Origin of the sequence: Promicromonospora iranensis, assembly GCF_028994805.1 — a bacterium.
In the GTDB taxonomy this organism is placed as follows: domain Bacteria; phylum Actinomycetota; class Actinomycetes; order Actinomycetales; family Cellulomonadaceae; genus Promicromonospora; species Promicromonospora iranensis.
In genome coordinates, this window is the sequence record NZ_JAJQQP010000002.1 from 451,292 (window position 1) to 508,962 (window position 57,671).

Consider the following 57,671-nt stretch of genomic DNA (forward strand, 5'->3'; position numbering starts at 1 on the left):
CGAGCAGCACCGGGTGGTTGTGCCCGTAGTTGAGCGCACCCGCCCCTGCGAAGAAGTCGAGGTAACTTCGGCCGTCCTCAGCGTGCAGCGTGCTGCCCGCGGCGGTCGTGAACGTCGCGGGCCAGTTCCGGCAGTAGCTGCGGACCTGGGACTCGAGCTCGTCGAAGATGCTGGTCGAGGACATGCCTGTAGGCATAGCGGTATTCGGGCGCATGGCTCCTTCCACGGTCCGGTCCTGTGGACCGGACTCGGCTGTGGTAGATCGGTTCTTCTGCAGTTATCTGGGGTTTGACTTCTGGATCGACCTGGACGCGGTCAGGAGAGCGGGCCGATGCGGAACACCAGCTCCGCGTCGTGGCCGTCCGGGAACGCTTCCGTGGGGAAGACGGTCCGCACGTCGACGGGCGCGCCCTGGGCCGACGCGAAGGACATGAACAAGGCGATCGACGCCGTGTTGTCCGAGGTGATGGTCGTCTCCACGTGGGTGCACTCGGGGTGCCGCTCAGCGAGGTGCGCGAGCATCCGGGAGGCCAGCCGCTGTCCACGGTAGGCGTGGTCCACGGCCACCTGCCAGACCATCAGCGTGGTCGGCTCGTCGGGCCGGATGTAGCCCGTGACGAACCCACCGGGTTCGTCGTCGACGCTCACGATCACCGAGGTCCGGGCGAAGTCTCGTGCCCAGAGGAGATACGCGTAGGACGAGTTCAGGTCCAGCGTCTTGGAGTCGCGCGCGAGGCGCCACATCGCTGCTCCGTCTGCGACGGTGGGCTCCCTCAACACCACCGTGGTTTCGGTCGGATGGATGTGCTTGAGTTCCTCTTCGAGGTTCTGCATGACAAAACGACCGTAACGAACTTGCGCGAAGATTGCACATTGCGATCCTGTGACGATCCCGTTACTGGGGTGTTCGGGGGGCAAATGCGCAGTAACGCCAGAGGCGCCGGATCTGCCGCTGACCAGCACCAGCACGCGGCTGAGGCGGGGTCCGAGGGGGAGCTGCCGGCCGCCATGTCACAGCACGGTCACATTCTGGGACGGCAGGCTAGTGTGCCGGTGTGACCGAGCCATTCATCCGTCCCTACCGCGCCGCCGACCGGGCCGACGTCGCCGACATCTGCGTCCGCACCGCCGCGGCGGGCGGCGACGCACGCGGCGTCTACTCGTCCGACCTGCTCATGCCCGACGTCTACGCGCTGCCCTACGTGGAGCACTCCCCCGACCTCGCGTGGGTGGTCGAGCACGAGGGCCGTGCGGCCGGGTACATCATCGGAGTCGCCGACACCCGGTCCTTCGTCGACTGGTGGGCACGGGAGTGGACGCCGGGCTTCGTCGCCCGCCACCCCGCACCCGGGCCCGCGACCGGCCGCAACCCCGCCTACAGCGAGGCTCAGCTGCTGCACGACGGCGCCGACCCGGAGCGCATGGTCCGAGGGCTTCGCCACGGCGAGCTCACCACCCACCCGGCCCACCTGCACATCGACCTGCTGCCGGTGCTCCAGCGGCGCGGCCTCGGCTCACGCCTCATCGACACGCTCCGCGCCGCCCTCGCCGAGCGCGGCGTGCCGGGCGTGCACCTGGGCTACGCGGCCGAGAACACCGCCGCCCGACTGTTCTACGACCGGTACGGGTTCACCGAGCTGCCGTCGTCCACCCCGCAGGCGCCGCTGGTCGGCATCGCGACCGCCACCTGACACACCGTCAGTCCTCCGTCGACGCCTCGACCCACGCCCGCCGCACCTGCTCGAACCGGGTGGGCAACGGCGGACGCAGCGCGCCGTAGCGCGCATTGGTCCGGTGCACGAACCGACGCCACGACAGCACCAGCCCCTGCCGCGTGATCGGCAGACCGGACGCGACCGTGGTGCCGTTGTCGTGCGTGTGGTGCACCGTGAGCAGCAGCGCCCTCGGCACCGAACCCTCGAGCTCGGCCGCCAGCTCCTCGCGCACCACCATCCAGTGCTTCAGGAGCACCACCAGGTCGGCCGGCAGCAGATGGCGGCGCGGCGTGCGGTGCTTGCCGTGCCGCACCAGCACGCTGCCCTCCGTCGCGCGAGCTCGCGCGGGCCCGAGGTCGATGTCCTCGACACGCACCCGCAGCAGGTCTCCGTACCGTGCGCCCGTCGCGCGCACCAGCCCGGTGATCACCGCCAGGCGCACCGCCTCAGGCTTGGCGCCCGGACGCATCGCCTCGGTGGAGAGCTCGCGCCAGACCCACTCGGCCTCCTCGAGGCTCACGGGTGGCCGCGGGTAGCGGGCGAGCTCCCTGCTCCGTGCTGGTGGTGACGTGGCATCGGCACTGGTCATCGTGCCAGTGTACGCTTGGCACACTATTAATTAAGAGAAGAACATGGTGTGTCGTGGAGCAGGGTCGAGCCCGATCGACCCGGCGCACCCCCGGTCCACCCGGTCCATCGCCACGTACCCTCGTCCGGTGGACCTCCCCAGCACCATCGCCAGGTCGATCGACCACGAGCTGGTCATCAAGAAGTCCCGGTTCCTGGCGCACCTCTCCCCCGCCGGCAGCGTCGCGGAGGCCGACGCCGTCGTCGCGCGCCTGCGCAAGGAGCTGTGGGACGCCCGCCACCACTGCGTGGCCATGGTGCTCGGCACCCACGCCGGCGGTGCGAGCCCCACAGCCCGCTCCTCCGACGACGGCGAGCCGAGCGGCACGGCCGGCGTCCCCATGCTGGAGGTGCTGCGGCACCGCGGTGTCACGGACCTGGTCGCCGTCGTCACGCGGTACTTCGGCGGCGTGAAGCTCGGGGCCGGCGGACTCGTCCGCGCGTACTCGGGCGCGGTGGCCACCGCCCTCGACGTCGCGTCCGCCTCCGGCGCGATGCTCCGCCGGGAGCTGCTGTACGAGGTCGAGGTGCCCGTACCCCACGGCGACGCCGGGCGGATCGACAACGTGCTGCGCGACTGGGCGTCGTCCCACGGCTCCGTGATGGAGCCGCCCGCCTACGACGCCGTCGCGCACCTGCGGCTGCTCGTGCCGAAGCAACAGCTGGACGCCCTGACCGCCGACGTCGCCGCCGCATCGGCGGGTGCCCTCTCCCCCGCCGTCGGCGAAGCCCGGGTGGTCGACGTGCCGGTGCCGCCCACCCGTCGCTAGCGAGCCCGGGGTCGCCCCGCGCGTCGGCCTTGACTGACTCGGCACGCGGGTGAAGTCTCGGGGCACCCGCACCCGCACCGGCACCAGCACCGAGGAGGGACCATGCACCGTCGCATCCGCTCGTCCGCCGTCGTCGTCGCACTGACCACCGCCGCCGCCACCCTCCTCGCGGCCTGCGGCCCGAGCGCCGAGCAGGAGGGGCAGGCCGAGGCCATCACCTTCTGGACGCCACAGTCCACACCGGAGCGCGTGGCCGCGCAGGAAGCCGTCGCCGAGCGGTTCACCGAGGAGACCGGCATCGAGGTCGACGTCGTCCCGCTGGCAGCGGCCGACCAGGACCAGGCGCTGGTCACGGGTGCCGCGTCGGGCGAGGTGCCCGACGTCATCCTCGCCGGCGCCTCGCAGGTCACGTCCTGGCAGTCCCAGGGACTGCTCGACACCGACGTCGTGCAGGAAGCGATGGACACGCTGGACCCCGCCACCTTCAACGAGAACGCGCTCAGCGCGGTCACCGTCCTGGAGGACGGCACCGAGACGGTGGCCGCGGTCCCGAGCGACGGCTGGGTGCATCTCATCGCCTACCGCACCGACCTGCTCGAGGAGGCCGGTGCCGAGGTGCCGACCACCGTCGCCGAGCTCGCCGAGACCGCGACCACCGTCAAGGACGAGCTCGGCATCACGGGCATCGCGCTCGGCACCCAGTCGGGCACCGCCTCGGGCACGGAGGGCATCGAGTCGATCTTCCAGTCGGCGGGCTGCGAGCTCGTCAACAACGGCGAGGTCACCATCGACTCGCCCGAGTGCACGGAGGCGGCCGGGTACTTCAAGGAGCTGCGCGACTCCTCCGTCGCCGGCGACTACGACGTCGAGTCCGCGCGGGCCGCGTACATGGCGGGAGACGCCGCGATGCTGCTCTTCTCCACGCACATCCTCGACGAGCTGGCGAACCTCGACGAGGCGGTGCCGCCGTCGTGCCAGGAGTGTGCCGACGACCCGGCGTTCCTCGCGGAGAGCTCGGGCTTCATCACCGTGCTGGAGCCGCCCGCCGGCTCGGCGCAGGAGCCCGCGCAGTTCGGCGCCACCCTCGCCTACGCGGTCCCGGCACGCGCGGACACCGACGAGGCGCGCCAGTACATCGAGTACGTCATGGGCGAGGGCTACGCCGACACGCTCGCCGTCGCCACCGAGGGCCGTCTCCCCCTGCGCACCGGGACCGCTGGGAGCCCGACGGAGTACCTCGACGCGTGGGGCGGCCTGGGCTTCGGCCCGAAGGTCGAGTCCTCCGTCGCCGAGGTGTACGGCGACGACCTGGTCACCGCGATGGGCGAGGGCATGGCGGCCGTCTCCCGCTGGGGCCAGGGGACGCCCGATGCCACCCTCGCGGGCCTCGTCTCCACCCAGGGCACTCTCGCCCAGCAGCTCGAACCCCTGTACCGGGGCACCGATCCGGCGGAGGTGACCCAGCAGATGGCCGCCGACGTGACGGCGCTGCAGCAGGACCAGTGACAGCCGGCCCGGTGCAGGCCCCTCCCGGAAGGGCCCGCCCTGCGGCGACCACCCGTCCGACGACGGCGGCCCAGCGCGCGAACCGCTCGGGGTGGCTGCTCGTCTCGCCGTCGCTGGCCGTGGTCGCGCTGGTCGTGCTGCTGCCGTTCGTCCTGGTCGTGGTGTTCGGGTTCTCGGAGATCCGGCTCGTCGACATCCCGTTCCTCGGGACGGAGCCGGTGGAGTGGACGCTGGACAACTTCCGCCAGGCCGCGGCGTCGCAGGCGTTCTGGGGTGCTCTCTGGACCACTGTCCTGTACGCGGGCCTGACGGCGGTGGGGTCGCTGGCCGTGGGCCTCGTGCTCGCGCTGGCGCTGCGGCGGCGCTTCGCGGGGCGCGGCCTGGTGCGCGCCCTGCTGCTCGTGCCGTACGTGCTGCCGGTGGTCGCTGCCGCCACGATCTGGAAGACGGCGCTCAACCCGCAGTACGGCGTGGTCAACGCGTTCGGCCGCGCGTACCTCGGCTGGGACACCCCGGTGGGCTTCCTCAGCACCACCTCGGCGGAGGTCTGGGGCGTCCCCGTGCCGGTCGCGCTGCTCGTGGTCGTGCTGTTCGACATCTGGAAGTCGGCGCCGCTCGCGTTCCTGTTCCTCACCGCGCGGCTCCAGTCGGTACCCGGTGAGATCGAGGAGGCCGCGGCGCTCGACGGCGCGAACCGCCGGCAGGTCCTGCGGTTCATGCTGCTCCCGCAGCTGCGCGCGGTGGCCCTGCTGCTCCTGCTCCTGCGCTTCATCTGGTCGTTCCAGACCTTCGACGACGTCTACCTGCTCACCGAGGGCGCAGGGAGCACGCAGGTCATGGCCATCCAGGTGTACACGGAGCTCGTCACCAAGGCCGACATCGGCAGCGCCGCCGCGTTCGGGCTGCTCATGAGCCTCATCCTGTGCGTGCTCCTGGCGGGCTACGTGCTGCTGTCCCGGCGGACCGACGAGTCATGAGGGAACAACGAGGGAATCATGAGGGAAGAGTCATGACGCGGCGGAGGAGCGGCCACGAGCGGGGAGCCATGGGCGGCGTCCGGGCCACACGAGCGTCGCGCGTCGGTCGCGCCGTGGTGGTCGCCGTCGCGCTCCTGTGGTCGCTGGGGCCGGTGGCGTACGGCGTGGTGCTGTCCGTACGGCCCTACGCGGAGGTGACACGCGACCCGCTCGGGCTGCCCACCGAGCTGGACCTGTCGGCCTTCTCCACGGCCATGCGGGACGAGTCCGACGGCGGCTTCGGCCTCGGCCGGTTCGTGCTCAACTCGCTGGGCGTCGCCGCGGGGACCGTGGTGCTGAGCATCCTGGTCTGCGTGCTCGGCGCGTACGCCGCCGCCCGCGTACGGTACCGCGGCCGCGCCGTCACGAACGGGATCATCCTGGCGGTCTACCTGTTCCCCGGGATCGTCCTCGCGGTCCCGAAGTTCGTCATCCTGTCCCGGCTCGGCCTGACGAGCACCCTGGTGGGACTGCTGATCGTCTACGTGGCGGCCACGGTCCCCGTGGCCCTGTACATGATGCGGAACTTCTTCCTGGCGCTGCCGCAGAGCGTCGAGGAGGCGGCGATCATGGACGGCTGCTCGCTCGGCCAGCTCCTGGTCCGCGTGGTGCTGCCGATAGCGATCCCCGGGGTGGTGGCCACCGCCATCTACGTGTTCATGATCGCCTGGAACGAGTACTTCTACGCGCTGCTGTTCCTGGTGCAGCACCGCGACCTCTGGACGGCGCCGCTCGGCATCGCGCAGCTCGGCGACTTCCAGGTGCCGGTCACGGTGCTCCTGGCCGGCTCGATAGCGGTGACGGTGCCCGTGGTGATCGTCTTCTTCCTCGCGCAGCGGTACATCGTGTCGGGCCTGGTACAGGGGGCGGAACGATGACCGGCGCGACGACGACACCTCCCGTCCGCCTGGCCGTCCTCGGCGCCGGCGGTCGCGGCGCCGACGCCTACGGCCGCTGGGTCCGGGCGCATCCCGACCGTGCCCGGATCGTGGCCGTCGCCGACCCCGACCGTGCCCGGCTGGAGGCCCTGGCGGGCACGACCGCAGCCCGCTACCCCGGCTGGAGCGACCTGGTCGCGGACCTCGGCAGGCTGCGGCCCGACGCCGTGATCGTCGCGCTCCCCGACGCCCTCCACGTCGCCGCGGCCACCGCCGTGGCCGACGCCGGGCTGCCGATGCTGCTGGAGAAGCCCGCCGCGCCGTCGCTGACCGCCCTCGCCGAGCTGGCCCGCGTGGTGCGCCGGACGGACGCCCGCATCGCCGTCGGGCACGTGCTGCGGTTCGCGCCGTTCTGGCGGGCCGTGCGAGCCGTCGTCGAGGCCGGCGCCCTCGGCGACCTCGCGACGATCGAGGTGCGCGAGAACATCGGCTTCTGGCACTTCGCGCACTCGTTCGTGCGGGGCAACTGGCGCAACGCCGCCGAGTCGAGCCCGATGGTGCTCGCCAAGACCTGCCACGACCTCGACCTGATCCGCTGGCTCGCCGGGGCGGCTCCCGAGACGGTGGCGAGCGAGGGCTCGCTGTTGCACTTCCGCCCGGAGAACGCCCCCGACGGCGCTCCGGCCCGCTGCACCGACGGCTGTCCCGCCGCCGCGGACTGCCCGTTCTACGCGCCGCGCTACTACCTGGACGCCCTGCGCGACCGCACGGGCCATCCGGTCACGATGCTCGGGGAAGACCTGTCCCCCGCCGGCCGCCTCGCCGCCCTGCGGCGGGGCCCGTACGGGCGCTGCGTCTATCACTGCGACAACGACGTGGCCGACCACCAGCAGACGCTCCTGCGGTTCCCCTCCGGCCTCACCGCCACGCTGACGGCCAGCGCGTTCACCGCCGAGAACACGCGGCACCTGGCGATCACCGGGACCCGCGGGCAGCTGCACGGGCACATGGAGTCGGGCGAGATCCGCGTCGACCTGTACTCGCCGTCCGGACGGCTGCCGGAGGCGCTGCCCGGTGCGGAGCTGGTCGCGTCCGGCACGGACGGGCCGCTCGGCCATGCCACCCACACGCTCGTGGCCCAGCCTGCCGACGGCGGTCCGAGCGGTCGTGGGGGCCATGCCGGCGGCGACGACGGCCTCATGGACGCGTTCTGCCGGGCAGTGGTCGACGGCGCCGTCGGCTCGGGCGAGCTGTCGTTCGTCACGGCGCTGGACAGCCACCTCATGGCGTTCGCCGCGGAGGAGTCGCGGGCGGGTGCGGGTGTGGTGGACCTCGGGCCGTGGTCCGGCGCGGCGCTGAGCTTCCTGGGCCGGACCACCGGCCGGGTCGGCCTCCGCCGGGACTCGCTGTGAGCGCGTGGGCCGACGCCGTCCGCGGCGTCGCCGAGCGGGTCGGCCTGGACCCGCGGCAGATCACCGTCGAGCCCTTACCGCTCGTCGCACCGCACGCCGCACAGCCCGTCGCGCCCCATGACACAGCGGACTACCGGGCCGAGGCCGGCCGGCTGACGATCCGGGCCACCGGCCCGGTCGCCGCGTCGGTCGCGCTGGCCCGGTACGTCCGCGAGGCGTTCGGGACGCGGCTGTCCTGGCAGCGGCCGCGCGTGACCGGGAGCCCGAGCCCGCTGCCCGACGCGCCGCGCGCCACCGTCTCGTCGCCGCACGAGGTGCGGTACTACCTGAACGTCGTGACCTTCGGCTACTCGACGCCGTTCTGGGGCTGGGACCGCTGGGAGCGCGAGATCGACTGGATGGCGCTGCACGGCATCACGCACCCGCTCATGCTGGTGGCGCACGAGGCGGTGCTGGCCGAGACGTTCCGCCGGGCCGGGCTGCCCGCCGCCGAGGCCGCCGAGTGGCTCGGTGGCGCCGCGCACTTCCCGTGGACGTTCATGGGCGGCATGCACTCGTTCGGCGGTCCGCTCCCTGCCCGGTGGGCCGAGCGGCGTGTCGACCTGGCCCGCCGGGTCCTGGCGCGCATGCGCGAGCTCGGCATGACCCCGGTGCTCCCTGCGTTCGGCGGGCACGTCCCACCGGCCCTCGCGGGGCCCGGCCCGGACGACGCGCACCCCGCCCCCGAGCACGCCGCCGGCGAGATCGAGTGGCAGGGCTGGCACGTCCCCCTCCTGCACCCGGAGTCGCCGCGACACCAGGAGCTGTTCGCGACGTTCGCGCAGGTCCAGCGGGAGCTGATCGGCCCGGGGTCCGGGTACTACGCCGTCGACCCGTACATCGAGTCGGTGCCGCCCTCGGGCGACGTCGGCTACCTGCGCGCCGCCGGCCGCGGCACCTACCGAGCGCTGGCCGGCGCGGACCCCGACGCCGTCTGGGTGCTCCAAGGCTGGCCCTTCCACTACAAGGGCACGTTCTGGACTCCCGACCGCGTGGCCGCCTACCTGCACGACGTCCCCGCCGACCGCACGCTCGTCCTCGACCTCTGGGGCGAGCACGCGCCCCTGCACACCGCGCTCCTGGCGGACCGCGCGCCGCTCGCCGGACGCCCCTGGGTCTGGTGCGCGCTGCACGACTTCGGCGGCCGGCCGGCGCTGTTCGGCGACCTGCGCGGCCTGGTCCGGGACGTGCGGGCCCTGCCCGACGGCGTACCGCACCTGCGTGGGACCGGCCTCGCCCCCGAGGCCATCGAGAACAACGAGGTCTTCTACGAGCTCGCGACCGACCTCGCCTGGGACGACGCGCCGCGCTCCCCCGCCGAGCTCGACGGCTGGCTCGAACGGTTCGTCCTGGACCGGTATGACCTGTCGGACCGTGGCTCCGCTCCTGGCGGTGTTTCTGGGCCGGACGGCGAGCGACGCGCGGACCTGGCTCGGTTGGCGCTGCACGCTTGGCACACTATTTATTCGACGCTCTACGCGGACGGACGCACCCGCTCCGTCCCGACACCCGTCATCGCCCGCCCCTGGACCGCGGGGCTCCCGTTCCCCGCCCAGCGCAGCGCGGGCGAGGCGATCACCGGCGGGACGACGGCGGGCAGCGGCGCGGCCGAGGACTCCGGGCCGCCCACACCGTCGTCCGACGTGGACGCCGAGAACGATCCGGCGGCCGCGGCCGCGCTCCCCCGGCTGGCCGAGGCGGTGCGGGAGCTCACCGAGGTCCACGACAACCTGCCGGGTGCGACGCCGGGTCCCGTACCCGATCCGGCCCGGGAGGTGCTGGGCGCCGACATCGCCGAGCTCACCGGTCATGTCCTCGCGCAGGGCACGCGGGTGCACGTGCGCGGCATCCTCGCGGCGGCGCGCGCGGGCGACCCGGACGGCGTCCGCGCCCACAGGGACCGACTGCGCGCGGACCTGCTGGAGCTCGACGACCTGGCCGGCGCCCGCCCCGAGACCCGGGTCACCACCTGGATCGACGCCGCCCGCGCCTGGGGCGACACCGCCGCGGAGCGGGACGCCATGGAACGCGAGGCGCGGAGCCTCGTCAGCGTCTGGGGCGGGCAGCACAACGGCCTGCACGACTACTCGGGCAGGCACTGGCAGGGCCTGGTCCGGGACCTCTACCTGCCGCGCTGGCAGGCCTGGGCGGACTGGCTGGCCGACGCCGCGGCGCGGGGACCGGTCCCGCCGGACGCCGACCCGACGGCCCTGCGCGCGCACATCGTCGCGCTGGAGGAGCGCTGGCGCGGGGCGAGGCGACCCGACCCCGGATGATCAGACGCGGCTGGGCGTGGTCGGCAGAAGGTGAGATGGTCGGCAGAAGGTCAGGTCGTCGGCACCTCGGAATGCCGACCACCTGACCTTCTACCGACCACACGGACGCCGGCCCAGCGCGGCCCAGCTCTCGGTCAGATGCCGTCCGGGCCGATCGTCGCGCCGTCGGGCACCGTGCCGCCGTCGCCGGCGAGCTGTGCCTTGCCCTCGGCCCGCACACCGGACCCGAAGGTCCAGTCACCGCGGACGGTCAGGGAGTCGGCGTCGCGCAGCGACGGCGCGCCCGCGGCGAACCGCTGGGTGAAGCCGTCGATGAGCTTGTAGTAGTCCTTGTCGAGGTCCACGAGCGGCGCGAGAGCCTGCGCCTCGAGCCGGTAGTCCGGCGTCAGGTCGTAGACGTCCGAGCGCAGCACGAGCAGGTCGTTGGTCGTCTTCACCGGCAGGAACCGCGACCGTTCCACCTCGATCGCCGTCGCGCCCTCGAAGACGGCGACCGCCGCGCCCATCGCGGACTCGATCTGCACCACCTTGGGCGACGACGGGTCGGCGGGGTCGACGGTCTTGTCGTTGCGGATCAGCGGCAGCTCCAGCACGCCCGACGTCCGCTCCAGCTCCGCGGCCAGCGCTTCGAGGTCGAACCAGAGGTTGTTCGTGTGGAAGAACGGGTGGCGCGTCGCGTCGAGGGAGACGGCCACGTCGTCGGGGTGGGTCTGCGCCGTCTCACGCTGGACGATGCGGCCGTCGCTCTTGCGGACCACGAGCTGGCCGCCCTTGACGTCGGCCGGCGTCTTGCGGCAGAGCTCGGCGGCGTACGGGGCGCCCGACGCGGCGAACCAGCCGGCGATCGTGGCGTCCGGCGTCGCGCCGAGGTTGTCGGAGTTGGACACGCACATGTACCGGAAGCCGGCCTTCAGCAGCGCGACCACGACGCCCGACGCGTGCAGCGCCGGGTAGAGGTCGCCGTGCCCGGGCGGGCACCACTCGAGGTCGGGGTCCTTCTCCCAGGTGACGGGCGTCAGGTCGTCGGCAAGGAGCTTGGGCTCGCGGTTCTGCAGGAAGTCGACGGGCAGCCCGTCGACCGCGATGTCCGGGTAGCGCTCCAGCGCCGCGAGGGAGTCGTCGCGGGTGCGGAAGGAGTTCATGAACAGCAGCGGGAGGCGGGCTCCCGTGGCCTCCCGGGCCGCCCGGACCTGGCCGACGATGATGTCGAGGAACGTGAGCATCTCGGGCTCGGCGCCGGCCGAGCCGCCGGCGCCGTCGGACGAGCCCGGCGCCACCCGGACCGGCAGCAGCGACTTCGCCTGGTCCATGCCCATGGACGTGCCGAGGCCGCCGTTGAGCTTGAGCATCGCGGTCCTGGCGAGGGCGTCCGCCGCGTCGTCGTCGCTGATCGCCAGCTCCGCGCGGTTCGGGATGTCGACGAGCGGGTCGACGTCGTCCTCCCGGACCAGGCCGCTCTCACCCGACTGCAGCAGGTGGTAGAACCGCGTGAACGTCTCGATGGCGGCGGGTGCCACGCCGGCTTCGGTCATCTTGGTACGGGCCTGCTCGAGCCCGGTGGGGTCCGTCATGGGCCACAGGCTATTCGAAGCGCGACGGGTCGCCGGCACCGACGCGGACGACGTCGGGGAACCCGTCGGACCAGTCGACGACGGTGGTCGGCTCGGTCCCGGCGTCCCCGCCGTCGACGACGGCGTCGAGCACGTGGTCGAGCTCTTCCTTGATGGTCCAGCCGTCGGTCAGCGGTTCGGCCTGGTCCGGCAGGATCAGCGTGGAGGACAGCAGCGGCTCCCCCAGCTCGCGCAGCAGCGCCTGCGTGACGGCGGAGTCCGGGATGCGCACGCCCACCGTCTTCTTCTTCGGGTGGGCGAGCCTGCGGGGCACCTCGGCGGTGGCCGGGAGGATGAACGTGTACGCCCCCGGTGTGGCGGACTTGATGGCCCGGAACGCCGAGTTGTCGAGCTTCACGAGCTGCCCCAGCTGCGCGAAGTCCGAGCACACCAGCGTGAAGTGGTGCTTGTCGTCGAGCCTGCGGATGCTGCGGATGCGGTCCGCGCCGGCGTGGTAGTCCATGCGGCAGCCCAGCGCGTAGGAGGAGTCGGTCGGGTAGGCGACCAGGGCGTCGTCGCGCAGCATGGCGACGACCTGCGCGATGCTGCGCGGCTGGGGGTCGACGGGGTGGACGTCGAAGTAGCGGGCCATGCCACCGAGCCTAGTCGCGCGCAGGGCGCTGCGCAGCGCTCCGGCGACCTGTTCCGGCGACCTGCTCAGGCCGCCGACAGGGCGCGCCGCAGCTCGTCCCCGCTGGCGTTCCCGCCGGTGCACACCACGCCGACCCGGCGGCCCGCGAAGCGGTCCGGATCGGCCAGGACGGCCGCGAGCGCCGCCGCTCCGGCGCCCTCGGCGACGGTGTGCGCGCCGGTGAGGTAGAGGTGCTGGGCGGCGGCGATCTGGTCGTCGGTGACGAGGACGAAGTCGGTGAGGTGGTCGCGCATGAGCGCCTGGGTGACCTCGAACCCGCAGCCGACGGCGAGGCCTTCGGCGCGGGTCGTGTTGGCGCGCTGGACGAGTGCTCCGGTGTGCCAGGAGTCGTGGGCCGCGGGTGAGGCGGCGGACTGGACGCCGATCACGGCGGTGCCGGGGGCGACGGCGGCTGCCACGAGGCCGGCCGCGGCGGCGCCGGACCCGCCACCGACGGGTACGACGAGGATGTCGAGGCCGGGTGCCTGCTGGAAGAGCTCGAGGTAGAGGGTGCCGACGCCGGCGATGATGTCGGGTTCGTTGGCGGCGCCGACGAGGCGGGCGCCGGAGTCCTGGGCGAGCGCGGTGGCCCTGGTCCGGGCGTCGTCGAAGGTGGCGCCGTGCAGGAGCACGTCGGCGCCCTGGTCGCGGACGGCGCGCAGCTTGACGGGGTTGGGGTCGTCGGGCATGACGATGGTGCAGGTGGTGCCGGTCAGGCGGGCGGCGTAGGCGACCCCTTGGGCGTGGTTGCCGGTGGAGTAGGCGACGACGCCGCGGGCGCGCTCGGCCTGAGCCATGGCGAGGAGGAGGTTGCTGGCGCCGCGGGCCTTGAAGGCTCCGGTGCGCTGCTGGTTCTCGTGCTTGACGACGATCGCGGCGTCGGTGGCCCGGTCGAGCTCCGCGTACCGGCCGACGGGGGTACGGACCACGGGGCCCTCCAGGCGGGCCTGGGCCGCGAGCACGTCGGCGATGGTGGGCAGGGCCGCTGGCGAGAGGAGGGGCGGGAGGGTCGCGAGCGTCATGGATCCAGCGTGACCCGCACATGACCCATAGGTCTAATACCTGTTACGAAGACTTTCGATCGATAACACCTATCTTTCTGCGCTAGCCTGGAGGCATGACCGCAGAGCTCGACCTCACCCGGCTGCGCGTCCTCGCGGCGGTGGCCCGTACCGGTTCCGTCACGGCGGCAGCGAAGGAGCTGCACTACGCGCAGCCCTCGGTGAGCCACCACCTGTCCCGCCTGGAGGCCGACGCCGGGATCCCGCTGCTGCAGCGGCACGGCCGCGGTGTCCGCCTCACGGAGGCCGGCCGCCTGCTCGCGACCCGGGCCGAGGAGATCCTCGGCCGAGTCGAGGGCGCCCGCCGTGAGCTCGACGCCCTGGCCGGCCTGCGGGCGGGCCGCGCCCGCCTCGCCGCGTTCCCCTCCGCCCTGGCCACGGTCGTGCCCGACGCCGTCGCGCGGCTCCAGCAGGAGCACCCCGGCCTCTCGGTCGGCCTGGTGGAGCACGAGCCGCCGGACGCCGTCGACGCCCTGCAGTCGGGCGCCGTCGATGTCGCACTGGTGTTCGAGCACACCGACGTGCGGCACGCCCGCTCCATGGAGGACCTGTCGCGCTACGAGGCCACGACGATCCTCGACGACCCGGTCAACCTCGTGACGGCGATCGATCTCGACGCGGCTCCCGTACCCGGCTTCGTGCCTGACCTGAAGCTGCTCGACGACGCGGAGTGGATCGCCGGCTGCGAGCGGTGCCGGGCGGACATGGTCGCCCGCTGCGCCGCCGTGGGCTTCGCCCCGCGGATCGCGTTCGAGACCGACGACTACGTGGCGGTCCAGGCCCTGGTGGCGGCCGGTGCGGGCGTGAGCCTGCTGCCCGGGCTCACGCTCCGCGCCCATCGGAACCCCGGGATCGCCTTCGCCCCGCTGCCGGGCGCCGTCCGCAGGGTCATGGCCCTCACCGTGGGGCCGCCCGCTCCCCCGGCGGCGGCCCTGATTCGGCAGCTCGTCGCCGCAGGCGCTAACGTCCCCCTGTGATCCAGGCCACCTACCCGCGCCCGGCCGGCTGAGGGCGGCCGGAGGCCCGATGCTCCTGCTGTCCACCTTCTTCTACTCCGCGGGCGCCGCCGTGGCGGCGTTCCTCGCGCTCGAGGCGTACCTGGCGGTCGCCGCCGTCGACAACACCTACCCGACCGTGGTGCTGGCCGCCGTGGCTGCTGCCGGCCAGGTCACCGGCAAGCTGCTCTGGTACTGGGCCGGTGCCGGGACCACCCGCCTGCCGTGGCTGCGTCGCAAGCTGGAGTCGCCCAAGGCCGCCGCCGCGCTGACCCGCTGGCGGGACCGTACCGACGGCCGCCCGGTCTACATGGGTGTCGTGCTGCTCGCCTCGGCGTTCGCCGGGCTGCCGCCGTTCATGGTGATGTCGGTCGTCGCGGGCGTGCTGCGGGTGCGGCTGTGGCTGTTCATCGGCACCGGCCTCGTCGGCCGGTTCTTCCGGTTCTGGATCGTGCTCGAGGCCGCCGACTACGCGTGGCTCCTGCTCTGAGGGTCGTCTCCTCAGATTCCTCAGACTCCTCGGGCTTCGGTGGCGCTCAGAGGTCGGTGGCACCGTCCAGCGCCTCGCGCAGCAGGTCGGCGTGCCCCGCGTGCCGGGCATACTCCTCCACCATGTGCACGAGGATCCAGCGCAGGGAGATGTAGCCGCTGCGACCCGGCCGCACGGTGGTCCGGTCCAGAGCGTCCGCGCCGTCCGGGGGCGTCTCGGCGAGCACCTCGTCGAGGATCCGCTCGGAGGCCGCGACGGCGCCGTCGAACAGGGCGGTGAGCTGCTCGGGAGTCTCCTCGAGGGCGCTGTGCCAGTCCCAGTCGGCGTCGGCCGCCCAGTCCACGGTGTCCCACGGGCGGGCCGGCTCGTTGCCGGCCAGCCGGATGTTGAACCACACGTCCTCGACGTAGGCCAGGTGCTTGAGCATCCCGGCCAGCGTCATCGTCGACGGCGGGAGCGGCGTGCGCAGCTGCTCCACCGTCAGGCCCTCGCACTGGCGCCGGATCGTGGCACGGTAGAAGTCGATGAACGACCGCAGCATCGTCACCTCGTCGGCGGCGAGGGGCGGGTCGGTCCGGGGGACGGCGCTGCCGTCGGCGTCGGGCACGCCGGGCTGCGGGCTGGGCGGCGGGCTGGGCTGGTTGCTGGGCTGAGAGCTCATGCGCTGACCGTACCGATCGCCAGGACGTGCTGGCTCATGTCGGTGACCCCGGGCGTCGTCGACAGCGCGCGGGCGAGCGTGAGCGCGGCGTCGATCAGCTCCGGCGCCTCGGGCGCGTCGAGCGGCACCCGTTCGAGCGCGCCGCCGGCAGGCCCCTCGATACCGTGCACGACGACGCCGGACAGGCCGGACTCGGTCGCCTCCGCGGCGAGCTCCGCGGCGTCGTGGAAGTGCGCGGCGGGAAACCGGATGCCCGCCGGAGCCAGGCCGTGCTCCAGGACCGCCTGCCAGGCGGCCGGATCGAACATCTCGTACCCGTCGGTGGCGCCACCGACGTCGAGCACCCGTGCGCCGGGGGCGAGCCGCTGCCGGACCAGCTCCTGGGTCCGGACGTGCTCCACCCGACCCTGCGCCGAGCCGACCGTCAGTCGCGCGTGCTCGTCCCAGCCCGTCCGCCCGGCGTAGTACTCCTGGACCCGCGCGTCGACGGTGCTCTGCTCGGTGGCGTACCGCCCGGCCCCGCCGCTGACCTGCCCGTCGCTCTCCATGGCCGGACCGTAGCGACGCCCAGGAAACCCCGCCACATGTTTCCGGGAGGAAAACACTTCAGCAATTCACCCGCGCCGAATCGTTACGTGTCCGGTAAGCCTCTTTTGCTCGGAGTGTGAGCATGGCAACATGCGCAAGGTGCACCTGATCCGAGAGTTCGCACCTGACGCCTACGAGTTCGCGCTGTCGTCCTGGTCGTGGATCGGGACCGGTGACAAGACCCCACGCTTCGCATCCTGCTTCGGCGACATGTTCCTCGAGTCCCCCGACGGCTGGTGGTTCCTCGACAGCGTGGAGGGCACGCTCGATCGCTGCTGGGACTCCATGGAGGAGATGTTCGCCGACCTCGAGGGCGCCGACGGGCGCGCCGAGTACCTCCTCGAGGAGACCCTGAACGCCGCGCTCGGACAGGGCCTGCACCTGGACGAGGACGAGGTCTTCGCCTTCCTTCCGCCCCCGGCGGTCACGGGCACCATGTCCGTCAGCTCCCTCGCGCCGCTGCGCTTCGCCATCGCGGCGAACCTCGCCGGCCGTATCCACGGCGAGCTGAACGGCGTACAGCCCGACGCCGGCGCGTCCGCCCTCTTCGCCGCCCAGCGGTACGCGGCCCAGCAGGCCGCCGCACAGGAAGCGACGGCACGACAGGCAGCAGCCCAGCAGACCGCGGCGCAGCAGGCCGTGGCCAGGCAGGCGGCGGCCCGACGGGCGGCAGCGCAGGAAGCGGCCGCACGGGTGCCGGCCCCACCCGTCGCGACGCCGCAGCGGGTCGCCGCGGCGCCCACGTTCGACGCGCCGAACCCCCGGACCGACCGGTGGCAGCCTGCCGCGCAGCAGGCGGGCTACGAGCCCCAGTACGCGGCGGGCTCGGAGCTGGACTACGCGCCCGGTCAGACCTCGGCCTACGACACGGGCGGCTACGCCCCGGCGCCGGCGGTGTACGCCGCGCCCGCCGCCGCGGGAGCCCATGCGACAGGAGCCCACGCGGCACCGGTCGCGGCCGGCGGCTACGACTACGTCGACACCGCGCACACCGCTGACTCCGGCCAGTTCAGCCAGTACATCGCCGACCAGTACAACACCGGTCAGATCGCCGCCGTCGACCACGGCGCGTCCGCCCCGGCGCAGCCGCGGCTGCAGCAGGGCGGACGCTGGTCGTACGCCTGACGCCGCACAGCCCGGGCTATTCCTCCAGGCCCACCACGGCGGCCAGGATCAGCACGGACCCGACGATCCCGGCCGGGCCGAGCCGCTCCCCCAGCACGACAGCGGCCGCGACCGCCGCCGTCACCGGCTCCAGCAGGGTCGCGACGACCGCGGCGCCGCTGCGCGTGGTGCGCAGGCCCGCGTAGAACAGCCCGTACGCCAGCGCCATCGTGAAGACCCCGAGATAGGCGAGGGTGCCGAGCGTCGTCGGGTCGCTCGTGACGAACGGTCCGCCGCCCGCCAGCGCCACGGGGACCAGGCCGACGGCGCCCGCCGTCGTCGCCACCGTCGTCAGGGCGAGCGGGTCCACGCCGTCCGACGCGAGCAGCGTGCCGCCGAGCGCCGTCGTCGCCGCGTAGACCGACCCCGAGGCGATCGCGAGCAGCAGACCCAGCACGGGTCGCGGGCCGACGGCGCTCGCGCCCGACGCCGCGCTCACCAGCACGAGGCCGGACAGCGCGGCGCCGACGACCAGCGTCAGGCGGACGGTGCTCCGGGCCGCCGTCCGGCGTCGCGCGCGGACGAGGTCGACGACGGCGAGCAGGACCGGCGCCAGACCCAGGCTGACCACCGTGGCGACCGTGACGCCGGCGGTGGCCACGGAGCCGAAGTACAGCGCCTGGTAGGCGCCGGTCCCCAGGCCGACGACCGCGGCGCGGACCGGATGGGCCTGCACGAGCGCCACGAGCCGAGGGCCCCTGCGCAGGACGAACGAGGCTGCGACCAGCACGACCGCCGCGACGAGCATGCGGTAGGCGCTGACCGTGAGGACGGACATCGACGAGTGGTCGCGGAGGATCTCGAGGGCGAGGCCGCCGGTGCCCCAGAGGATTCCGGCGAGGCTGACGAAGAGCAGCCCGAGACGAGTGGATGACATGTGTGCTCCCGGCCGGTCCCGAAGGCTCCGGCCCGTTCCGAGGGACGGGGAATCGTCGTGGAGCACGCCCCGGCGCCGGCCCGCGGAGGCCGGTCGTGGTGCCGCTCCGGTCAGACGACCGGGGGCGGCAGGACGGAACGAAGGGGAGTCACGCTCGGGATGCTAGCAGCGCCCCTCGGGGCGGCGAGCGGTACTCGCTCGGCAGCCCTCTTCGAGGTCTACGTTTCTCCGCTCTGAATCGGTTCAGAGCGGAGAAACTTAGACCTCGAAGAGGCGGCGGCCGACAGGGCGGGGACGGCGGGCGCCGCGTCAGCCCTCGCCGAGCGTCGTCACGCGGCGGAGCACGTGCTCCGGCACCGGGTCGGACACGTAGTCCTCCGTCACGGGTGCCGACGCGACCCGACGTACGGGCACGTGCCCGGCCCAGCCGGTGAGCTCCAGGTCGCCCGGCTCCAGCGAGGCGCCGCCCGCGCGCTGCTTCATCGAGGCCTCGGCCAGCGGCAGCGCGATCACGGCGGTCGCCGCGAGCTCCTTGCGCGTCGCGGGAGGCAGGGTCGCGGCCCGCCCGGGCGTCATGTGGTCGACGACGAGGTCGAGCGCCCGCCGCCGCTCGTCCAGGTCCGTGACCCGGCGCGGCCGCCCGATCACCACCGCCGACCGGTAGTTCATCGAGTGGTGGAAGCCGGTCCGCGCCAGGACCAGGCCGTCCAGCTCCGTCACGGTGACACAGACGTCCTGCTCCAGCGCCGGCGCGAGCCAGCCCGCGGCGACCGAACCGTGCAGGTACAGCGTGCCGCCGGCGTCGGGCCCGGACTCGTCCACGGCGAAGGCGGTGGGCAGCACCACCGGGTGCGCTCCCGCGACCACACCCAGGTGCGCCACGAGCGCGTCGGAGAGCAGCGCCATGAGCCGACGCCGGTCCTCGACCTGCCGGTTCCGGCCGCGGGTCGGGGTGGTGCGGGGGGTCGGTGAGAGATCCTGCGTCGTCATGCCGCTAGCCTGGCGCGGAAGTGGCCGGTGGACACGGGCCAGTTCACCCCGATTCAAACAGGCCACTTGCTCGCCTCGGCGATCACCCCACCCGAGAGAGGCTCATGCTCCCCGTACGTCTCGACCGTGCCCGCCCCACACCGCTTCCCGCACAGCTCGCGGCCGCCGTCCGCGGGCTCGTGACCGACGGCACGCTCACGACGGGCGACCGCCTGCCCTCGAGCCGCGCCCTGGCGGCCGACCTGGGTGTGGCGCGCGCCGTCGTCGAGCAGGCGTACGACCAGCTCCTGGCCGAGGCCTGGGTCGAGACGCGCCGGGGTGCGGGCACCTTCGTGGCGTCCGGCGAGACCCTTCCCACGACCGCTCCCCCACCCCGGCCCGCGACGCGCGAGCCGGGGTACGTCCGCCTCGACGCGGGCACCCCGTGGATCGACCCGCGCCACCTCGCCGGGTGGCGGCGGGCCTGGCGCGAGGTCTCGATCGCGGTCCCGCCGCGCGGCTACCCCGACCCACGCGGGCTCCCCGACCTGCGCGAGGCCCTCGCCGAACGGCTCGCCCGCACCCGCGGCCTGACCGTGGGGCCCGACGAGATCCTGGTCACCGCCGGCACGACGGACGGCCTGCGACAGCTCCTGGGTGCGCTGGGCCCCGGGGACGTCCTCGTCGAGGACCCCGGCTACCGCGCGGCCGTCGAGACTGTCCGGGCGGCGGGACGCACCGTCGTCGACCATCCCGCGCTCCTGCCCGTCACGGACCTGGCAGGCTGCGCCGCCGCGTACGTCACGCCCGCCCACCAGCACCCGCTGGGCCGGGTCATGCCCGCGGCCGACCGGCTCTCGCTGCTGGCGGCGGCCCGGGACGCGGACGCCGTCGTGGTCGAGGACGACTACGACTCCGAGTTCCGGTACGACGTCGCTCCCGTGCCCGCCCTCGCGGCGCTCGACCGGTCGCGGGTCGCCTACCTGGGCACCGCCTCGAAGTCGGTGTGCCCGAGCCTGCGGCTGGGCTGGCTGGTCGCGCCTCCGGCGCTCCACGAGCACATCGTCCGACGCCGCACGGTCATGCACGACACGCCGTCGTGGCCCGGCCAGCACGCCCTGCTGACCCTGCTGCGTGACGGCTGGGTCGACAAGGTGGTGCGCACCGCCCGGCGCGTCTACGCGGACCGCGCACCACGGGTGGCGGCAGCCCTGGCGCCGCACGCCCAGCCGGCAGGGCCGCTCGCCGGGATGTACTCGACGTGGCTCACCGACCCCGCGCCGGCCGAACGGGCACGCGCCGCCGGGCACGCCGCCGGCTTCGACGTGCCGCTCCTTGCCGACTACTGCCGCAGAGCGGACCGGACCGGCCTCGTCGTGGGCTTCGGCGGGGTAACCGACGCCGAGCTCGCCCGCGCGCTCGATGCGATCGTCGGCGGCCTGGCCGAGGGCTGATCCGACGAGCCCGGCGGCGGTTCCCCCGGCCCGCACACCGGGCGCCGCGTGTACGGCAACGTGTCCGGCGTGTCGGAAACCGGTTGCTCTGACCTCTTTTCACCCGGCCATGTGAGCGCTAACATCACGGTGCCGGGCAGAGCCGCCCGCCCCTGCCGCAACGACGCCAAGGAGCCCGCCATGCGCACGCCACGCCGTCACGAGCACACCCCACCCGCTGGGCCAGGAGCCACCGAGCCCCGAGCACCCCACCGACCACGCGCAGCGCGGCGGGCGCGGGGCGGCGCGCTCTTCGCGAGTGCGCTCGTCCTGGTCACCGCAGCGACCGGTCTGTCCGCACAGGCCGTGCCGGCCCTGCCGGTCACGGCTCTGCCCGAGAGCGCGCGGCACGAGGCCGCACCGCCCGAGACGGCACAGCAGGTGGCCGACCAGTCCGAGATCGGGCGGGCCACCACCACGGCGGTCCAGGACCAGGCTCAGGCAGCGGACCTCACGAACCCGATCCGGTCCAACGGCGCCGACCCGTGGCTCGAGTACTGGGACGGGTACTACTACCTGTCCACCACCACGTGGGACTCCACGGTGATCATGCGTCGTGCCACCACGCTCGCCGGCCTGAAGACCGCCCCGGACACGGTGGTCTGGAACGACGCCGGGGTCGCCAACCGGTGCTGCTCCCACTGGGCGCCCGAGTTCCACCGCATCGGCGGCACCTGGTACCTCATGTACACGTCGGGCAACAGCCAGACCAACCTGGACGGACAGAAGCTGCGCGTCCTGCGCTCCACCGGCCCCACCCCGATGGGCCCGTACGAGTTCATGGGCACGCCGCTGCCGAACCAGTGGAACATCGACGGCACCTACCTCGAGCACGACGGGCGCCTGTACCTCGTCTGGTCGGAGTGGAACGGGCCGAACCAGACGGTCCGGATCGCGCGCATGTCGAACCCCTGGACGGTCGCCACGAACGGCTACACGATCGCCCAGCCGAGCCACGCCTGGGAGACCATCGGCAGCCGGGTCAACGAGGCGCCGGCCGTGCTGCAGCGAAATGGCCGCACGTTCATGACCTACTCGGCCTCCAGCTGCAACACGCCCGACTACAAGCTGGGGCTCCTCACGCTGACCGGCAGCGACCCGCTGCGGGCCGCCTCGTGGACCAAGAGCTCCCAGCCCGTGCTCCAGCGGGGCAACGGTGTGTACGGGCCGGGCCACAACGGGTTCTTCACGTCACCGGACGGTACCGAGGACTGGCTCGTCTACCACGGCAACACGACCGCGAGCCAGGGCTGCGGCAACACGCGCCAGACCCGCGTGCAGCGCATCACCTGGAACAGCGACGGCACACCGCGCTTCGGCACCCCGGTGCCGAGCGGCCAGGTGATGACACCGCCGTCGGGCGAGTAGCCCGCCCCGCGGCCTCCCCTTCGAGGTCTAAGTTTCTCCGCGCTGAAACGTCTCAGAACGGAGAAACTTAGGCCTCGAAGGAGAGGGCCGACGCCGAGAGCGAGCTCAGCCGCACCGGCCGGAGCGGTCAGACCAGCGAGTCCTGCCAGGCCTCGTGCAGGCGCGCGTACTGCCCGTCCCCGGCGATGAGCTCGGCAGGCGTGCCGTCCTCGACGATCCGCCCGTGCTCCATCACCAGCACCCGGTCGGCGATCGCCACCGTGGACAGGCGGTGGGCGATGATGATCGCCGTCCGGTCCGCGAGCAGCGTCTGCAGCCCGCGCTGCACGAGCCGCTCACCGGGCATGTCGAGGGAGGACGTCGCCTCGTCGAGGACGAGCACCGCCGGGTCGGCCAGGAACGCCCGCGCGAACGAGAGCAGCTGTCGCTGCCCGGCCGACACGCGTCCGCCGCGCTTGTTGACGTCGGTGTCGTACCCGTCGGGCATGTCGAGCACGAACTCGTGCGCCCCGACCGCGCGGGCCGCCGCCTCGATCTCCTCCTGGGTGGCGTCCGGCCGGCCGAGCGCGATGTTCTCGCGCACGGACCCGCTGAACAGGTACGCCTCCTGGGTCACCATGACGACGGCACGGCGCAGGTCGGTCGACGCCAGGTCGCGCACGTCGACGCCGTCCAGGCGTACCGCGCCCTCCGACGCGTCGTAGAACCGGGTCACCAGCTTGGCCACCGTCGACTTGCCGGCGCCCGTGGTGCCGACGACGGCCACGGTCTGCCCGGCGGGGATGGTGAGGTCCAGGTCGGGGAGCACCACGGGTCCGTCCCCGTACCGGAACCGCACGTGGTCGAGCCGCAGCTCGCCCCGGGCCCGGCCGCCGTCGCCCAGGGGCAGGGACGTCGGGCGGGCGGGCTCCGTGACCGTCGGCTCCTCGGAGAGCAGGCCCGACACCTTCTCCAGGGCCGCGGTGGCCGACTGGAAGGAGTTGTAGAACATGCCGAGCTGCTGCACCGGCTGGAAGAACCGCTTGCAGTAGAGCAGCACGGCGGCGAGGACACCCACGGCCATCGTGCCGTCCAGGACGCGCCAGCCGCCGACCGCCAGCGCGGCGACCACGGTCATGTTGCCGATGAGGATGAGTCCCGGCTGGAACCGGCCGTTGACGCCGAAGATCTGCAGGTTGGCGTCGCGGTAGTCCTCGCCGAGCTTGCGGTAGTCGGCCTCGGTGGTCGGCTCACGGCGGAACGCCTGCACGGCGCGCATGCCGGTCATGGTCTCGACGAACTTCACGATGAGCCGGGCCGACGCCGTCCGCTGCTCCCGGTAGAACACCTGCGACATGCGCTGGAACCAGCGCGTGAGCAGCCACGCCGGGATGAACGCGACGGCGAGCACCAGGCCGGACCGCCAGTCGATGAGCAGCAGGCTCACGAACGTGAACACCATGAGCAGCAGGGACGAGACGACGCCGGTCAGGCCGCCGTCGAGCAGCTCGCGCAGCGCCTCCAGGTCGGAGGTCTGCCGGGAGATGATCCGGCCCGAGGTGTAGGACTCGTGGAACTCCAGCGACAGCCGCTGGGTCTGGCGGAACACGCGGCGGCGCAGGTCCAGCAGCACCGCCTGGGCGATGCGGGCGGCGGCCCGCACGTAGGCACCGGCGGCGACCCCGCCGAGCACGGCGGCCGCGAGGTACCCGGCGCCGCTCAGGACCAGGGGCGTGACCGACCCGTCCTGCAGGGCCGGCACCGCCCGGTCGATGGCGACGGACACGAGCCACGGCCCGGCGACCTGTCCGAGGGTGGACGCGACCACCAGCACGGCGGCCCACGCCAGGGCCTTCTTGTGCGGGCGCAGCAGGTCGCCCAGCAGGCGCATCGACCGGCGGCGGACGCTGCGCGAGGCCTCCTTGCCGAGGCTCGTCTCGTCGTCCGCCGCGGCGTCGGTGGGCCGACGGCGGCCGGCGGGCCCGGTGGTGGGCCGGGTGGTTGCCGTCATGAGAGCGCCCCCTCGTTCTGGTCGTCGCGCTGGTCCGGACCGTGGTCGTGCTCGTGCGCCTCGTAGTCGTCCTCGAGGCTCGAGATGATGTATCGGTAGTGCGGGTCGCTCGCGAGCAGGTCGTGGTGGGTCCCGACGGCGGTGATCCGGCCGCCCTGGAGCACGGCCACCCGGTCGGCGAGGGCGACCGTGGACGGCCGGTGCGCGATGACGAGGGTCGTCGTGGCCACGAGCACGTCCCGCAGGCGGGCCGTGACCGCCTCCTCCGTGGTGACGTCGAGCGCGGAGAGCGGGTCGTCGAGCACGAGGACCCGGGGCCGGGCGGCGATGGCACGGGCCAGCGCGAGGCGCTGCCGCTGCCCGCCGGACAGCGACATCCCCTCCTCGCCGATGCGGGTGTCGGCGCCGTCGGGCAGGTCGGCGACGAACTGCGCCTGCGCGACCTCCAGGGCCTGGGTCAGGAGCGCCTCGCGCTCGGCCGCCGGGAGGGTGTCCGAGACACCGAGCAGCACGTTGTCGCGCACGGAGGCGGAGAACAGCGTCGGGTCCTCGAAGGCGACGGCGACACGCTCGCGCACCTGGGCGCGTGTCATGTCACGGACGTCGACGCCGTCGACCTCGACCACGCCGTCGGTCACGTCGAAGAGCCGGGGCGGGAGCATGGCGAGCGTCGACTTGCCGGAGCCGGTCAGGCCCACCAGCGCGGTGGTGGTGCCGGGCGGCAGCTCCAGGTCGACGTGGTCGAGCACGGGGCGGGCGGCGTCGTCGTACCGGAAGGTGACGTCGCGGAAGGCGACGTGCCCTCCGGCATGCGCGGCCTGCCCCAGGGTGACCGCCGGGACGTCGGCGGGTGCCGCCGGGTCGGTCAACGGGTTGACGGTGTCCATGACCTCGAAGAACCGGTCGACGGCGGTGCGCGCGTTCAGGGTCATCGAGAGCGTCATGCCCAGGTCGACGACCGGGCCGTTGATGACCTGGGCGGTGGCGAAGAACGCGACGAGGGTGCCGAGCGTCATGTCGCCGGACGCGACCAGGTAGGTCCCCACGACCAGCGCGATCCCCTGGGTCACCTCGGGGATGACACGCAGGGCGGTGGTCAGGCCGGCGTCGGTGGTGGCCTTGCGGATCTCGGTCTCGCGCAGCCCTTCGGCCTGGTCGGTGAACTGGTCCAGCGCGGCCGGGCCGCGGCCGAACGCCTTGAGCACGCGGATACCGTGCACCGACTCCTCGACCGTGGTGGCGAGGTCGCCCGACTGGTCCTGGGACAGCCGCGAGATCCTGCGGTACTTGCTGGAGAACCGGAACGCCAGGATCGTCACCGGGATCGACCCGCACAGGAAGATGATGCCGAGCCAGCCGCCCGTGGCGACGAGCAGGCCGACGCCCACGACGATGGTCACGAAGCTGACCACGAGCTGCAGGACACCGAACACGAGCCAGCGGCGCAGCAGGCCGAGGTCGCCCATGATGCGGCTCAGCAGCTGCCCGCCGGGCCAGCGGTCGTGGAAGGCCACGGGCAGGTCCTGGAGGTGCCGGAACAGGGCCATGCGCATGCCGGCCTCGACCCGCGTACCGGGGAACATCACGAGGGTGCGGCGCAGCAGGATGAGCCCTGCCTCCCCGGCACCGAGCACGGCGACGAGCACGACGGACCAGATCAGGCCCGACCAGTCGTGCTCGCGGACGCCCTCGGTGAGCGGGCCGTCGGTGACCCACCGCAGCACGGCAGGGATGGAGAGCGCCATGAGGCTGGCGCCGAGCGACGCGACCAGCCCGCCGACCAGGCGGGGCAGGGCGGTGCGGACGTAGGGGTGGAGGCGACGGATCGAGGCGAGAGTGCTGCGCTCGGACGAAGGATCAGATCGATTCGAACTGTCGGCTGTTGGAGGCATCGAGGCCATTATCCCGCTGGCCGCAAGTTGTTAGTTTGGGTAAGCACCTTCTTCTCGTGTGACGTGCGCCATACCGCGCCACCCGTCCTGGGCCACGTCCTGGGCCACCTCCCGGCTCCCTCAGCGCACCCGTACCGACAGGCACGTCACGCAGCCCTCGAGCTTCTCGAACTCGGTGACGGGCGTGGTCAGCACCGTCAGGCCGCGGTCCCGCAGCAGGTCAGCGGTGCCGGGTGCGGCCGCCGACAGCAGCACTGTCGTCGGGTCGAGCACGACGACGGCGCTGCCCTCCGCCTCGGGGACGGGCAGGAACGCGTCGAACAGGCCGGCGTCGTCCACGAGGGGTTCGTACCCGATGACCGTGCCGTCCGGCAGGGCGGTCACCGCCGACTTCAGGTGCAGCGCACGGGTCGTGGGCACCTCGACCACACGCCACCCGCGCGGCTCGAGCAGCGCCCGGAGCTGGGCGACGCCGTCGGCGTTGGTACGCGTCGTGCGCCCGACGTAGACGGTGCGGCCCACCTTGAGGACGTCGCCGCCCTCCAGCGTGCCCGGTTCCATGATCTCCGCGAGCTCGCGCACCGCGCCCTCGACGACCGGCCGTACCGACTCGACCTCGCCGCGCCGGGACAGCGCGCCCGGCCGGGTCAGGACGGCCAGCCCGTCGAAGACGACCACCGCGTCCTCGACGAACACCCCGTCGGGGTACGCCTCGGCAGCCGGCACCGTGCGCACGTCCCAGCCGTACCCGCGGAACACCTCCACGTACCGCTGCCACTGCTCAGCGGCCAGGTCGGCGTCGACCGGCACGCGCTCCAGGTGGGTGAGCTCGCCGTCGGCCAGGCGCACCGACGGCGGGCGGACGAGCAGGGTGGGGCGCGGGCGCCCGGCAGCGGTCTGTTCAGTGGCCATCCCGCGACGTTACTGCGTGTTTCGGAAGTCGTGAAACTTGCGGAACACCGCCCTTCTCGGGCGTCCAAGGTTCAGACCGCGGGTGCGGCCTGAGGTTGGTTCCCACGTCATCCAGTCCCTTGCCGCCACGACCGCTAGGGCCGGGATGGGTGGGGGTGTCCTGTCGGTGGGCTTTCTTGACGGGGCCGACTGCTTGACGGTCCCCGACCCGGGCAACACCACGCCCCACACCATCGGTGACGGTGGGGGTGTGGTTCTCGGCCCAGGCGGCGAGATTCACTGCGGCATTCAGATCACGATCCATGACAAGCCCGCACTCGCGGCACTCGAAGATGCGGTCCTTGAGCGTCAGGTCCTTACGCACTGCGCCGCAGGATGAGCAGGTCTTGGACGACGGGAACCACCTATCGGCCAGCACGACTTGTCCGTCGCGCCAGGCCTGCTTGTACGTGATCTGCCGGGCGAGCTCACCCCACGCCGCGTCACTGATGGCGCGGGAGAGCTTGCGGTTGGTGGTCATGCCAGTGATGTTCAGGTCTTCCAGGACCAGCCGGGCGTGGTTCTTGACCAGCTGGTTGGACACCTGATGCAGCACATGACGACGACGATCGCGGATCCGGGCATGCTGCCGCGACAGATGCACAACAGCCTTCTTTCGGTTCTTCGATCCCTTCTTCTTGCGCGACACGGCTTTGGACAGGCGGCGCAGCCGCGGCAGGCCACTCCGGAAGGCGCGAAGGCTGTCGACCCGTAGCACCTCGGTGCCGTCGGAGGAGCCGGCGACAACCAGAGCATGCAGGCCACGATCCACACCCACCCAACCTTTCCCGGCGGGCCGAGGACTACCCGTACCGGCCTCTACCGGCTGGGAGGCGTGGCGTGCTGCGGGGTGCAGGTCGGCGGCCTCGACGGTGATGGAGATCCACCACCTGCTAGCCCTGCGGGACACGGTCACGTGCAGGATCCGGGCACGGCCCGTGGCGATCATTCTGCGCAGGCGCCGGGTGCATTCCCGCACCCGCAGGACGCCGATCTTCGGCAGGCTCACCGACCGGAGGCGATCCCCGTCACCGATGCGGATATCCGGCCGGTACCCGGTGGTCTTGTTCCGGATCCGGAACGACCCTCCCGTTGTACTCTTCTTCTTGAACTGCGGGAAGCCGACCTTCGGTCCCTTCCGGGCACCGGTGCGCGAGTCTGCCCACGCCTTCAGGGCACGGCCCAGGTCGACACAGGCTTCCTCGAACACCTGCGCCGAGACCTGGTCGCGCCAAGCCAGACCCGTCACCTCCGCCCGCGTCGTCCAGTCAGGGTCAACGACGAACCGGCAGCCAGCTGCTCCCGACCGCTTCCACGCATTGAACGCCTTGATCAGGTCGAACCCCGTCCACGGCACCCGAACAGCACCCGGCGCGTTACCACCAGGCACGTCGCCGTCAGACACGAGCCCGGCCGCGACCTCAGGCGTGGAGTCCCGGCCCCGCCCACACTCGGCGGCAGCTCGGGCGTCCTTGTGTAGTCGCAGGGCCTGGTTGAAGGCGAACCTCGCCGCTCCGACATGCTGGGACAGCACGCGTACCTGCTCGACCGACGGGTCGAGACAGAGACGGAATGACGTGTGCCTGGGCATGTCGACCATGCTGCCACCAGCCACTGACAAAGACCCTTGAACAGCGCTTCAACCACCGATTGACCCGGACGTCAGTTCGATCCGTCTAAAACTCTCCAACCCACCGACTTACTCCCAAATCTCACGCGGTCCGAAACACGGCTTAGCGGACCACCCCGCCGACGGCTGCCCGCTCGCGCGTCAGGTACGCCATCCGGGCCACCTTCGGACCCTGCGGCGACTCGTACGACACCCGCTCGCCGGCGGTGAACCCCATCACGGCCATCCGGTGCAGGGCCTTCTCGTTGTTCGCGTCGGGCTCGCCGACCAGGCGCCGGGTACCCGGCCCGGCGAAGAGGAACTCGCGCGTCGCAGGCCCCAGCACGGTCCACGGGTTGTCGGGCGAGCCGTGCCGGGCGACAGGGCCCCGGCTGCCGAGGAAGAAGTGCATGCCGAGGTCACCCGGCCGCACCTCGTAGGCGGTGGCGACCGGGTCGTGCTCGGGGTGGTACGCCTGGAGCAGCACCACGGGCTCGCCGTCCCACCGCACCAGATACGCGTGGTGGGTGGGCAAGGACTCGACGAACGCGTAGGTGTCGCGCACCTCGTCACGCGTGTGGCCGCCCATCCCCCAGAACGCTGCGCGGGGCTGGGCGAACCAGCCGTGCAGGACGTCGGCGTCGGCCTCTGGGTCGAGCATGTGCACGGTGACGAGGCCGTCCGCACCGAAGTCACGGCGCCACACCTCCTCGCCGCGAGCGCCGTTCAGCAGTCGGAGGGTGGTGTCCGCGGGGTGCAGGCGGTCCCAGTCGGTGACGACGGGGGTGGTGGCGGCGTCGGCCCAGGTGGCGTGCTGGTCGTCGAAGTGGACGCTGCCGGGCCGGCCTGCGGCGCCGAAGGGGACGCCCCAGCGGCTGTTGGCGCGGTCGGCGAGGTCCCAGACGTAGCGGGCGACGGAGCCGCGGTAGGCGGTGGGCGCGACGCCGGGTGAACCGCCGGTGCAGCGCACGGACTCGTTGTTGCCGGAGACGGGGGCGAGGGCCACGTCGGCCGTCGGGTCGCCAGGGCTCGGTACCGGCGGAAGCGGGTCGGGGAGGTGCAGCTCGCCCCAGGTGGGCTCGCTCTGCCGGTCGGCGCCTCCGGCGCTGGGCCGGTCGGCGCCTCCGGCGCTCTGCCGGTCGGCGGTGCCCGCCACCTCGGCCAGCGCCGCGCTCGCCTCGGCGGCCGGGTCGATGCCCAGCCAGTCGGCGGCGAGGATCCGGGCGAGACCGGCCCCGACCGCCGTCGGCACGTCGAGCACGCCGCCGAGCACCGCGGCGAAGGCCGGGTCCTGCCCGTGCGGCTCGTGCAGGGCGGCGAGCACGGGGTGCCCGGCGAGGCGGTGCGTCAGGGCGTCCCGCCACCGCATGTACAGGGCGGCGTCGGTCGAGGTGGCGTCGACGTGGGCGCCGTCCGCCACCCAGGCGCGCAGGCGCGCGGCGGCGGCCGAGGTGTCGGCCGCGAGGTGCTCGACCAGGCCGGGCGCGCCCAGGTCGCGGGTGTCGCCGTGGATGCGCCCCTGCGTCTCCGGCGACTCGGGCACGGTCCCCGCGGCGAGCAGCTGTCGGATCCGCTCCGCACGGTGCGGCGCGTAGGACCAGCCCAGGTCGTGGGCCTCGCGGCCGGGCCGGGTGTCGCGCGGGCCGAGGCCGGGGCGGCCGTCCAGCTCGGCGCGCGCCTGGGTCCTCGGCCGCTCGTTCGCGTCGACGGCGACCTGGGTCACCGGGACGGGCACGGGGAGGTCCACGTAGCCGTCCGCGGGCTTGGCGGCGGGCAGGGCACGGTCGGCCGCCGCGGGGACCTTGCCCGCGGTCAGGCTGAGCACCTCGCCGGTGCTGTCGGCGGTCAGGACCCGGTTGACCGGGTCCACCCACCGGCTGAACGCGTCGGCGACGTCGCCCGCGGTGCGGGCGTGCAGCAGGGCCCGCCAGGACGCGACGCCGACGTCGGACAGCTCCCGGGCCGGCCAGTGCAGGTGCCAGCCGCCGGGGCCGGCGCCGTCCGCGCCGTCGGCGACGACCTCGACGTGGTGCGCGGCCGCGTTGGTGATGCCCCAGGCGACGGAGCCCGCGTGCCCGAAGTGCGGGATGCCGGGCACCCCGGGGAAGGCGAGGCCGAGCACGTCGTAGGAGGCGTCCGGGTCGGTGCACACGAGCCGGACCTGCTGGTAGGGGCCGGGCAGCTCGAGCGTGCGGTGCGGGTCCCCCGCGACCAGCGGGCTGCCCGACTCCGTGAACGATCCGTGCACCGCCCATGCGTTCGAGCCGGAGCTCGGTCCGGCGTCGGCGGCGAACAGGCCCAGGACCTGCTCGAGCGGCACCCCGGGCACGTGCAGGTGCCTGGCCACGTGCGCGCGCCACAGGATGCTCGGGAACCCGTTGAACAGCACGTGGGCCGCGAGGAACACACCGATGGGCGTCCACGGCCGCCACGGCCGGTGCGGTACCCCGGCCAGCTCGGGCACGTCCCGCCCGCCCGCGAGCAGGCCGTCGCTGACGCCGTCGGCGTACGCGGCGAGCCATTCCTGCTCCGGCCGGTCCAGCGCGTCATGGATGCGCCGGGCCGTGGCGGCGAGCCGCTCGCGGGCGGCGAACCGGTCCCAGGCCGCGCCCGCCGGGCCGGCGACCTCCGCGTAGCGCTCCTCGGCCCGCATCCGGTCGGCCTCGATCTGCAGGCCACGGTCCTGTGCGGTCACCCAGCCCTGGCCGTAGGCCAGCGCGGTCTCGGAGGCGGCCCGCACGTGCGGGATACCGAGGTCGTCACGGAACAGGTCAAAGTCCACGTTCTCCATCATCCCTTGCTCATCCGTGAGTTCTCCGGCCGGCCGGGTTGGCGAGCGTGCCCGCGTAGATCAGCGACTCCGACTGGTTGGTCAGGTCGACCATCTGCAGGGTGTTGCGCAGCTGCAGGCGGTTGAGGCACGAGTGCGCGAAGCGCGCCGCCCGCAGGTCGATGCCGGGCCGGCCACCGCGGGCGGCCGTGTCCGGGTGCTCCGCGGCGTGCCGGTCGATGGTCTCCGCGACGAGCGCCCAGAAGCGCTCCTCCCCCAGCACACCGTCCTCGGCGAGGATGCCGGACAGGTGCCGCAGCACGCCGTCGAACACGTCGGTGAAGATCGCGAGCGCCTTCTCGTCGTCGTCGACGACGGAACGGATGCGCTCGATCCGGTCGGGCAGGGGCTGCTCGCCGAGCACCGCGACCTCCTCGCCGATGTCCTTCATGACGGCGCGGCGGACGACGCCGTCGCGCAGGATGAGGATGAGGTTCTCGCCGTGCGGCATGAACGCGAGCTCGTACGTGAGCAGGCAGTGGACCAGCGGGTACAGGTAGGCGTCGAGGTAGGCGCGGAGCCACTGCTCGGGCGCGATGCCGGACTCGCGCACGAGGGCGGTCGCGAACGACGTGCCGCCGGCGTCGCGGTGCAGCAGGCTCGCCATGGTCACGAGGCGCTCGCCGGCGGCGAGGCCAGGAACCGGCGACTCGCGCCACAGCGCGGCGAGCATCTTGCGGTGCGCGTTGGGCTGGGGCGTGCGGTGATAGACGTCGCCCGTGTAGCCGACCGCGGCGACCTCGCGCAGCACGCTGAACCCGGTGGCCTGCAGGGTCGTGTCGTTCGCGACCAGGTCCGCCACCCAGTCGTTGATCTGCGGGGTGGCACGCATGTACGCGGGTGACAGGCCGCGCAGGAAGCCCATGTTCTGGATGGCGAGCGCCACCTTGACGTAGTGCCGTTCGGGGCGGGTGCGGTTGAACATGGTGCGGATCGACTGCTGGGGCTGGTACTCGTCCGACCCGGGGCCGAGCGGCACGAGGTCGCCGCGGGCGACGTCGGCGGCGAAGGTGATCGCGACGCGGTGCTCCCACTGCCAGGGGTGCACGGGCAGGTACAGGTAGTCGGCGCTGTCGTGGCCGCGGGCGGCGAGCCGGTCCGCGAACGCCGCCCGTTCGGCGTCGGACAGCTCGCCGGGCAGGCCGGGCGCGCCGTAGTGGCCGGCCTCGGTCTGGTCCGCGGCGAGCGCGAGGTGCGTGTGCTCCCGGCGGGTCGCGAGCCAGAGCATACGCAGGCGCGCGCCGCGCTCGGGTGCGTAGGCGCGGTAGTCGCTCAGGGAGAAGCCGATGCGGCCGTTGTTCGCGAGGAAGCCGGGGTGGCCCTCGGACATGGCCGCCTCGACCTGCTGGAAGGTCTCGGCGGCGGCGTGAGGGCCGGACGCGGTCCGCATCGCCTCGAGCAGCCCGCTCACCGACGGCGTGTACCCGTCGAGCTCGCGCTCGCGCTTCGCGGCGGCGCTGGCCAGGGTGGAGGACAGCTCTTCGAGGTAGGTGGCGAGCAGGGCGTCGGGCACCTGGAGCAGGGGCTGCAGCTCGGCGACCAGCTCGAGCGCGTCCACGGGGAGCACGACCTCGCCGCGCATCCCCGCGGTGGCCGTGCGGCGCACGGACGCCGGGTCGACCACCCAGTGCTCCAGGGCGTACCGGCGGGCGGTGAACCGGTAGGTGACGCCGTCCAGGGCGAGGCGGTAGCCGTCCGTCGGGGCGCCGGGCGTGTCGTCGGGCTCCGGCTGGAACAGGCGCTCGTGGGCGAGCTCCGCGAGCGCCTTGGCCACGAGGTGCCGGTGGGCGTGCTCCATGTGGTCGGCGGTCAGGTGGGTGGCGACCATGTCGAGGCCGGACAGGTCGGGACAGGGCAGAGCGCCGTCACCGAGGGCGGAGGCCGCGAAGTCGGCACGGGTGGCGACGCTCAGGGCGGCCCGCTTGGCGTGCGCGCCGCGGCCGAGGTCCACCTCGCGCAGCACGCGGAACCCCGCGGCGGCGTTCTTGGCGGCGATCTTCCGGTTGCCGACGTCGGGCTCGACGACGACGCGGGTCGCGCCCCGGCCCGCGCCGGAGCTGCCCGGCGAGTCGCCGTCGGCCTGGTCGCCGGAGAGGCAGAACCGCATGACCGCCGTCATGACGGCGTCCGTCAGGCCGTGCCGCGGTGTCACCGGCGGGGCGACGAGCAGGTGCATGCCGAGGTCGCCGGGCAGGGCGTCGTGGACGTCGGTCAGCACCACGTGGGCGGGGTCATAGGTCTCGGTCAGGAAGACGGGCTCGCCGTCGAGGCGGCCGAGCCAGGCGGCCTCGTGCAGGCCGGCCTGGACGGCGGCGAGGTACTCGCGCACCTCGTCGACGCGCAGGTGACCCATCTGCCAGTACGAGGCAGCGGGGTGGGAGAGCCAGCCCTGGACCAGCTCGGCGTCCCGCGCCGGGACCACCGGCTCGATGGTGATCTCACCGAGGCGAGTGGTGGTCGTGAACGTGTGCACGGTTGTCGGGGCGCTCACCGGGCGGCCTCCATCTCGTCGTCGGGCTGGCTGTCCGTCGTCTCGACGGGCTCGACCCTCGAGGCCGGCAGGCCGAACTGCTGGAACGCGATCCGCCGCTCCGTCGGGTACGGCTCGCGGCCCGTGACGTCGGCGAGGATCACGGAGTTGCGCCAGGCCCCGAAGCCGAGGTCCGGCGCGGTGACGCCGTGGGTGTGCTCCTCGCCGCCCACCACGTGGATGCGCCGGTCGTCGTCGACCGTGTAGTCACGGGTGACGGCGTACCGGCCGCGGTGGTCGAGGTTGACCAGCCCGGGCGCCAGGAAGCCGGGCACCGTGGCGGCGTAGCCCGTGGCGGCGACCAGCGCGCGGGTGCGGTGCTCCGCCGTCGTGCCGAGCTGGGCGTGGCGCAGGGTCAGGACGTACTCGCCCGCCCCGTCCGCGCCGTCGGCGTCGAACCGGGCGGCGGTCACCTCGGTGTCGGACAGCAGCGTGGTCGGCACCTCGGCACCCAGCGCGGACTTGCGGTAGAGGGTGTCGTAGATGTCGTCGACGAGGTCGCCGCTGATGCCCTTGTAGAGGTTGCGCTGCTCGCGCCCGAGCACGTCGCGCAGCTCGGCGGGCAGGGACACGTAGTGGTCGGTGTACTCGGGCGACGTCATCTCGAGCGTCAGCTTCGTGTACTCCATCGGGAAGAACCGCGGCGAGCGGGTCACCCAGTCCAGCCGGTGCTCCCCCGGGGCCGTGCCGCAGCCGTCCAGCAGGTCGCGGTAGACCTCGGCGGCAGACTGCCCGCTGCCGACGACGGTCACCGAGCCGGACGCCACGAGCGCCGCCCGGCGCGGCAGGTAGTCGCTGGTGTGCACGACGGGGCCCGCGCCCTCCAGGCCTTGGAGCTGCGCGGGCAGGCGCGGCTGGGTCCCCGTGCCGAGCACGAGGTGCTTGGCACAGTATTTCTCGACGCCGTGGGCGGTCTCCGCGGTCACCTCGAACACGTAGTCGCCGGGGGCGCCGTCCGCCGTGGGGTCGGCGACCCGCACGACGCTCGTCACGCGCCGCCCCCAGCGCAGCGTCGGCAGCTGGTCGGCCACCCACCGGCAGTACTGGTCGTACTCGGCGCGCAGCGGGTAGAACGACTCACGGATGTAGAACTGGTACAGCCGTCCCGTCGCCTTGAGCCACGCCAGGAACGAGTAGCGCGACGTCGGGTCGGCCATCGTCACCAGGTCGGCCAGGAACGGGACCTGCAGCGTGGTGCCCTCGATGAGCATCCCGGCGTGCCAGGAGAAGCCCTCGCGCTGGTCGAGGAACACCGCGGTGACGTCGTCCAGGGGCTCCGCGAGCGCCGCGAGGCCGAGGTCGAACGGGCCGATCCCGATACCGAGCAGGTCGTGGACGGGGGGCGGGGCGGCGGTCATCGGGTCTCTCCGTCGGCGTCCGGGTCGGCAGTCTGATCGGCAGTCTGATCGGCAGTCTGATCGGCAGTCTGATCGGCAGTCTGATCGGCGCGGGCCAGCCGCGGGTGCACGTCACGGCACGGCGGCTCGTCGATGTCCAGCAGCGCCTCCCCCGCGAGCAGGCCGTGCGCGGCGGAGCGGACGAGCTCCAGCACGCCCCGGATGTCGGCGAGCGTGGCATCGGGGTTGAGCAGGGTGAGCTTGAGGCAGGGGCGGCCGTCGATCACGGTCTTGGCGACCAGGGCGCGGCCCGAGTCGAACAGCACCCGGCGTACCTGCGGGACCAGGGCGTCCGCGCGGGCGGCGTCGAGCCCCTCGGGCTGGTAGCGGAACAGGACCGTGGACAGGTCCGTGGTCCCCACCAGCCGGAAGTCACGGTCCGTGGCGAGGTCCTGGTGCACCGCGGCGGCCAGGTCACAGACGGCGTCCACCATCGCGCCGACGCCGTCCGCGCCGAGCGCACGCAGCGTGACCCAGAGCTTGAGCGCGTCGAACCGCCGCGTGGTCTGCAGGGACTTGTCGACCTGGTTGGGCTCGGCGTTCTCCTCGGGGTTGAGGTAGTCGGCGTGCCAGGCGACGGGCGCGAGGTCCGACCGCTCCCGGACGACCAGCGCGCTGGACGACACGGGCTGGAAGAACGACTTGTGGAAGTCCACGGTGACGCTCCGGGCCCGCTCGATACCGTCCAGCAGGTGCCGCCGCCGGGGGCTGACCAGCAGCCCGCAGCCGTACGCGGCGTCGACGTGCAGCCACGTGCCGACGGCGTCGCACAGGTCGGCGATCGGGCCGAGCGGGTCGATGCAGCCGCGGTCGGTGGTCCCGGCGGTCGCGACGACGGCGATCACCGTGTCACCGGTGCGCTCGATGTCGACGAGGGCCTGGGCCAGGGCGTCCGGGCTCATGCGGCCGTCCGCGTCGGTGCCCACGGTGACCACGGCGCCGTCCGGCAGGCCCAGCAGCAGCGCGGACTTGGCGATGCTGAAGTGGCTCACCGCCGTGGCCAGGATCCGCATGGACTCCAGACCGGTGCCGGCCCGGCGCGCCTTCTCGCGCGCCAGGAACAGCGCCTGGAAGTTGGACTGGGTGCCACCGGAGGTGAAGATGCCGTCGGCGCCGGCGACGTCACCCTCTGCGACCGCGAAGCCGATGCGGCCCGCCGTCCACTCGACCAGGCGACGCTCCATGAAGGTCGCGACGGTGGACTGGTCGTACGTGTCGACGGAGGTGTTGATCGCGGCGAGCATCGTCTCGGCACCCACGGCAGGCAGGGCGACCGGGCAGTTCAGGTGCGCCGTGTAGGTGGGCTCGTGGAACCAGATGGCGTGCTTCGCGTACAGGTCGCCCGCCTCGCGCAGCGCCTCCCGGGTGCCCGACGGCGGGCCGTCGAGGTCCACGGCGTCCACCAGCGAGCGCAGCTCGGACCGGCTGGCGCCGGAGAACGGCTGGGTGACGGCCACGAGGCGGGCGGCGACGTCGTCGGCGACCTCGCGGACCGTGTCCGCATAGACGCGCGCGGTGGCTCCGCGCAACAGCGCTGTCGTGTCGTGGCCGGCACCCGGGGAGGGTGCCGTGGTCACTGGCTGCGTCACTGCGGGCAGGCGTGAGGGCATGCGAAAGGCTCCTCTGAGGAGGGGTGCGGGAAGGGCGAGGAACGCCGTCCGCACGCGACGGCGGAGAGCGTTACTTAGGTTTGCCTGACCTAACTTAATCGCTCGGGAAGCCGCGTCAAGCCATGACTGTGACCCGAAACGTGGCAAGGGTCACTCCGGGCCCGCCCGACCGCCTCAGTCCGCTCTCTCAGTCCGCTCTCTCAACCCGCTACGGCCAGCCCGTCGCTCAGCCCGTCACCGTGGTGACGACGGAGTAGATCCCGAGACCCATGATCGCGACGGCGCTGACGATCAGGGCGACGCGGATGAAGCCCCCTCCGCGCAGATCCGGTTCGACGAGGCTGCGCAGGTAGAGCGCGGCGACCGCCACGGCGGCCAGGAAGATGCCTCCCGCGATGCCGCCGACCATGATCATCACCAGCGGCGAGCTGATCCAGAGGAAGGTCAGCAGCCACACGATCGGCAGGACGACGATGAAGACCCGCATCCACCGGTTGCGTGCCCGGCTGTCGGCCCAGTCGAAGACGCCGACGATGGATAAAGCGTTGGCCCAGGAGCGCGACCACGACGGGATCGCCGCCCAGATCGTCGACCCGAGGGCCGCCAGCGCGCCGATCAGGAAGACGACGCGGCCGGTCTCGCCGAAGACGCCGGCGAAGGTCTCGGACAGCGTGCGGATTATCTCGTTGCCCTCGGGCACCAGGCCCTGCGGGTGCAGGACCGCGGCCCCGAGGACGTAGAACGCCGCGGTCGAGATCGTGTAGACCACCCAGGAGACGATCGCGTCCTTCTGCATGACCGCAATCCAGCCGCGTGCACGCCGCCGGTACGCCTCGGAGCCGTCGTTCGGCCCGGACCACCGGGCGTAGCCCTTCTCGAGGCACCAGTAGGTGTAGGCGGTGATCTCCTCGGACGCGACGCCGGTCAGGCCGAACATCGTCAGGGCGATCCCGAGCGCCCCGACGGGCAGCTGGAAGCTGAGCCCGGAGCCCAGGTCGGCAACCGAGTACGAGAAGTCGCTGAACGGCAGCGCGACCACCACGAGGACCGTGACGGCGACGAACGCCATGGTCAGGAAGGTGGCGACGTTCTCGATCAGCCCGTAACGGTTCGCGATCAGGGTGGCGATCGCGACGGCCGTCACGACGACCGCCCAGATCGCCATGGCGCCCGCCGAGAGCGGCCCGAGACCGAGGGGCATCAGGATCGACAGGGCCGCGGCCATGCCGCCGATCAGGCCCCCGGTCTGGATCAGCTTGCTGACCGCCATCAGCGCCCACATCAGCAGGACCCAGCTGACCCGCCCCATCCGGGGTGGGACGCGGTTGTAGCCCTCCATGCCGCCCTCGCCGGTGACGATGGCATAGCGCGCCATCTCCACCTGGACGGCCACCTTGACGACGGTCGAGACGAACACCAGCCAGAGCAGCACGAAGCCCGCCTGGGCGCCGAGCGAGGTCGCGGTGATGAGCTCGCCCGCACCGACGACGGACGCGGAGACGATCAGCCCGGGCCCGAAGAACTTCGAGGAGGCCCGCCAGCCGACGGGCGGTTCCTTCACCGCCGCGGCATCCAGGGTGTACGGGTCGCCCTGGACGAAGCGCTGCGGGGGTGTGTTCTGGACGTCGGAGGGAGGTGTGGGTGCTGTCAACGGTGGCTCCTGGTCGTGACGTGGCCCCGGGTGAGCCGAGGGCGCCCAGCACCTTACCCCTGTGTTTTCACCCGCGACGGTGCGGGGCCACGGAGCGGTCCGAAGGCCCCGTATGCCGCCATCGGACGGTGCGCACCGCGATGAGCACGACGCCGATCACCCCGGCGACGAGCACGAGCGTCGTCGCGGCCGGCCACAACCCGAACGCGTCCACGGGCGTGGCCGGGTTGTCGCGGCCCGCCGTCAGACCGAGAAAGAGGATCCCCGCCAGGACCGGCATGACGGCCTGCGGGAGCTGACGCAGCACGAACCGCCACCCCGGGAAGCCCACCCGCGCGTCGGCCCACCGCCGGCTGCGCAGGACGCCACGGACCCCGAGCACGATCACGAGCACGGTGAGCCCGGCGAGCGTCAGGTCGATAATCGTCGCGGTCGGCACCCCCGGATCGGCCGACCGCCCCTCGGTGAGCTCGATGAGACCCGTGCTGATCTCGAACGGGTGCTGGAAGGTCGGCGTGTAGCTGTCGAGCAGGACCACCACCCCGTACCCGCTCGACGGTACGAGGTCGACGCGTGCGCTCCACCGGGTCAGGGAACCGTCGTGCCCCACCCGCGCCGGATCGGCGGTGGACGTGTGCTGCCACCCGAGCCCGTACGTCCCGGCGTTCGTCTGCACGGTGTGGGACTCCTCCACGAGATCCGCCGAGAGCAGCCGTTCGCCGTCCGCCGTGGTCCCGCCCCGTTGCTGCATCGCCAGCCAGCTGGTCATGTCGCGCGCGGTGCTGACCACTCCCCCGGAGCCGACGACATTGCCCGCCATCTCGGGGATCCGCAGGCTCGTCCCGTAGGCCGTCACATGACCCTCGTCGAACACCTCCGAGCCGCCGGCGGTGAAGAACGAGCGGGTGTCGTGCATGCCGAGCGGGGCGAAGACCTCGTCGCGCAGATAGACGTCGAACGCCTCCCCCGACACGACCTCGACCAGGTACGCCAGGGTCCAGTAGTTCAGGTTGCTGTACCGGTACGCGTCCCCCGGGTCCGATGCAACGGTCAGCTGCGCGATGTGCCCGACGTCGGCGGCGAGGTCACCGGTGGCGGGCACGATCATCGGGTTCGGCAGGCCGGACGTGTGGTCGAGCAGCATCCGCACGGTGATGTCAGCAGGGTCGGTCCCGCCCACGGAGAACGACGGCAGGTAGTCCGTGACGGGCCCGTCCAGGTCCACCAGCCCGCGGTCCACGAGCTGGAGGACGGCGAACGCGGTGATGGACTTGGACACCGAGGCCACGGGCATCGGGGTGTCGGCCGAGACACCGCCCGCGCCGCCGACCGTCACCACCTCGCTGTCCTGGACCACCGCGTAGGCGGCCCCGGGCAGTCCGTGACGCTGGACGTAGTCGCTGACGTAGGCGGCCGCCTCCTCGTCGAGCGCGGAGACCTCGTCAGCGCTCGCCCGAGCCGGCACGGACCAGGCCGCGACCAGCAGTGAGACAGCGAGCACAGCGAGCAGACGACGGACCCAGGGCGGAGGGACGAGAGGCACGCGGCCAACCTACTGTGTCCGGCTCAGGAGACCGCGGCCGGCTGCGCCGAGCGGCCGAGCCCACGTCGCACGCCGGCACCTGAACGACCGAGGCCATCCGCGAGGCATGGGCGGCCCCGTGAGGGCCTCGATGTCACCGACGCGGTCAGACCCGCAGGGCGTGATGCACCGCCATAGTCGCCGCTCGCCGCCCGAGTTGTACGGTTTCGGCCCCTGGACATGAGCGACCGACCCCGACCGAGGACCATCGTGGTCATGTGTTCGGTCCTTATCGGCGAGAGCCGACACTGGGTGTCTGTCACCGTCGCCTCAGATGATGAGCGCGCGAACCGCCATCTATCCAGCAGACCGCGGGCGATTCCCTACGGCCCGCGCGATGCGGTCCAGATCAGCTCCAAGGCGGGCCCAATCGAGGTCGCCTACCGTGGCCTCCAGGTCCGCGACCCAATCGCGGTGGGCGCGCTGGATCGCCGCTAGCGCACTCTTTCCGGCTGCTGTCGTGACGAGGAACCGGGACCGCCGATGACGCGGGTTGTCCTCGTAGCGCGCCAGGCCAGCCTCGACCAGATCGTCGGCGACACGCTGGACGCTCTGTCGCTGGAGCCCGAGCCGGCGGGCGATGTCCGGAACGGTGGCGCGATCACCGGCGACCTGGAGGATCATGCGCCGGGAATGCGTCTGACCCGCCGCTGCGGACACTCGCTCCCCGGCGTCACGCAGGAGACGGTTCACCTCGAAGATGGCATGCAGAGTTCCGTCGGCATCGGCGTTCACGAAAACCTCCTTTGACAGCAAACTGTCATGCTTCTACAGTGGCGATGTGACAGCATGCTACCAACTCCTCGTGGGTCCGCTCGGGTCTGCCGAGGCGGGGTTCGAGTCGCCCCGAAGCCGTCTCAGGAAGACGTGATGGCCGACCTGACCGACTTCATCAACCGCGTAGGAGCAGACACATGACCGCGAACAGACCCATCGTCCTCATCGGAGGTGCCGGACTGGGCCCTTGGGCCTGGGAACGCGTCGCACCGATCCTGAACGACCACGGACTCCGCACGATGACGCCACAGCTGCGCACCACGGGAGACGACGCGACGCCTGCGGCCGCCGTCGGGCTGGACGACTGGGTAGAAGACGTCAGCGGAGCCCTCACCGGCCATCCGGATGCCACGCTCGTCGCCCACTCGTTCGCCGGCTACGTCGCGGCAGCGGTGCTCGAGAGGCGACCGCACAGCATCCGCCAGCTCGTTCTCATCGATGCCGTCCTGCCGCAGCCAGGCAAGTCGTGGTTCGACGTCATGGGTTCCGGCGTCACCGCGTTCATGACGAGCCTGGCCCACGAAGGGTCGGTCCCGTGGTTCTCCCGAGAGCAGCTCGACCAGCTCTACCCGGACAACAGCATCAGCGACGCCGACTTCGCGTGGATGCAGCAGCACCTGACCGCGCAGCCGATCGGCACCTACACACAACCTGCGATCAACAAGCCCCTGAACGCGACAGACGCGTCCGTGGCCTACGTGCGCTGCCTCCGGACCAGCCCTCCGGCCGCTGACGTGTCGGCGGAACAGCTCGGCTGGCGCTACCGCACGCTCGACGCCGGCCACTGGCCGATGATCACCAACCCGGCCGAGACGGCGCACGTCATCATGGATCTGGCCGCGTGATGACAGGCGAACACCTGCCATGCGCGGGGCACAGCCGGTATACCCGAGCGGGAAACCCGCCGGCCAGCCCGGCTCAGCCCCGCAACCGCGCCGCCAGCCCCGTCGCCCGCCGCGCCCGCCGGTCGACGGCCGCACGCACCGCGTCCGGTGTGCCGACGACCCGCACCCGGCGCCGCGCCCGCGTGACCGCCGTGTAGAACAGCTCGCGCGTCAGCAGCGGTGACGTGACGTCCGGCAGCAGCACCGTCACGGCCTCGGCCTGGCTGCCCTGGCTCTTGTGCACCGTCATGGCGTGCAGCGTCTCGACGTCGCCGAGCCGGGAGACCGCGAACGACGCGCCGCCGTCGAGGTGGGCGCGCAGGTTCTCGCCCTCGGCGACCACCACGCCGGTGTCACCGTTGAACAGCCCCAGACCGTAGTCGTTGGCGGTGATCAGCACGGGCCGCCCCGGGTACCACCGGGCACCGACCGCGGCGCCGAGGTAGGCACCCGAGGCTTCGCCCAGCCAGCGTTCGACCTGCTGGTTCCAGTGCTCGACCCCCCACGGGCCCTCGCGGTGGGCGCACAGCAGCCGGTGCCGCTCGGCAGCGGCCAGCGCCCCGGCCGCGTCCCCGGCCAGCGCCAGGCCGCGCACGTCGAGGGCGTGCCGCGTGAGCTCGTCCTGGAGGTGGGCGAGCCCGGCCGCGTCGTCGGGGTGCACGAGCTCCACGGCACCCTCGCCCTCCGTCAGGACCGCGAGCACCGCTTCCGGGTCCCCACCCTGGATCGCCGCGGCGAGCCGCGTGATCGCGGTGCTCTCCGAACGGTGGTCCGTGACCAGGGCGGCCACCGCGTCGGCGTCGCGCTCCCCGAGCCCGGTGACGAGGTCCGCGAGGACGGCACCGGCCTCGACGGACGCGAGCTGGTCGGGGTCGCCCACGAGCACGAGCCGCGCGTCCGGGCGCACGGCCTCCAGGAGCCGGGCCATGAGCGTGAGCGAGACCATCGACGTCTCGTCGACGACGACGACGTCGTACGGCAGACGGTTGGAGCGGTCGTGCCGGAACCGGGTGCTCGACCCGGGACGCCGGCCGAGCAGCCGGTGCAGGGTGCCCGCCCGCAGCCCGGCGAGCCGGCGCCGGTCGTCCGCGGTCAGCTCGGGGCCGCCGACCTCCGGCGGGGCGCCGAGCGCGTCGGCCACCGCCTGCTGCAGGCGCGCGGCCGCCTTCCCGGTGGGCGCCGCGAGCGCGATGCGCACGCGCCGTCCGGCGGTGCGCTCGGCCTGTTCCGCCAGCAGCGCGAGCACACCGGTCACGGTCGTCGTCTTGCCGCGTCCGGGCCCACCGGTGAGCACCGTGGTGCGGCGGCGGGAGATGGACAACGCCGCGGCGCGCTGCTCGGCGTACGCGTCGCCGGGGAACAGCCGAGCGGCGCTCTGCTCCAGCAGCGGCTCGTCGACGTCGGGCGCCGGGACCGCGAGGCGCGCGACCACGTCGTCCCGTACCTGCTGCTCCTCGCGCCAGTACCGGTCGAGGTAGAGCAGGCCGAGGTCGGCCCGCACCACCGAACGGACCGCGAGCGGGCTGGCCGCGACACGGTCCAGCCAGCCCTCGGCCGCCGGCCAGGGCAGTAGGTCAGGCTCGGTGCCGGTCCCGCCCTGGACGGCGGGGACGACGGCGGGGGCAGCGGCAGCGCCGGACGAGCCGGTGCCGAACGCGTCCAGGTCCACGCAGACCGACCCCTGCCGCACGGCGCGTACCGCGAGCGCGACCGCGAGGCGCACGGTCTCGTCGTCCTCGCCGACGATGTCGGCGGTGCGGCATGCGACATGGACGTCGGCGGCCGTGAGCACGCCGGCCTCGTTGAAGGTGCGCAGCAGCCCGGTCGCGCCGAGGGCGAGGCGGGCGTCGTACGGGTCGTCACCGGTCCAGCGCTCGATCGCGGTCGTCATGCGACCTCCCGGCCCGGCGCGGTGTCTGCCCCGGCGGCGCCCGCGGCGCCGTCGAGCAGGTCCGACAGCGCGAGCACGAGCGACGTCGGCGTCCGCCACGAGAACACGCCCGCGGGGCTGCCGTCCGCGTCGGGGGTGTCCGGCCCCGCCATGCCGCGCACGAACAGGTAGAGCGCCCCGCCCAGGTGGGTGTCGGGGTCGTAGCCGGGGAGCCGCCAGCGCAGGTAGCGGTGCAGCACGGCGCCGTACAGCAGCGCCTGGAGCGGGTAGTGCGAGTGCAGCATGGCCTCGGCCATGCGGGTCCGCGAGTAGTCGGCCACGGCGGGGCCGAGGAAGTTCGTCTTGTAGTCGACGACGAGGAAGCGCCCGGTCGGCAGCCGCAGGACCGCGTCGATCGAGCCGGTGAGATACCCCCGCAGCGGCTGGTCCCCGAGGGCCGGCTGCTCGAGGAGTTCCGCGTAGGCGGCGAGCGGATCGTCGGCGGGCAGGTGCGCACGCACCAGCGGGGCCAGGTCACCCAACCGCGCCTCGCGCGGGCCGGGGCCTCGCAGGTCTCCCCCGCTCAGCGGCAGCTCGAAGGTCAGCTCGCGCAGCCGGTCCGGCAGGCCGATCTCGCCGAGCGTGCGGCCGTCGGCCAGCGGTCCGAGCGGTGTGTGGTGCAGCGGGACGAGCGCGTCCGCGAGCGCCACGGGGTCCGCCGGCACGGGCCACCAGCGCAGCTGGTCCATGACGTGCTCGAGCAGCTCGGCGCGGAGGTCGGGCGCGTGCGGGTCGGCGTGCTCCAGCACCGCGTGCACGAGCGACCCGAAGGCGGCGCCCCGGGGCAGGTCGGCCAGGGGTGACGCCGCGACGGACGCGACGGGTTCCTCGACGTCGGGCCCGGGCGTCGCGGGCTCGTCGTCGGTGCCGCCGGTCTCGGGCTCGCTGCCCACGGAGGGGACGTCGGCGGCGGTCTGGACGAGGCCGCTGTAGGACGTGCGCCGCCACGTGGTGTCGACCGCGCGGTGGAGCTCGCGGACCCCGAACGGCGGGTGCGGGTCCGCCGGCGCCGGTGCGGACGCCGCTGCCGGGACCGCGAGCTCGGCCGTGGGTCCGCCGAGCGCCTGGAGCGCGCGCAGCACGCCGGTGACGTAGTCGTCGTCCTTGACCGGCTGCGTGCCCGGCACCTCCCGCGTACCGGGCACGCGGCCGAACACCAGGCGGTGCAGGCCACTGGTCGGGGTGCTCGACGTCGGCACCCACCAGGCCACGACCTGCGACTGCGCGCGGGTCAGCGCGACGTAGAGCTTGCGCAGCTCCTCGCCGTCCGCCTCCGCGCGGTGCGCGGCGCAGTGGGCGTCCCAGTGCGCGCCGGAGCCGGACACGTCGATGGTCCGTGCGCCGTGCTCGTCGTGGTACAGCGCCGTGTCGACCGGGCGCGCGTAGTTGTCGTAGGCGAACGGCAGGTACACCACGGGGTACTGCAGACCCTTGCTGCCGTGCACGGTGACGATCTGCACGGCCGCGGCGTCGGAGTCGAGGCGGCGGGGCCGCTCGGTGGCGCCGCTGCGCCGCCGCTCGTCGCGGAACCAGGCGACCAGGGCGGTCAGCCCGAGCGACTCGGTGACGCTCAGCTCGTGCAGCAGCTGGCCCAGGTGGCGCACGTCGGTCAGCAGGCGTTCGCCCTCCGCCCGGGCGAGCAGGCGGCCGCTGAGGCCCTGCTCCTCCGCGACCTCCAGGAGCGCGGCGATGCCCCGGTGGCGCGCCAGGAGCGCCCAGCCGTGCAGGATGTCGGCGTCGCGCGCGGTCACGTCCTCGCCACCGGCGTCGAGGTCGGCGGGGGTGCGTCCGAGGAAGCACGTCAGCGCCGCGGCGCGCACCAGGCCGGACCGGTGGGGTGACTCCAGCGCCTCCAGCAGGGTCAGCCACTCGTCGGCGGCCGGCGTGGCGAACACGTCCCCGCCCGCCATGACCGCCGCGACGCCGCGCTCGGCGAGCGCGTCCTGCACCAGGCGGCCGTGGGCCCGGATCGACACGAGGACGGCGACGTCGCCGGCCGCCAGGGGGCGTCCGTCCCACGTCGCGCCGGAGGCGAGCAGGCCGGCGACGTCGGCCGCGAGGTCGGCCGCCACGTGCTCGCGCGCCGGGGCGGCCTTGACGAGGCCCTTGTACTGGGGCAGCCCGTCGCGGAGCACCTGCCGCAGGCGCACCGGCGCGGGGTGCGGCGCACCGGACAGCCGGCTGCCCGCCCGCTCGGCGGTCACCGGGTGCACCACGATCTCCTCGTGACCGAGCGCCGCGTTCCGCAGGACCACGCCGAGCGTGTCGACCAGCGGGGCGTCCGAACGCCAGTTGGTGCCGAGCGTCGCACGCGTGGTGGCGCCCCGGGCGGCGTCGAGGTAGGCCACGACGTCGCCGCCACGGAACGCGTAGATCGCCTGCTTGGGGTCACCGACCAGCACCAGGGCCTGCGCCCGGTCCGCGCCGAAGGCCCGCTCCAGCACCTGCCACTGCACGGGGTCGGTGTCCTGGAACTCGTCGACCAGCACGACCTTCCAGCGGTCCCGCATCCGCGCACCGACGGCGGTGCCGCCGTCGGCCGACGCCGGGTCGAGCGTGTCGGCGAGGCGGCCGAGCAGGTCGTCGTAGGACAGGATCCCGAGTCGCCGCTTGCGGCGCTCCATCTCGGCCCGCACCTCCCGCGCGAAGGCGACGCGCGCCGAGCCGACGGCGTCGTCCGGGTCGGCGTCGGCGAGCGCGGCACGCGGGTCCTCGACGGCGTCCCGGGCGACCTCGAGGGCGCGGGCCCGGTCGAACGGGGGCGGCTGCTCGGCGTTCCCGTACCAGCGCAGGTACAGGTCGTCGACGACCTCGACGGTGAGCTCCGCCAGGGAGTCGACCAGCTCGGCTCCGGGCTCGGTGTCCCCCGCGACACCCAGCGAGCGCAGCACCAGCTGGCAGAACTGGTGGATCGTCGCGATGGTGGCGTGGTCGAACGTGGCCAGGGCGTCGGCCAGCCGGCGGTGCCGGGCGACCCGCTCGGCGTCGTCGACGTCGAGCAGCGCCGCGAGGACGGCGTCCACCGGGCCGGTCTCGCGGCCCGCGAGTGCGGCGGCGAACGTGCGCTCGGCCCGCAGCAGGGCGCCACGCACCCGGTCGCGCAGCTCCTGGGTCGCGGCCCGGCCGAAGGTCACGACGAGCATCTCGTCGAGCGGTACGACGCCCTCGGCGACGTACCTGGTCACGAGCGCGCCGATCGCGAAGGTCTTGCCGGTGCCCGCGCTCGCCTCCAGCAGGGCGGTCCCCCGCGGCAGCGGTCCGGTCAGGTCGAAGACGTCCATCAGTCGCTGAACCTCTCGTTCTGCAGGAGCGGGCTCCACACGCGCATCGCCAGGGCGCCGAGGCGGGTCGTCTCCCCGGGGTGCTCCTCGCCCGGCCGGGGCTCCTGCCCGGTCGCGGGCAGCGGAGCGCCGGACCCGTGGACGCGCACGTGCTCGGGATCGGCGGACTCGCCCTCCAGGCGCCCGCCGACCCATTTCTGCCACTGCTGCCCCGCCCGGAACCGCGCCTCGCCGGGGTCGCCACCGGTCCGGCGCGCCTCGGCGTAGGCCAGCGACGCCTTCACCGGCAGCGGCAGGGGCTCGGTCAGCCCGCGGTCGCGCAGCGCGACCAGGTCGCGCAGCAGGTCGACCGCCGTATGGTCGAGCGGCCCCAGCCGCGACCCCTGCCACGTCCCCCGCGACCGGGGGTTCGCGGGCCGGCCGAGCGTGTAGGCGACCCAGGGGCGGTCGTCGTCGGACGCCGCGAGCGCCAGCAGCCGGATCCAGGACTGCAGGCGGTGCCTGCCGCCGAGCCTGCTGTACGACACCGCGATCGGGCGGTCGCCGTGCACGCCTGGCACGGTGCCGCGCAGGCTGCGCCCGTCGCCCAGGTCGACGTCGACGTCCACGGCTCGCGCAGGGCTCGCGCGCAGCCCTCCTGCGGCCTCGGCGAGCGGTCCCACCTCGTCGGCGATGCCGCGCAGGAGGCGCCAGCCCAGGCGCCCCGGCGGCAGCTGCCCGCGCCGCCACTCCTTCTGGACGGCGTCGGTGAGCGGGGCGCCGGACAGGACATCGTGCAGGACCCGCTCCCCCACGGCCCAGCGACCCAGCCCGTCGAGCTCGACGGGCAGGCCGTCGTCGAGGGGTTCCTCCGCCCAGGCCCTGCCGACGTCGAGGCGCTGGGTGAGGAACCCGCGTGCCGGAGAGCGGTAGAACGCGAGCAGGTCGTCGAGCGGGACGACGCCGTCGTCCGTGGGCGCGGGCTCCGGGAGCGGCGAGGCCAGGAACGGTGCCGCCGGAGCACGTGTGCCGGCCGCTGCGCGGGCACCGGTCAGGGCCGCGCGGTCGAACGTGAAGGCGGACCCGGGCACGAGGGCTCCCGGCTCGACGTTGCGCCGGTCGAACGGCTGCAGGGGGTGCCGGACGGTCACGGCACCGGACACCGGGCGCCCGTCGGGCGTGCGCGCCGTCTCGTCGAGCGCGTCGACCAGCTCGCCGAGCGGAACGGCGGGGGGCCGCTCCTGGCCCGAGTACTCGTCGGCGCCGCTGTAGGTGACCACGAGGGTCTCGGTGGCGGCGAGGATCGCGTCGAGGAACAGCTGCCGGTCCTCGCTCCGGGGGTCGCGCTCGCCCGTCCGCGGGTCGCGCGCCAGGACGTCGTCGCCGTCGGTGGCGCCGACGCGCGGGAACACGCCGTCGTCGAGACCCAGCAGGGCGACGACGCGGTGCGGCACGGACCGCATCGGCACGAGCGTGGCGACCGTCAGCGTGCCGGTGCGGAAGTTCGCCCGGGTCGGGCGGCCCGCCACCCGGTCGGCGAGCAGCGCCCGCACGTCCGGCAGCCGCAGGACCACCGCCGGGTCGGCCGCGTCGCCGCGCACCCGGGCGAGCTCGCGCCGCACCTGGGCGAGCTGCCACGCGTCGGTGGTCGGTACGGCGGTGAGGGCCGCGACGCCGTCCTCGAGCACGGTGAGCCAGTGACCGAGCGGATGCTCGCCGACGAGCGCGTCGGTGACGTCGCGCAGCCGCTCCACGAGCTCGGTCAGCCGGCCGACGAGCTCGGCCTGCCCGCTGCCGACGTCGTCGAGCGGCAGGGTGCGGTCCAGCCAGGTGCCCGTGTCGTCCGACATCGCGACCCCCGCCAGCAGGCGGTCCACGCCCGCCTGCCAGGTGCCCGACCCGTAGTCGGCCAGGCCGAAGCCGGCGCGGTGCTCGGCGTCGAAGCCCCACCGCACGCCGGTCTCGCGCGCCCACCGGGCGAGCTGGTCCAGGTCGTCGTCGCGGAACCCGAAGCGGCGGCGCACGGGTTCCGCGTGGGCCAGGTCCACGACGTCGCGCACCCCCGCCCGCCCGCCGGCGAGATCCAGGAGGCGCGCGACGACCGCGAGCAGCGGGTTGGTCCGGTCCAGCGCCCGGTCCGCGAGCCGCACGCGCAGGCCGTGCGCAGGGTGCCCGTGCGGCCCGACGACGTCGGCCAGGCCGAAGGCCGCGGCGACCAGGGGCGCGTAGGTCTCGATGTCGGGGCACATGACGAGGACGTCGCGCGGCTCCAGCGACGGGTCGTCGGCCAGCAGACCGACCAGCACGTCGCGCAGCACCTCGACCTGGCGTGCCGGGCCGTGGCAGGCGTGCACCTGGACCGAACGGTCGGCGGGGTCCAGCAGGCGGGCGTGCGCATCGCCGACGGCGTCGGCCCGCAGGTCGTGCTGGAGCATCCCCAGGAGGGTGGAGGGCTGCGTGCCGACGTCGTCGGCGACCGAGGCATCCCGCAGATCGACGGCGGACAGAGTGCGCTGGAGCTCACGGGTGTCGCGGCCGAGCGTGGCCAGGAGCCGGTGCCCGACGCGTTCGTGGGAGCGGTCGGCCGCCCGGTCGACGGGCCCGCCGAGATCCGCGAGCGCCGACCAGAGCCGGGCCGAGGGGTGCGGCAGCCACAGGTGCACGTCGCGGTGCCGGCCGAGCGCGCCGACCAGCTCGACCTCGCTCGCGGCCAGGCGCGTGTGGCCGAACAGGGACAGGCGCCCCGGCAGGTCGAACGCATCCGGCTCGGTGCGCAGCCGCTCGACGACGGCCGCGTGCCGCAGGTGCGGCGGTTCGGCGTCGACCCGCTCGGCCGTCGCCCGCCACAAGGGCGGCTGCCACGCGAGGTCCGCGGGGACCGGGCGCCCGCACCCGTCGGTGTCCCGGCCCGCGACCCAGTCGGCGACGAGAGCCGGCCGCTGGGTGGCGTAGCCGGCGAAGAGCCGGGCCAGGCGGCGCGCGACGGCGAACCGTCGGCCGCGGCGCAGGTCGCCCTCCTCCCCCGGCATGCCGTGGCCCAGGTGCTGGGCGAGCAGCGCCGCCCACGGCGCGTCGAGGCTCTCGTCGATCGCCGTCAGCAGGGGCCAGGTCAGGGCCTCCGGCGCCCACGGGTCGTCGTCCCGGGTGCCCGTGACGTCGGCGAACAACGACGCCGGCGAGCGCAGGTCGACGCCGGCGCACACCCCGTCGTCGCGCCCGGGGGCGGCGCCGAGCCGGTGGCTGAGCCGCTGCGCGAGCCAGCGTTCGACGCCGCGGGCCGGCACGACGACGACCTCGGTGGCGAACGGGTCCTCCAGCGGCGCCGCCAGCAGGTCCCCCAACCCCTGGACGAGCAGGTCCGTGCGCGACGCACGATGGAGGACGACAGCCATGGCGCCAAGGTATCGCCACAATGGTGGCCATGCCGCAGAACAAGCACATGACCGCTCTCGCCACGTTCGTCATCGCCGCCCTGACGACGGCCACCTGGTGGACCCTCGGCCGGGACACGACCCGTGAGGTCGACGCCGCGACCGGGAACGTCTCCGGGCCCTACGAGGCGCCTCAGGTGATCGCGTGCGTCGTCGTGCTCGTCGGACTGGTGGTGGTCGGTTCCGTGGTGCTCCCGGCATGGCTCGCGGTGCTCGCGGTCAGCCTGCCCTTCACGGCGGCCTGGACCCTCCACGCCGCGTCGAACGACGACTCCGGGCTGTGGGCGGTCGGGGCGATCCTCGTGCTGGTCGGCACGCTGGTGGGCGCCACGATCGTCGCCGCGGTCACGCGCGCCCTGGTCCGCAACCGGTGAGGACCCCGCCCAGGGACCAGCCGCGTCAGACCAGGTCCCGGGCGATCCGCCGTTGCCAGTTCTGCGAGTAGACGCGCGGGTCCCCCTGTGCCTCGTCCAGCTCGTACGCATCGAGCTGCGCGTTGATCAGGAAGTCGGTCGCCGTGCACGTCAGGACGGTGCGCGTGACCACCTCCACGCGCCAGTCGTCGCCGTTCTCCAGCCGGCGGACCGTACGGGTCTCGCCGCGTACGGAGGTCACGTCGTTCCACCGGAAGCTGTACCACTCGCGGGTGTCGCGGTGGATCACCGTGCCGGTGTCCTCGATCCGGAAGACGCCCTGGTCGTTGACGATCGCCAGCGTCGAGACATCCGTCGCGAGATCTCGCGTGACCCGCCACGAGTGCTCACCGGTGGCGAGCACCGTCGTCTCGTCCTCCTCGGCCGCCTCCGGCTCCCCGAAGGGGCGCAGGTCCTCGTCCTCGGGGCGGGGGCGGCGGACCGGCAGGTGCAGGGCGCTGCTGCCGGTGGTGATCGTCACGGTCGCCGGCTCGGGGGCTGGCCAGACCAGCGGCCAGTACGACGTCGAGACCGAGACCCGCAGCCGGTGCCCGGCGGGCAGGGACTGGGCGATGCCGTTGAGCTGGACCGTCACCGGGTAGGTGCGGTCGGGCTCGAGCGGCTGCGGGTGCTCGCTGCCGTCGCGGTGCGTCAGGTTCAGCACCCCGTAGGTCACGCGGGTGGCCTCCCCGTCCGGGGCGACGTCGGACAGCCGGACGGCGAGCTGTGCCACCGGACGGTCCGACGAGACCTCGAGCGCGACGCAGGGCAGCCCCAGGAGCTCCAGGGGCTCGGCGAGCGGCTCCGTCTCGAACACGAGGGCGCCGCCGTCCTCCTCCCGCTGGTCGTACGGCAGGTCGGGCACCGCCGAGTAGGAGGCCCACTTGCCGGCGAACATCCCGACGCTGAGGGGCGAGCGCAGGCTCACCTGCTGCTCGCCGGCCTCGTCCTGCTCCAGTGCCACGTGACCGCCGCCCACCGGCGACAGGTGGTGGGGTGTGAACCGGTACTCCCGGTCCTCGACCCCGGGCGCCGGCCAGCTCGGTTCGGCCACCCAGCGGCCGGGCCGGTCCTCGTAGGAGGCGCTGGGCGGGACGCTGTCCTGCATCCACGCGCGCAGCATCGGCTCGTCCTCGAGGCCGGTGTCGACCCCCTTGAGCCAGTGGTCCCACCAGCGCACCACCTCCTGGAGAAAGCCGATGGGCGGTCCCGGCACGCCGAGGTGGGGGTAGCGGTGACCCCACGGGCCGATCAGCCCCTTGCGGGGGACGTCGAGGTTCTCCAGGAGCCGGAAGATGGCGTTGGTGTAGCCGTCCGCCCAGCCGCCGACGGCCATCACCGGGCACCGCACCCGGGAGTAGTCCTCGCAGACCGACGCCGGCTTCCAGTAGTCGTCGCGGCGCTGGTGCTGCAACCAGGTGTCCAACCACAGCCCGCTGCCCTCGAGCCGTTCGTGCCACATCTCGCGCCAGCGGTCGCCGACGACGGCGGGGTCGGGCGGCAGGCTGTTGAACGCGAACATCACCGTCGCCTCCGACAGGTTGTCCGCGAGCAGGCAGCCGCCCATGTAGTGCATGTTGTCGACGTACAGGTCGTCGGTGGCCGACGCGCTGACGACCGCCTTGAGCGCGGGCGGCGCTCCGGCGGCCACCTGGAGGCTGTTGAAGCCGCCCCACGAGATGCCCATCATTCCCACGTTGCCGTCGCACCACGGCTGCTCCGCCAGCCAGGCGATCACGTCCTCGGCGTCGTGGAGCTCCTGCTCGCGGTACTCGTCCACCAGCACGCCGTCGGAGTCGCCGCTGCCGCGCAGGTCGACCCGCACGCAGACGTACCCGTGCCCGGCGATGTACGGGTGGTTGTGCGCGTCCCGGCCGCGCGTGGCGTCCCGTTTGCGGTAAGGGATGTACTCCACGACGGCGGGGACGGGGTGCGTCGCGGCGTCGACCGGTGCCCACATCCGCGCGGCCACGTGCTGGCCGTCGCGCAACGGGATGAACAGGTTCTCGACGGTCTCGACCTCGTGCGGCAGGTCGGTGGCTGTCCTCATCCAGGGGCCTCCTCGGTGACGGGTTCGAGCTCGAAGGGCAGCATGTCCACCGCCTGGCGGAACCGGGCGGCGAGCTGGTCGTGGTCGTCGGCTCCCAGGTAGACGCTGCCCAGCTTGAAGCGGTAGCTGTCCTGGTGCGGCAGGTCGGAGAGCCGGTCGCCGGGTGACACCTGCAGGGTGACCTTCGTGCCCGGCAGCACCCGCTCGAGGGCGGCAAGCTCGTTCTCCCCGGGGACGCCGCGCACGACCGCATCGGCGTCGTGGAAGATGTGCCACTGGCCGGCGACCGCGAACGAGCCCTCCCCGCGCGGCATATGAGGCACCTCGCCCAGCGCGACGTCGATGGCCACCTCGTGGTTGGACGTGCCGTCGACCTTGAGGAAGAGCTCGGTGTGGGACTGCGAGATGCGCGTGTTCACCTCGATGAGCCGCAGGCGGTCCGTCTCCGGGTCCCACATGTACTCGACGTTGAAGGCCCCGTCGTCGTACCCGATGTGCCGCAGGAACCGCTCCGCGGTGTCGACCATCCGCTCCTGCACCTCCGCCGGGACCGTCACCGCGGGATAGTCCAGGTGGTCGATGCTGTGCCCGGACGGGTCCTTGTGCATGTCGACGATGCCGTGCACGCTGAACCTGCCCTGCGCGACCACGCCCTCGGGGGCGGCCTGGGTCCCCGTGATGATCTCCTCGGCGAGGCAGGTGTTCCCGTCCGCCCCGCGGACGCTCTCCGGGAGGTCCACCCGGCTCAGCACCTGGTTGAAGGCGTCGCCGACGTCGGTGATCTCCGCCCGGATCTCCTCCAGGGCCGCCTCGAACTCCTCCTTGTCGTGGATCTCGAAGCCCAGGTTCGACGAGTGCGCCTTGACCGGCTTCACCCAGAACGGGTAGGGCAGCCGTACCTGGTCCAGGGCGTCGTCGGCGAACGGGTCGAACGCGGTGAACCCCGGGACCACCTCGGGGACCGACTGCTGCTGCTCCAGCCGGCTCCAGTACTTGTGCTCGCACTTGAGCATGCTCGTCACGGACGGGGCGGGGATGCCGTGCTCGTGGGACAGGATGGGCGCCAGCAGCGAGCTCGGGAAGTCCCAGTGGCACACGATGGCGTCGATGGGACCTGAGAAGCCGGCGAGCTCGGCGCGCGCCTTGTCCAGCAGTGCGTCGAAGTCGTAGTTCGTGTCACGGACGAGCGTCTCGTAGTCGAGCAGCGAGTGGAACTGGTAGCGCGCGGCGTGCCGCATGCTCTCCAGCTCCTCCCGCTGCAGGCCGGTCATGCCGAGCACGAAGACGTTGCGAGTCGTACTGTCGGATTTGCTCATATTGTTGAGGCAACCACGAGCTTCACCCCCTCGCAACGAGGCATGCCACCGGCGACCGTCCGGTGGGAACCCAGGTGGGTCGGTCCGGTCGGCTCAGGCGGTGCCCTCGGCGGCGAGCGCGTCGGTGAGCAGCGCGACGAGAGCCTCGAGCTGGACGTCCGTGGACGACGCGGTGTCATCGTCGCCTGCCCCGTCCAGCGCCCTCGCGGCCAGACCGGACTTGCTGTCGATCAGCTCGGCGATCTTCGAGTCGATGGTCTGCGCCGCGATGACACGCCAGGCGGTGACGGGCTCGGCCTGGCCGATCCGGTGGATCCGGTCGATGGCCTGGGTCTGCTCGGCGTGGGTCCAGGACAGCTCGGCCAGGACCAGGTTGGAGGCCACCTGGAGGTTCAGTCCGACTCCGGCGGCCGTCAGCGAGCACACCACGATCGACACGTCGGGGTCGTCCGTGAACGCGGCGATGCTCTTCTCGCGCGCCTTGGGCGTCTGGTCGCCGCGGATCGAGGTGTAGCCGATGCCGCGGTCGGCGAAGGTCTGCTCGGCCTGGTCCATCACGTCGACGTGCTTGGCGAAGAACACGACCTTGCCGACGTTCCGGGCCAGCTGTGCGGCGTAGTCGGCGGCCAGCCCCGCCTTGGCCTGGCCGATCCGGCGGACCATGGTGAACACGTTCTCGCCCTTGGCCTTCGAGCTCGAGTCCTTCAGCTCGGCCGCCGCCACCCGGCGCGCGAGGTCGAGGTCCACACCGTCCGTGACGACGTCGTCCACGACGGAGCTCTCGGCACGCGCCTGCACGGCGGACCGATAGCGGTCCACCAGACGGCGCGCGAGCGCTGCCTCGGCAGCGCGGATCGAGCGGCCCGCGGCACCGTCGAGCTCGACCGGCAGGTCCGCCACCCGGCGGGCCGGGATGTCGGCGACCACGTCGGCCTTGCGACGGCGGACGATGCCCATGTCGATCACGCTCGTCCTCGCGGCAGGGTAGAACCCGGGGTCGGCCGGGGTGAGCCCGGTGTCCTCGAGGGCGGCCAGCAGCGGGCCGAGCGGCTTCTCGTCGTCGATCCAGCCGAGGAACTGCCAGATCGCCCGGAAGTCCTCGATGTCGTTGATCAACGGGGTTCCGGTGAGCGCCATCAGGAGCGGCCGGGCGGTCCTGGCCCGGATCCGCTCGGAGACGGCGAGCACGTGCTGGGAGCGCTGGGAGCCCTTGTTCTTGATGAAGTGCGCCTCGTCGACGATCATGCCGCGGAAGCCGAGATCGCCGAGCCAGCCGACGTGCCGGTCCAGGACCTCGTAGTTGACGATCACGACGTCCGCGAACCCGTCGACCCGCTCGCCGTCACCGTGGACCACCGTCGGCCGCCGGTTCGGCGTCCACATCCCGACCTCCTGCGCCCAGTTCGTCTTGACCACGTTGGGCGCGACGACCAGCAGAGGGTAGGCGTCCGCCGCCTGCGCGGCGAGCAGGGCCTGGGCGGTCTTGCCGAGCCCTGGCTCGTCGGCGAGCAGGAACGTGCGATGCCCGCGGGCCGTGGCCTCGACGACCTCGGCCTGGTGGGGCATCAGCTTCCGGCCGCGGGGAGCCGACACCGACCGGGCAGCAGGCAGCGGCATGCACGCGGGCGCGCCGGGACCGGCATGCTCGAAGGACCGGAAGAGCGGCTCGAGCAGCTCCCAGCCGGCCAGTCGGCGGACGCGCGGAGCCTGCCGCTCGGCGGCGGCCTGGAAGTCCGGGGCGAGGAACGGGTTCGCCAGCTGGCGCGAGATCACCGAGCGGGGCACCACCCGCTTCTCGGCGCCGGGGGCCGGGGCGGCCGGCGGGGCCGGCGGAGGCTCTTCGGGCGGCTCCATCCCGGCGGTGCGCAGCAGGGTCGCCTTGAAGGCGCGCGCCGCGTCGGAGACCCGGGCGTCCTCGGCGAGCAGCTCGAGCAGCGAGGTGTCCCGGGCGGCGATCCTCGCCAGCAGCGTCCCCACCCCGTCGAGACGCTTGAGCTGCTGAGCCCGCTGGGGCTCGGACAGCTCGCCGTCGGCCCGCACCCGGTTCCGCTCCTCCCGCATGAGGAGCGCCACGACCTGGAACTTCGTGCGCACCGCCGGGCGCGTCGGCGGTCGGCGCACGGCGCCGTCGACCTCGCGCGCGACCTCCGCGAGCACGGGGATGATCCCTTGCTCGGCGGGCCGCGGGGCGGCGCGACGGCGCTGGCCGCCGGACCCCGTCCGTGCGCGACCGGACCGGCGTTGTCCTGCTCGGGCCACATCTACTCCTTCGCTGCATCCGTACGCGATCCGTACGCGCCGGCGGCGCTACGCGCCGTTCCACACCCCCGCGCCCCGACCGTTCGGCCGTCGGCGACCGGTCCACCGGCCGACCCGTCGGACGACGACGGAGCAGCCCGGGCCGGGGTGCTCCGACCGGCCGCCGGTTCACCGCGCAGGGTCCCTGCCGGTACCGCCCACGGCCCTGCGCAGACGCCGATGGTGACACGCCGTCGGGCGCTTCCGTGAACACGGGCGAGATTCGGCCCCGCGATGGCGGTCCCCGCAGGCGGCCTGCGGGTGCGTAGCCCTGGCGGGCCGAGTCGTTCCGGGTGTCGTTCCGGTTTTGTCCGGTTCCCGAGCTGGTGGGCACGGCAACCGGTGTGTGGTCGGACTCTACCCCGCGTCCGCGCATCGGGGATGCTGAGCAGCAGTGGGAGGGCGTCGAGCGAGCGATGCTCAGCGCCGGATCCGGCGGTCCACGGCGACCCAGTTCGTCTCCCATGTCGTCCCGCCGTCGGCCGAGAACGCCTGCTCGAACCGCGCCTCGTCCTTGCTCACCTGGTCGACGAGGAACCGCACCTTGATCGGACGGTCACCGAGCTCGTCGTCGCCGTAGAACTCACCGACTCCATCGCGGAAACCGCCGTACACGGCCGGCGTGAGCAGCCCGTCGCGCAGGTTGACGAAGGTCAGGCTCCACCGCTGCGCCTGCGGCTCGTACAGCCTCAGGTTGAGCGCTTCGATACGGCCGTCCGGCCCCGACACGTCAAGCTCGACGACGTTGGCCCGCCGGTCCGCGAGCGGCCGCACGGTGCTGGTGCCGGAGAACCGGAGCCACTCGTCCGGGGACTCCGAGAGCGGGTCGGCAAGGACCCGCACGGTGGTGCGCCAGGTGCCGATCTCCCAGTCGAAGATCGGCGGGAAGTGGAAGCTGACGCTGCTCTACTGGCTCGCCCACGGCGAGTCCCACTTCGCCGGCCTGCGTCGCAGAGGTGCGCCCATCACGGCCAAGGTGCTGGCCGAACAGCTCCGCGAGCTCGAGGCCGACGGGCTCGTCGAACGGGTGGTGACCGGACCTGTCCCCGCACCCGTCATCTACCGGCTCACCCCGTACGGGGCCACCGTCCTGCCCGTCGTCGAAGGAGTGCGGGTGTGGGGCG

At 73.1% G+C, this 57,671-nt stretch carries 43 protein-coding genes (2 of these 43 running past the window's edge); 15 read left to right on the top strand and 28 right to left on the bottom strand.

All coding sequences use genetic code 11. The features are described 5' to 3' along the window. A protein-coding gene (ectB, locus tag LUM46_RS04630) for a diaminobutyrate--2-oxoglutarate transaminase (RefSeq protein ID WP_274992565.1) crosses the window boundary here: on the bottom strand, nt 1–184 show its 5' portion. 1,100 nt of this gene lie to the left of the window's left edge; 184 of the gene's 1,284 nt are visible here — the first part of the coding sequence; it begins with the start codon at nt 182–184; its stop codon lies off the left edge, out of view. Nucleotides 185–315: 131 nt separating this feature from the next. After that, entirely contained in the window at nt 316–744 is a 429-nt protein-coding gene (gene ectA / locus LUM46_RS04635) for a diaminobutyrate acetyltransferase (protein WP_374726921.1), read from the bottom strand. Nucleotides 745–1,055: 311 nt separating this feature from the next. Between ectA and LUM46_RS04640 the strand changes: the two genes are divergently transcribed. Beyond that, nucleotides 1,056–1,691 carry a GNAT family N-acetyltransferase gene (locus tag LUM46_RS04640; RefSeq protein WP_274992567.1) on the top strand — a complete coding sequence of 212 codons (636 nt, stop codon included), beginning with the start codon at nt 1,056–1,058 and terminating at the stop codon, nt 1,689–1,691. Nucleotides 1,692–1,698: 7 nt separating this feature from the next. Here LUM46_RS04640 and LUM46_RS04645 read toward each other — a convergent pair whose 3' ends face one another. Then, nucleotides 1,699–2,304, bottom strand: a complete 606-nt coding sequence (locus tag LUM46_RS04645) for a tyrosine-type recombinase/integrase (protein ID WP_274992568.1) — start codon at nt 2,302–2,304, stop codon at nt 1,699–1,701. A 127-nt stretch (nt 2,305–2,431) separates the two neighbouring features. Here LUM46_RS04645 and LUM46_RS04650 point away from each other — a divergent pair, with 127 nt between their 5' ends. The 6 genes from LUM46_RS04650 (at nt 2,432) to LUM46_RS04675 (ending at nt 10,239) form a co-directional block, all read left to right on the top strand. Continuing rightward, the gene (locus tag LUM46_RS04650) at nt 2,432–3,112 is read left to right on the top strand and encodes an IMPACT family protein (RefSeq protein ID WP_274992569.1); all 681 of its coding nucleotides are present in this window, start codon (nt 2,432–2,434) and stop codon (nt 3,110–3,112) included. Nucleotides 3,113–3,214: 102 nt separating this feature from the next. After that, nucleotides 3,215–4,618, top strand: a complete 1,404-nt coding sequence (locus LUM46_RS04655; RefSeq protein ID WP_274992570.1) for an ABC transporter substrate-binding protein — start codon at nt 3,215–3,217, stop codon at nt 4,616–4,618. Between the two features lie 11 nt (nt 4,619–4,629). Beyond that, nucleotides 4,630–5,595, top strand: coding sequence for a carbohydrate ABC transporter permease (locus LUM46_RS04660; RefSeq protein ID WP_274992571.1), 966 nt, complete (start codon nt 4,630–4,632; stop codon nt 5,593–5,595). 32 nt (nt 5,596–5,627) lie between these two features. Further along, a complete protein-coding gene (locus tag LUM46_RS04665; RefSeq protein WP_274992572.1) occupies nt 5,628–6,512 on the top strand; it encodes a carbohydrate ABC transporter permease in 885 nt (294 codons plus the stop codon). Continuing rightward, the gene (locus LUM46_RS04670; RefSeq protein ID WP_274992573.1) at nt 6,509–7,924 is read left to right on the top strand and encodes a Gfo/Idh/MocA family protein; all 1,416 of its coding nucleotides are present in this window, start codon (nt 6,509–6,511) and stop codon (nt 7,922–7,924) included. Before LUM46_RS04665 ends, LUM46_RS04670 begins: the two co-directional genes overlap by 4 nt. Continuing rightward, complete coding sequence (locus LUM46_RS04675; RefSeq protein WP_274992574.1) at nt 7,921–10,239, top strand: alpha-N-acetylglucosaminidase; 2,319 nt, start codon at nt 7,921–7,923, stop codon at nt 10,237–10,239. Before LUM46_RS04670 ends, LUM46_RS04675 begins: the two co-directional genes overlap by 4 nt. A gap of 134 nt (nt 10,240–10,373) precedes the next feature. Here LUM46_RS04675 and LUM46_RS04680 read toward each other — a convergent pair whose 3' ends face one another. The 3 genes from LUM46_RS04680 to LUM46_RS04690 all read right to left on the bottom strand — a co-directional run bounded on the left by LUM46_RS04680 (nt 10,374) and on the right by LUM46_RS04690 (nt 13,502). Then, a complete protein-coding gene (locus LUM46_RS04680; protein WP_274992575.1) occupies nt 10,374–11,810 on the bottom strand; it encodes a UTP--glucose-1-phosphate uridylyltransferase in 1,437 nt (478 codons plus the stop codon). A gap of 10 nt (nt 11,811–11,820) precedes the next feature. Next, on the bottom strand, nt 11,821–12,441 hold the full coding sequence (locus tag LUM46_RS04685; protein ID WP_274992576.1) for an L-threonylcarbamoyladenylate synthase: 621 nt from the start codon (nt 12,439–12,441) through the stop codon (nt 11,821–11,823). A gap of 65 nt (nt 12,442–12,506) precedes the next feature. Next, nucleotides 12,507–13,502, bottom strand: a complete 996-nt coding sequence (locus LUM46_RS04690; RefSeq protein WP_274992577.1) for a threonine ammonia-lyase — start codon at nt 13,500–13,502, stop codon at nt 12,507–12,509. Between the two features lie 95 nt (nt 13,503–13,597). Here LUM46_RS04690 and LUM46_RS04695 point away from each other — a divergent pair, with 95 nt between their 5' ends. Both LUM46_RS04695 and LUM46_RS04700 read left to right on the top strand, forming a co-directional pair. After that, nucleotides 13,598–14,518, top strand: a complete 921-nt coding sequence (locus tag LUM46_RS04695; protein WP_274992578.1) for a LysR family transcriptional regulator — start codon at nt 13,598–13,600, stop codon at nt 14,516–14,518. A gap of 49 nt (nt 14,519–14,567) precedes the next feature. Beyond that, nucleotides 14,568–15,026, top strand: a complete 459-nt coding sequence (locus LUM46_RS04700; RefSeq protein WP_274992580.1) for a VTT domain-containing protein — start codon at nt 14,568–14,570, stop codon at nt 15,024–15,026. Nucleotides 15,027–15,072: 46 nt separating this feature from the next. On the opposite strand, the gene LUM46_RS04705 is transcribed toward LUM46_RS04700, so the two are convergent. Then, on the bottom strand, nt 15,073–15,687 hold the full coding sequence (locus LUM46_RS04705) for a DinB family protein (protein WP_310242898.1): 615 nt from the start codon (nt 15,685–15,687) through the stop codon (nt 15,073–15,075). Further along, nucleotides 15,684–16,235, bottom strand: a complete 552-nt coding sequence (locus LUM46_RS04710) for a hypothetical protein (RefSeq protein ID WP_274992582.1) — start codon at nt 16,233–16,235, stop codon at nt 15,684–15,686. The genes LUM46_RS04705 and LUM46_RS04710 overlap by 4 nt, the downstream gene beginning before the upstream one ends. A 130-nt stretch (nt 16,236–16,365) precedes the next feature. On the opposite strand from LUM46_RS04710, the gene LUM46_RS04715 reads away from it, so the two are divergent. Then, nucleotides 16,366–17,400, top strand: coding sequence for a hypothetical protein (locus LUM46_RS04715; RefSeq protein WP_274992583.1), 1,035 nt, complete (start codon nt 16,366–16,368; stop codon nt 17,398–17,400). Between the two features lie 16 nt (nt 17,401–17,416). Here the strand turns inward: LUM46_RS04715 and LUM46_RS04720 are convergent, their stop codons facing one another. Both LUM46_RS04720 and LUM46_RS04725 read right to left on the bottom strand, forming a co-directional pair. Then, complete coding sequence (locus LUM46_RS04720; protein ID WP_274992584.1) at nt 17,417–18,316, bottom strand: DMT family transporter; 900 nt, start codon at nt 18,314–18,316, stop codon at nt 17,417–17,419. 309 nt (nt 18,317–18,625) lie between these two features. After that, on the bottom strand, nt 18,626–19,306 hold the full coding sequence (locus tag LUM46_RS04725) for a pyridoxamine 5'-phosphate oxidase family protein (RefSeq protein ID WP_274992585.1): 681 nt from the start codon (nt 19,304–19,306) through the stop codon (nt 18,626–18,628). Between the two features lie 104 nt (nt 19,307–19,410). Here LUM46_RS04725 and pdxR point away from each other — a divergent pair, with 104 nt between their 5' ends. Then, nucleotides 19,411–20,739: a MocR-like pyridoxine biosynthesis transcription factor PdxR gene (gene pdxR, locus LUM46_RS04730; RefSeq protein ID WP_274992586.1), complete on the top strand. Its 1,329-nt coding sequence runs from the start codon at nt 19,411–19,413 to the stop codon at nt 20,737–20,739. Between the two features lie 180 nt (nt 20,740–20,919). Continuing rightward, complete coding sequence (locus tag LUM46_RS04735; RefSeq protein WP_274992587.1) at nt 20,920–22,146, top strand: glycoside hydrolase family 43 protein; 1,227 nt, start codon at nt 20,920–20,922, stop codon at nt 22,144–22,146. A 127-nt stretch (nt 22,147–22,273) separates the two neighbouring features. Here LUM46_RS04735 and LUM46_RS04740 read toward each other — a convergent pair whose 3' ends face one another. The 11 genes from LUM46_RS04740 to LUM46_RS04790 form a co-directional block, all read right to left on the bottom strand. Next, the gene (locus LUM46_RS04740; protein WP_274992588.1) at nt 22,274–24,136 is read right to left on the bottom strand and encodes an ABC transporter ATP-binding protein; all 1,863 of its coding nucleotides are present in this window, start codon (nt 24,134–24,136) and stop codon (nt 22,274–22,276) included. Then, entirely contained in the window at nt 24,133–26,028 is a 1,896-nt protein-coding gene (locus LUM46_RS04745; RefSeq protein ID WP_274992589.1) for an ABC transporter ATP-binding protein, read from the bottom strand. The genes LUM46_RS04740 and LUM46_RS04745 overlap by 4 nt, the downstream gene beginning before the upstream one ends. A 120-nt stretch (nt 26,029–26,148) precedes the next feature. After that, nucleotides 26,149–26,940, bottom strand: coding sequence for a dimethylargininase (gene ddaH, locus LUM46_RS04750; protein WP_274992590.1), 792 nt, complete (start codon nt 26,938–26,940; stop codon nt 26,149–26,151). After that, nucleotides 26,930–28,579, bottom strand: coding sequence for an RNA-guided endonuclease InsQ/TnpB family protein (locus LUM46_RS04755; RefSeq protein WP_274992591.1), 1,650 nt, complete (start codon nt 28,577–28,579; stop codon nt 26,930–26,932). The genes ddaH and LUM46_RS04755 overlap by 11 nt, the downstream gene beginning before the upstream one ends. Nucleotides 28,580–28,712: 133 nt before the next feature. Further along, nucleotides 28,713–31,382, bottom strand: coding sequence for a GNAT family N-acetyltransferase (locus LUM46_RS04760; protein WP_274992592.1), 2,670 nt, complete (start codon nt 31,380–31,382; stop codon nt 28,713–28,715). Between the two features lie 7 nt (nt 31,383–31,389). After that, nucleotides 31,390–33,909, bottom strand: a complete 2,520-nt coding sequence (locus LUM46_RS04765; protein ID WP_274992594.1) for a GNAT family N-acetyltransferase — start codon at nt 33,907–33,909, stop codon at nt 31,390–31,392. Beyond that, nucleotides 33,906–35,306 carry a lysine N(6)-hydroxylase/L-ornithine N(5)-oxygenase family protein gene (locus LUM46_RS04770; RefSeq protein ID WP_274992595.1) on the bottom strand — a complete coding sequence of 467 codons (1,401 nt, stop codon included), beginning with the start codon at nt 35,304–35,306 and terminating at the stop codon, nt 33,906–33,908. The genes LUM46_RS04765 and LUM46_RS04770 overlap by 4 nt, the downstream gene beginning before the upstream one ends. Next, nucleotides 35,303–36,955 (bottom strand): pyridoxal phosphate-dependent decarboxylase family protein, encoded by a 1,653-nt coding sequence (locus tag LUM46_RS04775; RefSeq protein ID WP_274992596.1) that lies wholly within the window; start codon nt 36,953–36,955, stop codon nt 35,303–35,305. Before LUM46_RS04775 ends, LUM46_RS04770 begins: the two co-directional genes overlap by 4 nt. Nucleotides 36,956–37,181: 226 nt before the next feature. Then, nucleotides 37,182–38,606 (bottom strand): Nramp family divalent metal transporter, encoded by a 1,425-nt coding sequence (locus LUM46_RS04780; RefSeq protein WP_274992597.1) that lies wholly within the window; start codon nt 38,604–38,606, stop codon nt 37,182–37,184. A 67-nt stretch (nt 38,607–38,673) separates the two neighbouring features. Further along, on the bottom strand, nt 38,674–40,149 hold the full coding sequence (locus LUM46_RS04785; protein WP_274992598.1) for a serine hydrolase domain-containing protein: 1,476 nt from the start codon (nt 40,147–40,149) through the stop codon (nt 38,674–38,676). Nucleotides 40,150–40,485: 336 nt separating this feature from the next. Continuing rightward, nucleotides 40,486–40,923: a MarR family winged helix-turn-helix transcriptional regulator gene (locus LUM46_RS04790; RefSeq protein WP_274992599.1), complete on the bottom strand. Its 438-nt coding sequence runs from the start codon at nt 40,921–40,923 to the stop codon at nt 40,486–40,488. 179 nt (nt 40,924–41,102) lie between these two features. Between LUM46_RS04790 and LUM46_RS04795 the strand changes: the two genes are divergently transcribed. Next, the gene (locus tag LUM46_RS04795; RefSeq protein ID WP_274992600.1) at nt 41,103–41,810 is read left to right on the top strand and encodes an alpha/beta fold hydrolase; all 708 of its coding nucleotides are present in this window, start codon (nt 41,103–41,105) and stop codon (nt 41,808–41,810) included. Nucleotides 41,811–41,883: 73 nt separating this feature from the next. Here LUM46_RS04795 and recD read toward each other — a convergent pair whose 3' ends face one another. The 3 genes from recD to recC are packed head-to-tail and all read right to left on the bottom strand — an operon-like array spanning nt 41,884 to nt 50,431. Beyond that, nucleotides 41,884–43,740, bottom strand: coding sequence for an exodeoxyribonuclease V subunit alpha (gene recD / locus LUM46_RS04800; protein ID WP_274992601.1), 1,857 nt, complete (start codon nt 43,738–43,740; stop codon nt 41,884–41,886). Next, a complete protein-coding gene (locus tag LUM46_RS04805; protein WP_274992602.1) occupies nt 43,737–47,060 on the bottom strand; it encodes a UvrD-helicase domain-containing protein in 3,324 nt (1,107 codons plus the stop codon). Before LUM46_RS04805 ends, recD begins: the two co-directional genes overlap by 4 nt. Next, nucleotides 47,060–50,431: an exodeoxyribonuclease V subunit gamma gene (recC, locus tag LUM46_RS04810; RefSeq protein WP_274992603.1), complete on the bottom strand. Its 3,372-nt coding sequence runs from the start codon at nt 50,429–50,431 to the stop codon at nt 47,060–47,062. The genes LUM46_RS04805 and recC overlap by 1 nt, the downstream gene beginning before the upstream one ends. Nucleotides 50,432–50,460: 29 nt before the next feature. Between recC and LUM46_RS04815 the strand changes: the two genes are divergently transcribed. Then, nucleotides 50,461–50,844 (top strand): hypothetical protein, encoded by a 384-nt coding sequence (locus tag LUM46_RS04815; RefSeq protein ID WP_274992604.1) that lies wholly within the window; start codon nt 50,461–50,463, stop codon nt 50,842–50,844. Nucleotides 50,845–50,869: 25 nt separating this feature from the next. On the opposite strand, the gene LUM46_RS04820 is transcribed toward LUM46_RS04815, so the two are convergent. The 4 genes from LUM46_RS04820 to LUM46_RS04835 all read right to left on the bottom strand — a co-directional run bounded on the left by LUM46_RS04820 (nt 50,870) and on the right by LUM46_RS04835 (nt 57,390). Continuing rightward, a complete protein-coding gene (locus LUM46_RS04820; RefSeq protein ID WP_274992606.1) occupies nt 50,870–52,933 on the bottom strand; it encodes a CocE/NonD family hydrolase in 2,064 nt (687 codons plus the stop codon). Continuing rightward, nucleotides 52,930–54,249, bottom strand: a complete 1,320-nt coding sequence (locus tag LUM46_RS04825; protein WP_274992607.1) for an ATP-grasp domain-containing protein — start codon at nt 54,247–54,249, stop codon at nt 52,930–52,932. The genes LUM46_RS04820 and LUM46_RS04825 overlap by 4 nt, the downstream gene beginning before the upstream one ends. A gap of 93 nt (nt 54,250–54,342) precedes the next feature. After that, nucleotides 54,343–56,508: a DEAD/DEAH box helicase gene (locus tag LUM46_RS04830; RefSeq protein ID WP_274992608.1), complete on the bottom strand. Its 2,166-nt coding sequence runs from the start codon at nt 56,506–56,508 to the stop codon at nt 54,343–54,345. A gap of 459 nt (nt 56,509–56,967) precedes the next feature. Continuing rightward, entirely contained in the window at nt 56,968–57,390 is a 423-nt protein-coding gene (locus LUM46_RS04835) for a hypothetical protein (protein ID WP_274992611.1), read from the bottom strand. Nucleotide 57,391: 1 nt separating this feature from the next. On the opposite strand from LUM46_RS04835, the gene LUM46_RS04840 reads away from it, so the two are divergent. Beyond that, nucleotides 57,392–57,671, top strand: the 5' portion of a protein-coding gene (locus LUM46_RS04840; protein ID WP_274992613.1) for a winged helix-turn-helix transcriptional regulator. The gene runs 74 nt beyond the window's last position; only the first 280 of its 354 coding nucleotides appear in the window; its start codon is at nt 57,392–57,394; its stop codon lies off the right edge, out of view.

Excerpts from the sequence above, each read along its gene's own strand:
- LUM46_RS04745 (WP_274992589.1), bottom strand. The coding sequence starts at position 26,028 with ATGCCTCCAACAGCCGACAGTTCGAATCGATCTGATCCTTCGTCCGAG.
- recC (WP_274992603.1), bottom strand. The coding sequence starts at position 50,431 with ATGGCTGTCGTCCTCCATCGTGCGTCGCGCACGGACCTGCTCGTCCAG.
- LUM46_RS04805 (WP_274992602.1), bottom strand. The coding sequence starts at position 47,060 with ATGGACGTCTTCGACCTGACCGGACCGCTGCCGCGGGGGACCGCCCTG.
- LUM46_RS04720 (WP_274992584.1), bottom strand. The coding sequence starts at position 18,316 with ATGTCATCCACTCGTCTCGGGCTGCTCTTCGTCAGCCTCGCCGGAATC.
- LUM46_RS04725 (WP_274992585.1), bottom strand. The coding sequence starts at position 19,306 with ATGACGACGCAGGATCTCTCACCGACCCCCCGCACCACCCCGACCCGC.
- LUM46_RS04705 (WP_310242898.1), bottom strand. The coding sequence starts at position 15,687 with ATGAGCTCTCAGCCCAGCAACCAGCCCAGCCCGCCGCCCAGCCCGCAG.
- LUM46_RS04760 (WP_274992592.1), bottom strand. The coding sequence starts at position 31,382 with ATGATGGAGAACGTGGACTTTGACCTGTTCCGTGACGACCTCGGTATC.
- ddaH (WP_274992590.1), bottom strand. The coding sequence starts at position 26,940 with ATGGCCACTGAACAGACCGCTGCCGGGCGCCCGCGCCCCACCCTGCTC.
- LUM46_RS04740 (WP_274992588.1), bottom strand. The coding sequence starts at position 24,136 with ATGACGGCAACCACCCGGCCCACCACCGGGCCCGCCGGCCGCCGTCGG.
- LUM46_RS04645 (WP_274992568.1), bottom strand. The coding sequence starts at position 2,304 with ATGACCAGTGCCGATGCCACGTCACCACCAGCACGGAGCAGGGAGCTC.
- LUM46_RS04715 (WP_274992583.1), top strand. The coding sequence starts at position 16,366 with ATGCGCAAGGTGCACCTGATCCGAGAGTTCGCACCTGACGCCTACGAG.
- LUM46_RS04820 (WP_274992606.1), bottom strand. The coding sequence starts at position 52,933 with ATGAGGACAGCCACCGACCTGCCGCACGAGGTCGAGACCGTCGAGAAC.
- LUM46_RS04665 (WP_274992572.1), top strand. The coding sequence starts at position 5,628 with ATGACGCGGCGGAGGAGCGGCCACGAGCGGGGAGCCATGGGCGGCGTC.
- LUM46_RS04815 (WP_274992604.1), top strand. The coding sequence starts at position 50,461 with ATGCCGCAGAACAAGCACATGACCGCTCTCGCCACGTTCGTCATCGCC.
- LUM46_RS04775 (WP_274992596.1), bottom strand. The coding sequence starts at position 36,955 with ATGCCCTCACGCCTGCCCGCAGTGACGCAGCCAGTGACCACGGCACCC.
- LUM46_RS04655 (WP_274992570.1), top strand. The coding sequence starts at position 3,215 with ATGCACCGTCGCATCCGCTCGTCCGCCGTCGTCGTCGCACTGACCACC.
- LUM46_RS04690 (WP_274992577.1), bottom strand. The coding sequence starts at position 13,502 with ATGACGCTCGCGACCCTCCCGCCCCTCCTCTCGCCAGCGGCCCTGCCC.
- LUM46_RS04695 (WP_274992578.1), top strand. The coding sequence starts at position 13,598 with ATGACCGCAGAGCTCGACCTCACCCGGCTGCGCGTCCTCGCGGCGGTG.
- recD (WP_274992601.1), bottom strand. The coding sequence starts at position 43,740 with ATGACGACCGCGATCGAGCGCTGGACCGGTGACGACCCGTACGACGCC.
- LUM46_RS04680 (WP_274992575.1), bottom strand. The coding sequence starts at position 11,810 with ATGACGGACCCCACCGGGCTCGAGCAGGCCCGTACCAAGATGACCGAA.
- LUM46_RS04710 (WP_274992582.1), bottom strand. The coding sequence starts at position 16,235 with ATGGAGAGCGACGGGCAGGTCAGCGGCGGGGCCGGGCGGTACGCCACC.
- LUM46_RS04685 (WP_274992576.1), bottom strand. The coding sequence starts at position 12,441 with ATGGCCCGCTACTTCGACGTCCACCCCGTCGACCCCCAGCCGCGCAGC.
- LUM46_RS04770 (WP_274992595.1), bottom strand. The coding sequence starts at position 35,306 with ATGACCGCCGCCCCGCCCCCCGTCCACGACCTGCTCGGTATCGGGATC.
- LUM46_RS04700 (WP_274992580.1), top strand. The coding sequence starts at position 14,568 with ATGCTCCTGCTGTCCACCTTCTTCTACTCCGCGGGCGCCGCCGTGGCG.
- ectA (WP_374726921.1), bottom strand. The coding sequence starts at position 744 with ATGTGGCGCCTCGCGCGCGACTCCAAGACGCTGGACCTGAACTCGTCC.
- LUM46_RS04670 (WP_274992573.1), top strand. The coding sequence starts at position 6,509 with ATGACCGGCGCGACGACGACACCTCCCGTCCGCCTGGCCGTCCTCGGC.
- pdxR (WP_274992586.1), top strand. The coding sequence starts at position 19,411 with ATGCTCCCCGTACGTCTCGACCGTGCCCGCCCCACACCGCTTCCCGCA.
- LUM46_RS04735 (WP_274992587.1), top strand. The coding sequence starts at position 20,920 with ATGCGCACGCCACGCCGTCACGAGCACACCCCACCCGCTGGGCCAGGA.
- LUM46_RS04755 (WP_274992591.1), bottom strand. The coding sequence starts at position 28,579 with ATGGTCGACATGCCCAGGCACACGTCATTCCGTCTCTGTCTCGACCCG.
- LUM46_RS04825 (WP_274992607.1), bottom strand. The coding sequence starts at position 54,249 with ATGAGCAAATCCGACAGTACGACTCGCAACGTCTTCGTGCTCGGCATG.
- LUM46_RS04795 (WP_274992600.1), top strand. The coding sequence starts at position 41,103 with ATGACCGCGAACAGACCCATCGTCCTCATCGGAGGTGCCGGACTGGGC.